Source organism: Mycobacterium kyorinense (assembly GCF_001672775.1).
GTDB lineage: Bacteria > Actinomycetota > Actinomycetes > Mycobacteriales > Mycobacteriaceae > Mycobacterium > Mycobacterium kyorinense_A.
This window is the reverse complement of sequence record NZ_LZKJ01000046.1, coordinates 1-57,671: the sequence shown is the minus strand read 5'-3', so window position 1 is coordinate 57,671 and position 57,671 is coordinate 1. Positions and strand designations below refer to the sequence as shown.

49 protein-coding genes and 2 pseudogenes (1 of these 51 running past the window's edge) are annotated in these 57,671 nt (G+C 66.4%); 22 read left to right on the top strand and 29 right to left on the bottom strand.

The window, feature by feature from the left end:
* The 4 genes from A5707_RS04130 to A5707_RS04115 form a co-directional block, all read right to left on the bottom strand.
* Positions 1-930, bottom strand: partial view of an Mrp/NBP35 family ATP-binding protein gene (locus tag A5707_RS04130; RefSeq protein WP_156657545.1) — the 5' portion only. 252 nt of this gene lie to the left of the window's left edge; only the first 930 of its 1,182 coding nucleotides appear in the window; its start codon is at positions 928-930; its stop codon lies beyond the left edge, outside the window.
* Positions 931-967: 37 nt separating this feature from the next.
* Complete coding sequence (locus tag A5707_RS04125) at positions 968-2,371, bottom strand: lytic transglycosylase domain-containing protein (RefSeq protein WP_065013245.1); 1,404 nt, start codon at positions 2,369-2,371, stop codon at positions 968-970.
* Positions 2,372-2,504: 133 nt separating this feature from the next.
* Entirely contained in the window at positions 2,505-3,050 is a 546-nt protein-coding gene (locus A5707_RS04120; protein WP_065013244.1) for a DUF1003 domain-containing protein, read from the bottom strand.
* A complete protein-coding gene (locus tag A5707_RS04115) occupies positions 3,047-4,342 on the bottom strand; it encodes a magnesium transporter MgtE N-terminal domain-containing protein (protein WP_065013243.1) in 1,296 nt (431 codons plus the stop codon). The genes A5707_RS04120 and A5707_RS04115 overlap by 4 nt, the downstream gene beginning before the upstream one ends.
* A 24-nt stretch (positions 4,343-4,366) precedes the next feature.
* On the opposite strand from A5707_RS04115, the gene A5707_RS04110 reads away from it, so the two are divergent.
* Positions 4,367-5,338 carry an HpcH/HpaI aldolase/citrate lyase family protein gene (locus tag A5707_RS04110; RefSeq protein WP_065013242.1) on the top strand — a complete coding sequence of 324 codons (972 nt, stop codon included), beginning with the start codon at positions 4,367-4,369 and terminating at the stop codon, positions 5,336-5,338.
* A 7-nt stretch (positions 5,339-5,345) separates the two neighbouring features.
* Here the strand turns inward: A5707_RS04110 and A5707_RS04105 are convergent, their stop codons facing one another.
* Positions 5,346-5,837 (bottom strand): DUF4190 domain-containing protein, encoded by a 492-nt coding sequence (locus A5707_RS04105; protein WP_082969241.1) that lies wholly within the window; start codon positions 5,835-5,837, stop codon positions 5,346-5,348.
* A gap of 75 nt (positions 5,838-5,912) precedes the next feature.
* On the opposite strand from A5707_RS04105, the gene A5707_RS04100 reads away from it, so the two are divergent.
* The 6 genes from A5707_RS04100 (at position 5,913) to A5707_RS04075 (ending at position 11,529) form a co-directional block, all read left to right on the top strand.
* Positions 5,913-6,440, top strand: coding sequence for a general stress protein (locus A5707_RS04100; RefSeq protein WP_065013240.1), 528 nt, complete (start codon positions 5,913-5,915; stop codon positions 6,438-6,440).
* A 157-nt stretch (positions 6,441-6,597) separates the two neighbouring features.
* Positions 6,598-8,010, top strand: coding sequence for an ABC transporter substrate-binding protein (locus A5707_RS04095; protein ID WP_082969240.1), 1,413 nt, complete (start codon positions 6,598-6,600; stop codon positions 8,008-8,010).
* Positions 8,011-8,069: 59 nt separating this feature from the next.
* Complete coding sequence (locus A5707_RS04090) at positions 8,070-8,909, top strand: carbohydrate ABC transporter permease (protein WP_065013262.1); 840 nt, start codon at positions 8,070-8,072, stop codon at positions 8,907-8,909.
* 4 nt (positions 8,910-8,913) lie between these two features.
* Entirely contained in the window at positions 8,914-9,738 is an 825-nt protein-coding gene (locus A5707_RS04085) for a carbohydrate ABC transporter permease (RefSeq protein WP_197495239.1), read from the top strand.
* Positions 9,739-9,742: 4 nt separating this feature from the next.
* Positions 9,743-10,924, top strand: a complete 1,182-nt coding sequence (locus A5707_RS04080; RefSeq protein WP_065013238.1) for an ABC transporter ATP-binding protein — start codon at positions 9,743-9,745, stop codon at positions 10,922-10,924.
* Positions 10,925-10,932: 8 nt separating this feature from the next.
* Positions 10,933-11,529 (top strand): suppressor of fused domain protein, encoded by a 597-nt coding sequence (locus A5707_RS04075; RefSeq protein ID WP_419866386.1) that lies wholly within the window; start codon positions 10,933-10,935, stop codon positions 11,527-11,529.
* Between the two features lie 109 nt (positions 11,530-11,638).
* On the opposite strand, the gene corA is transcribed toward A5707_RS04075, so the two are convergent.
* Positions 11,639-12,730: a magnesium/cobalt transporter CorA gene (corA, locus tag A5707_RS04070; protein ID WP_065013236.1), complete on the bottom strand. Its 1,092-nt coding sequence runs from the start codon at positions 12,728-12,730 to the stop codon at positions 11,639-11,641.
* Between the two features lie 154 nt (positions 12,731-12,884).
* Between corA and A5707_RS04065 the strand changes: the two genes are divergently transcribed.
* From A5707_RS04065 to A5707_RS04055, 3 genes are read left to right on the top strand one after another with little or no spacing between them, the layout of a single operon-like run.
* Positions 12,885-13,874: a malate dehydrogenase gene (locus A5707_RS04065; RefSeq protein ID WP_065013235.1), complete on the top strand. Its 990-nt coding sequence runs from the start codon at positions 12,885-12,887 to the stop codon at positions 13,872-13,874.
* Between the two features lie 20 nt (positions 13,875-13,894).
* Positions 13,895-15,076, top strand: a complete 1,182-nt coding sequence (locus A5707_RS04060) for an NAD(P)-dependent malic enzyme (RefSeq protein ID WP_082969239.1) — start codon at positions 13,895-13,897, stop codon at positions 15,074-15,076.
* A gap of 29 nt (positions 15,077-15,105) precedes the next feature.
* The gene (locus A5707_RS04055) at positions 15,106-15,936 is read left to right on the top strand and encodes a glycine betaine ABC transporter substrate-binding protein (RefSeq protein WP_065013233.1); all 831 of its coding nucleotides are present in this window, start codon (positions 15,106-15,108) and stop codon (positions 15,934-15,936) included.
* A gap of 122 nt (positions 15,937-16,058) precedes the next feature.
* On the opposite strand, the gene A5707_RS04050 is transcribed toward A5707_RS04055, so the two are convergent.
* The 9 genes and pseudogenes from A5707_RS04050 to A5707_RS04015 all read right to left on the bottom strand — a co-directional run bounded on the left by A5707_RS04050 (position 16,059) and on the right by A5707_RS04015 (position 23,315).
* A complete protein-coding gene (locus A5707_RS04050; RefSeq protein ID WP_065013232.1) occupies positions 16,059-16,889 on the bottom strand; it encodes an SDR family NAD(P)-dependent oxidoreductase in 831 nt (276 codons plus the stop codon).
* A gap of 111 nt (positions 16,890-17,000) precedes the next feature.
* Positions 17,001-18,065 (bottom strand): zinc-binding alcohol dehydrogenase family protein, encoded by a 1,065-nt coding sequence (locus A5707_RS24830; RefSeq protein ID WP_197495238.1) that lies wholly within the window; start codon positions 18,063-18,065, stop codon positions 17,001-17,003.
* Between the two features lie 333 nt (positions 18,066-18,398).
* A pseudogene (locus A5707_RS24825) lies at positions 18,399-18,686 on the bottom strand (TMEM175 family protein); the annotation flags it as partial.
* On the bottom strand, positions 18,683-19,372 hold the full coding sequence (locus tag A5707_RS04040; protein WP_065013259.1) for a haloacid dehalogenase type II: 690 nt from the start codon (positions 19,370-19,372) through the stop codon (positions 18,683-18,685). The pseudogene A5707_RS24825 and the gene A5707_RS04040, both read right to left, overlap by 4 nt.
* An 11-nt stretch (positions 19,373-19,383) precedes the next feature.
* The gene (locus tag A5707_RS04035; protein ID WP_065013231.1) at positions 19,384-19,815 is read right to left on the bottom strand and encodes a VOC family protein; all 432 of its coding nucleotides are present in this window, start codon (positions 19,813-19,815) and stop codon (positions 19,384-19,386) included.
* An 11-nt stretch (positions 19,816-19,826) separates the two neighbouring features.
* Positions 19,827-20,696 carry a DUF427 domain-containing protein gene (locus A5707_RS04030; RefSeq protein WP_065013230.1) on the bottom strand — a complete coding sequence of 290 codons (870 nt, stop codon included), beginning with the start codon at positions 20,694-20,696 and terminating at the stop codon, positions 19,827-19,829.
* 228 nt (positions 20,697-20,924) lie between these two features.
* Complete coding sequence (locus A5707_RS04025; protein WP_065013229.1) at positions 20,925-21,578, bottom strand: TetR/AcrR family transcriptional regulator; 654 nt, start codon at positions 21,576-21,578, stop codon at positions 20,925-20,927.
* A gap of 109 nt (positions 21,579-21,687) precedes the next feature.
* Entirely contained in the window at positions 21,688-22,374 is a 687-nt protein-coding gene (locus A5707_RS04020; RefSeq protein WP_065013228.1) for a TetR/AcrR family transcriptional regulator, read from the bottom strand.
* 68 nt (positions 22,375-22,442) lie between these two features.
* On the bottom strand, positions 22,443-23,315 hold the full coding sequence (locus A5707_RS04015) for an alpha/beta fold hydrolase (protein WP_065013227.1): 873 nt from the start codon (positions 23,313-23,315) through the stop codon (positions 22,443-22,445).
* A gap of 251 nt (positions 23,316-23,566) precedes the next feature.
* Between A5707_RS04015 and A5707_RS04010 the strand changes: the two genes are divergently transcribed.
* Positions 23,567-25,297 (top strand): MOSC domain-containing protein, encoded by a 1,731-nt coding sequence (locus A5707_RS04010; protein ID WP_065013258.1) that lies wholly within the window; start codon positions 23,567-23,569, stop codon positions 25,295-25,297.
* 126 nt (positions 25,298-25,423) lie between these two features.
* On the opposite strand, the gene A5707_RS04005 is transcribed toward A5707_RS04010, so the two are convergent.
* Together A5707_RS04005 and A5707_RS04000 are read right to left on the bottom strand one after the other, a co-directional pair.
* The gene (locus A5707_RS04005; protein ID WP_065013226.1) at positions 25,424-29,122 is read right to left on the bottom strand and encodes a multifunctional oxoglutarate decarboxylase/oxoglutarate dehydrogenase thiamine pyrophosphate-binding subunit/dihydrolipoyllysine-residue succinyltransferase subunit; all 3,699 of its coding nucleotides are present in this window, start codon (positions 29,120-29,122) and stop codon (positions 25,424-25,426) included.
* Positions 29,123-29,309: 187 nt separating this feature from the next.
* The gene (locus A5707_RS04000; RefSeq protein WP_065013225.1) at positions 29,310-30,065 is read right to left on the bottom strand and encodes a hypothetical protein; all 756 of its coding nucleotides are present in this window, start codon (positions 30,063-30,065) and stop codon (positions 29,310-29,312) included.
* Between the two features lie 183 nt (positions 30,066-30,248).
* Here A5707_RS04000 and A5707_RS03995 point away from each other — a divergent pair, with 183 nt between their 5' ends.
* Both A5707_RS03995 and A5707_RS03990 read left to right on the top strand, forming a co-directional pair.
* Positions 30,249-30,845, top strand: coding sequence for a PadR family transcriptional regulator (locus A5707_RS03995; RefSeq protein ID WP_065013224.1), 597 nt, complete (start codon positions 30,249-30,251; stop codon positions 30,843-30,845).
* Positions 30,842-32,788, top strand: coding sequence for an MFS transporter (locus A5707_RS03990; RefSeq protein ID WP_082969238.1), 1,947 nt, complete (start codon positions 30,842-30,844; stop codon positions 32,786-32,788). The genes A5707_RS03995 and A5707_RS03990 overlap by 4 nt, the downstream gene beginning before the upstream one ends.
* Here the strand turns inward: A5707_RS03990 and A5707_RS03985 are convergent.
* Positions 32,785-36,198, bottom strand: coding sequence for a TM0106 family RecB-like putative nuclease (locus tag A5707_RS03985; protein WP_065013222.1), 3,414 nt, complete (start codon positions 36,196-36,198; stop codon positions 32,785-32,787). The genes A5707_RS03990 and A5707_RS03985 overlap by 4 nt on opposite strands.
* A gap of 126 nt (positions 36,199-36,324) precedes the next feature.
* Positions 36,325-36,909 (bottom strand): LppP/LprE family lipoprotein, encoded by a 585-nt coding sequence (locus A5707_RS03980; RefSeq protein ID WP_065013257.1) that lies wholly within the window; start codon positions 36,907-36,909, stop codon positions 36,325-36,327.
* Between the two features lie 71 nt (positions 36,910-36,980).
* Between A5707_RS03980 and A5707_RS03975 the strand changes: the two genes are divergently transcribed.
* Genes A5707_RS03975 through A5707_RS03965 form a run of 3 tightly spaced genes read left to right on the top strand, consistent with a single transcriptional unit; the run spans position 36,981 to position 40,581 of the window.
* Positions 36,981-38,657: a DEAD/DEAH box helicase gene (locus tag A5707_RS03975; protein ID WP_065013221.1), complete on the top strand. Its 1,677-nt coding sequence runs from the start codon at positions 36,981-36,983 to the stop codon at positions 38,655-38,657.
* The gene (locus A5707_RS03970; protein WP_065013220.1) at positions 38,654-39,793 is read left to right on the top strand and encodes an acyltransferase family protein; all 1,140 of its coding nucleotides are present in this window, start codon (positions 38,654-38,656) and stop codon (positions 39,791-39,793) included. The genes A5707_RS03975 and A5707_RS03970 overlap by 4 nt, the downstream gene beginning before the upstream one ends.
* Positions 39,794-39,849: 56 nt before the next feature.
* The gene (locus A5707_RS03965) at positions 39,850-40,581 is read left to right on the top strand and encodes a siderophore-interacting protein (RefSeq protein WP_065013219.1); all 732 of its coding nucleotides are present in this window, start codon (positions 39,850-39,852) and stop codon (positions 40,579-40,581) included.
* Here A5707_RS03965 and A5707_RS03960 read toward each other — a convergent pair.
* The 5 genes from A5707_RS03960 to A5707_RS03940 are packed head-to-tail and all read right to left on the bottom strand — an operon-like array spanning position 40,551 to position 46,960.
* A complete protein-coding gene (locus A5707_RS03960; protein WP_065013218.1) occupies positions 40,551-41,150 on the bottom strand; it encodes a TetR/AcrR family transcriptional regulator in 600 nt (199 codons plus the stop codon). The two genes, A5707_RS03965 and A5707_RS03960, sit on opposite strands and share 31 nt — an antisense overlap.
* Positions 41,150-42,373, bottom strand: coding sequence for a cytochrome P450 (locus A5707_RS03955; protein ID WP_065013217.1), 1,224 nt, complete (start codon positions 42,371-42,373; stop codon positions 41,150-41,152). The genes A5707_RS03960 and A5707_RS03955 overlap by 1 nt, the downstream gene beginning before the upstream one ends.
* A 31-nt stretch (positions 42,374-42,404) precedes the next feature.
* Entirely contained in the window at positions 42,405-43,994 is a 1,590-nt protein-coding gene (locus A5707_RS03950; protein WP_065013216.1) for an FAD-binding oxidoreductase, read from the bottom strand.
* On the bottom strand, positions 43,991-45,358 hold the full coding sequence (locus A5707_RS03945; RefSeq protein WP_065013215.1) for an FAD-binding oxidoreductase: 1,368 nt from the start codon (positions 45,356-45,358) through the stop codon (positions 43,991-43,993). The genes A5707_RS03950 and A5707_RS03945 overlap by 4 nt, the downstream gene beginning before the upstream one ends.
* A gap of 24 nt (positions 45,359-45,382) precedes the next feature.
* Complete coding sequence (locus A5707_RS03940; protein ID WP_065013214.1) at positions 45,383-46,960, bottom strand: succinic semialdehyde dehydrogenase; 1,578 nt, start codon at positions 46,958-46,960, stop codon at positions 45,383-45,385.
* Positions 46,961-47,048: 88 nt separating this feature from the next.
* Here A5707_RS03940 and A5707_RS03935 point away from each other — a divergent pair, with 88 nt between their 5' ends.
* Both A5707_RS03935 and A5707_RS03930 read left to right on the top strand, forming a co-directional pair.
* Complete coding sequence (locus tag A5707_RS03935) at positions 47,049-47,897, top strand: uracil-DNA glycosylase (RefSeq protein WP_065013213.1); 849 nt, start codon at positions 47,049-47,051, stop codon at positions 47,895-47,897.
* 20 nt (positions 47,898-47,917) lie between these two features.
* The gene (locus A5707_RS03930) at positions 47,918-48,955 is read left to right on the top strand and encodes an LLM class flavin-dependent oxidoreductase (RefSeq protein WP_065013256.1); all 1,038 of its coding nucleotides are present in this window, start codon (positions 47,918-47,920) and stop codon (positions 48,953-48,955) included.
* Between the two features lie 75 nt (positions 48,956-49,030).
* Here the strand turns inward: A5707_RS03930 and A5707_RS03925 are convergent, their stop codons facing one another.
* From A5707_RS03925 to A5707_RS03915, 3 genes are read right to left on the bottom strand one after another with little or no spacing between them, the layout of a single operon-like run.
* Positions 49,031-49,477, bottom strand: a complete 447-nt coding sequence (locus A5707_RS03925; protein WP_082969236.1) for a nitroreductase family deazaflavin-dependent oxidoreductase — start codon at positions 49,475-49,477, stop codon at positions 49,031-49,033.
* A 4-nt stretch (positions 49,478-49,481) separates the two neighbouring features.
* Positions 49,482-49,916, bottom strand: coding sequence for an HIT family protein (locus A5707_RS03920; RefSeq protein WP_065013212.1), 435 nt, complete (start codon positions 49,914-49,916; stop codon positions 49,482-49,484).
* A gap of 20 nt (positions 49,917-49,936) precedes the next feature.
* On the bottom strand, positions 49,937-51,100 hold the full coding sequence (locus A5707_RS03915) for a MalY/PatB family protein (protein WP_082969235.1): 1,164 nt from the start codon (positions 51,098-51,100) through the stop codon (positions 49,937-49,939).
* A 19-nt stretch (positions 51,101-51,119) separates the two neighbouring features.
* Here A5707_RS03915 and A5707_RS03910 point away from each other — a divergent pair, with 19 nt between their 5' ends.
* From A5707_RS03910 to A5707_RS03900, 3 genes are all read left to right on the top strand, one after another.
* Positions 51,120-52,511 carry an amidase gene (locus A5707_RS03910; protein WP_065013211.1) on the top strand — a complete coding sequence of 464 codons (1,392 nt, stop codon included), beginning with the start codon at positions 51,120-51,122 and terminating at the stop codon, positions 52,509-52,511.
* Between the two features lie 126 nt (positions 52,512-52,637).
* Positions 52,638-53,762, top strand: a complete 1,125-nt coding sequence (locus tag A5707_RS03905; RefSeq protein ID WP_232000620.1) for an adenylate/guanylate cyclase domain-containing protein — start codon at positions 52,638-52,640, stop codon at positions 53,760-53,762.
* A gap of 306 nt (positions 53,763-54,068) precedes the next feature.
* Complete coding sequence (locus tag A5707_RS03900) at positions 54,069-54,629, top strand: hypothetical protein (RefSeq protein WP_065013209.1); 561 nt, start codon at positions 54,069-54,071, stop codon at positions 54,627-54,629.
* A 6-nt stretch (positions 54,630-54,635) separates the two neighbouring features.
* On the opposite strand, the gene A5707_RS03895 is transcribed toward A5707_RS03900, so the two are convergent.
* Together A5707_RS03895 and A5707_RS03890 are read right to left on the bottom strand one after the other, a co-directional pair.
* A complete protein-coding gene (locus A5707_RS03895) occupies positions 54,636-56,534 on the bottom strand; it encodes an ABC transporter ATP-binding protein (RefSeq protein WP_065013253.1) in 1,899 nt (632 codons plus the stop codon).
* 8 nt (positions 56,535-56,542) lie between these two features.
* Positions 56,543-57,520: pseudogene (locus A5707_RS03890) on the bottom strand (ABC transporter ATP-binding protein); the annotation flags it as partial.
* Between the two features lie 18 nt (positions 57,521-57,538).
* On the opposite strand from A5707_RS03890, the gene A5707_RS23020 reads away from it, so the two are divergent.
* The coding region (locus A5707_RS23020; RefSeq protein WP_419866385.1) for an ABC transporter transmembrane domain-containing protein at positions 57,539-57,671 on the top strand (133 nt) is incomplete at its 3' end.

Below are 57,671 nucleotides of genomic sequence, written 5' to 3'. Positions count from 1 at the left end.
CTGTAGCTGTGCACCGTCGGGAAGCATCAGCCACGACATGTTCTCCACCACGCCGACGATCCGCTGACGGGTCTGCAGTGCGATGCTGCCCGCACGCTCGGCCACTTCGGCGGCAGCGTGTTGCGGCGTGGTCACCACCAAGATTTCCGCGCTCGGAATCAGCTGGGCCACCGAGATGGCGATGTCACCGGTTCCCGGCGGCAGATCGAGCAACAGCACGTCGAGGTCGCCCCAGTACACGTCGGCCAAGAACTGCTGTAAAGCGCGGTGCAGCATCGGTCCGCGCCAAACGACCGGGGTATTGCCCTGGGTGAATTGGGCGATCGAGATGACCTTCACCTCATGGGCGATGGGCGGCAGGATCATTGACTCGACCTGAGTGGGCCGGTCGGTGGTGCCCATCATCCGCGGGATGGAGTGGCCGTGGATATCGGCGTCGAGCAGCCCAACCGACAATCCACGCGCTGCCATCGCGGCGGCCAAATTGACCGTCACAGTCGACTTGCCGACGCCGCCTTTGCCGGAGGCGACGGCATAGACCCGGGTCAGCGATCCCGGCTGAGCGAATGGGATGACCGGCTCGCGGGCGTCGCCGCGCAGCTGCTTGCGCAGCTCGGTGCGTTGCTCGTCGCTCATCACGTCCAAGGTGACCTTCACCGCGCCGGTGCCGGGCACATCGGAGACCGCTTGGCTGACGCGTTCGCTGATTTCGGTTTTCTTCGGGCAGGCAGCCGTGGTCAGGTAGATCTCGACGTGTACCCCGCCATCCGGGGCGATCTCGACGCCTTTGACCATCCCGAGTTCGGTGATGGGGCGTCGCAATTCAGGGTCGATCACCTTGCCCAGCGCGGCACGGATAGCCGCAGTCAGCTCGGCGTCGTCATGGGTTCCGGACATCACCGCCGAGTGTAGTGCCGCGACGACACGCATCGAGACGGCGGGAGACCGGGGTCACTCCGCTGCGCGCTCAGCCGGTGGGGCCAGGCAACGGCCCCGGTCCGGACTGCGGGTTAGCCGGTGCGGGCGCAGCAGGTGCAGGCGCGGCCGGTGCAGGTGCGGCAGGCGGCGCGGCGGGCGGCGCGGCGGGCGCTCCCGGCGGAACGGCCGCGGGAGCCGGGGGACCGGCCGGTGGCGGGGCAGCAGGCGCCGCAGCAGGCACTCCCGGCGGAGCGGCCGCGGGGACCGGCGCCTCAGCTGGGGGCGGCGCAAGCCATGGTGGCGTCGACGGCTGTTGCGGCGGCGCCGCTTCTTGTGGCCCGATGCAGATCACCGTGCAGGTGGCGGGGCGAGGAGCCTGCGAGGGCGACTGCCACGGCCACATCGGTTGCTGGGTCGGCGCCGCGGACTGGCTGAGATCAATCAACGGCGACCGCGACAACGGGTCGGTGGAGGGCAGGCCGTGCATGTTGAGCGGCAAGCCGGGGCCGAGGCCTTCCGGATGCTCGAGATGCTCGAGACGCGGGTCGGCGATCGGCGGCGCCGGTCCAGTCAGCGGCGGCAGGTCGACCGGCACCACGCCGGTGGCATACGCCGCGGCCCAGCCCAACACGTTGCGGGCATACGGCATCGAGTTGTTGTACCGCAGGATCGCCGACATCACCTGCGTCGAATCCCGCAAGTTCAGTCCGCCGCTGCACAGGTAGCGGGCGGCGGCCAGCGTCGAGTCGTACAGGTTCTGCGGATCGGCCACGCCGTCGCGGTCGCCGTCGGAGGCATACCGCGCCCAGGTACCGGGCAGGAACTGCATCGGCCCCAATGCGCGGGCGTAGGTCACTCGGCCGCCGACGTTGCCCTGCACGATGACCTCGTTACCGGGCAGCGTGCCATCCAGCGTGGGCCCGTAGATCGGTCGTATCGCGGTGCCGCGGGCGTCGGTGGCGCCGCCGTTGGCGTGCATCGACTCGATACGCCCGATCCCGGCCAGCAGATTCCAGCTGATGCCGCAGGCCGGGTCGGAGTTCGCCATCATCTGCTCGGCGTTGCGGTACGCCGAAAGCGCCATCGTGGGGATGCGCAGCGCGCCGGGTGCACTCACCACCACGGTCGGCGGTGGCGCCGTCACGGTGGACGCCGCGATGTGGAAGGCATCCGGAGGACGGGCGATCGCGATGACCGATGGGCCGGAAAGGTCGCGCGGAGCGGGCGCGACGGCTGCAACCGGCGTGATGCCAGTGTCGCGAACTGTGTGTGTGGCTGCGGGGAACGGCGGGGCACCGCCAACCGCCCCGGCGAAAACCAGCGGGATGATCACCGCAAGACCGAATGCCGGAGTCCCGGCCACACGGGTAGCGGAGCGCTGCACCGCCTCCCGCAGGTGGGCGGCACGCCGGGCTAGGGCCGGGCGTGCATCCCAGCGTCCCCCTATGCGCACTCGACCGTCCTTGAGTATTCGAGCCGTATCCGGGCGTTCCGGCAGCCATGCCAGCCCCGTGAACTAAGTCACCATACATAACAGTTGTGACGCCAGTGGCAACAATGGCGGAGTATGTAACCCCGTATTCCGGCTAGCCCGATTTCTTGGCGCGACCGTCGCTGCCGTCGCCGGCGCGCACGGCGGCGGTGCCCGGGCTTTCCGAATGCCGTTCCTCGAGCAGGTTTCGCAGACTTTCCAGCTCGTGACGCAGGTAATCGCGTGTTTTGGCCACTTCGCCGATCGACAGCCGTAAGGCGGCCAACTCGCGGGCCAGATACTCGGTGTCGGCCTTGGTCTGCTCGGCGCGCCGGCGATCCTCTTCGAACGTCACCCGGTCCCGGTTCTCCTGGCGGTTCTGGGCCAACAGAATCAGCGGTGCCGCGTAGGCGGCCTGGGTGGAGAAAGCCAAGTTCAGCAGAATGAAAGGGTACGGGTCCCAACGCAGTCGAACCGCGAACACATTGAGCACAATCCAGGCCACCACCACGACGGTCTGGATGAGGAGATAGCGGCCGGTGCCGAAGAAGCGCGCGACCGATTCGGTGACCTGTCCGACGGTCTCGGGGTCTACCCGCGGCGCGAATGTCCGCGAGGTCCGCGGCGTGTACAGCCGTTGCCGTGCCGACGGTTTGCTCACGGCGGCCCTCCGGCCGCATTCAGCGCGGGTTCTTCGGTGCTTTCGCGCCAGTCGTGCGGCAGCAGATGGTCGAGCACGTCGTCGACGGTCACCGCGCCCAACAGGTGGTTCTGTTCGTCGACAACGGGCCCGCACACCAGGTTGTAGGCGGCGAAGTAGCGGGTCAGCGCGGCCATCGAGGTTTCCGGCGCCAACCACGGCAGGTCGGTGTCGATGATCCCGCCGGTCAGCGCGGCCGGCGGCTCGCGCAGCAGCCGCTGCAGCGGCACACAGCCCAGATACTGGCCAGTCGGGGTGGCAGTGGGCGGGCGCACCACGAACACCAGCGACGACAACGCGGGCGTGACGTCGGGATCGCGGACCCGGGCCAGCGCTTCAGCCACCGAGGTGTCGGGTCCCAGCACCACCGGATTCGACGTCATCAAGCCGCCGGCGGTGTCGGGTGAGTGCTTCAACAGCCGTCGCACCGGATCGGACTCCCCGGGGTCCATCCGGCCCAGCAGCAGCTCGGCATCGGTGGGGTTCATTGCGCCGAGCAGGTCGGCGGCATCGTCGGGATCCATTTCCTCGAGCACGCTGGCGGCACGTTCGGTGCCCAGCTGTCTGAGCACATCGGCCTGATCGTCTTCGGGCAGCTCCTGCAAAATGTCGGCGAGCCGGTCGTCGTCGAGGGCGGTGACCACCTCGTAGCGTCGCTTCGGTGGCAGTTCACGCAGGGCGTCGGCCACTTCGATAGGCCGCCATTCCTCGAACTGGTGCAGCAACTGCGCCACGCCTTGTCCGGGCATCGCCAGCGCTGACGGCGTCAGGCCCACCACGTTGTGCCAGTCGACGACGTAGACGTTCGCCCGGCGGCCCAGCCGGCGTTGGTTGCGGACCGCGAGCCGGGTCACCATCCAGTCGCGGGTTCGGGTCTGCTCGATGCCGAGGTCGGTGATCACCACCTCGGTGTCGGCCAGCTGCGGCAACTCCGGGTCGTTGACCCGCACTTTGGTGTCGAGAATCTGCCCCAATGCCAGCACCTCGCCGGGCCGCTGCTCGAACCGGTGCAACGACAAGCTGGTGGTGTTGAGGGTCACCGCATTGGGCTCGATCGCCGAGACCCGACCGATCGGCACGAAAATCCTTCGGCGGGAAGGCAAATCGACGACGAGGCCAAGCACACGCGGCTGTTGGCGCACGATGCTGATGCTGACCACGACGTCGCGCACGCGGCCGAGCGACTCGCCCATCGGACCGAGAACCAGCATTCGCGCCAGTCGCGCCGCGTACACCCGGTTGATCGACGTCATGGTTCAAACTGTAGGAGTGGAACGGTGAATAACGCCTATCGGCCCCGCCGGACCTGCCTGTCGGTTCCGGGCAGCAGCCAGAAGATGATCGAGAAGGCCAAAGGACTGCCGGCCGACGAGGTGTTTCTCGATTTGGAGGACGCCGTTGCGCCGGAGGCGAAGGCACCGGCCCGTTCCCGGGTGGCCGCCGCGCTTGCCGGGCCGGGGTGGGCCGGACAACTGCGCGGCGTTCGGGTCAACGGCTGGACCACGCCGTGGACCCATGCCGACATCATCGAAGTCGTGTCGGCCGTCGGTGCGGCACCCGATGCGCAGCTCGATGTCGTTGTGCTGCCGAAGGTCTCTGATGTCTCGCATGTCCAGGCGCTCGATCTGTTGCTCACGCAGTTGGAGACGATTCATGATTTGCCGCTCGGCGGAATCGGGATCGACGCGCAAATCGAAGACGCTCAGGGGCTGCGCAACGTCGACGCGATCGCGGCCGTGTCCCGGGTGCAGGCGCTGGTGCTCGGTCCCGCTGATTTGATGGCCAGCCTCAACATGCGCACGCTGGTCGTCGGCGAGCAGCCGGAGGGTTACGACGTCGGCGACGCCTACCACCATGCGTTGATGACGATCTTGGTGGCGGCGCGCGCACACGGCGTCGCCGCCGTCGACGGGCCCTACCTCAAGGTCCGCGATATCGAGGCGTTCCGCCGGGTGGCGGGCCGCTCGGCGGCCCTGGGCTACGACGGCAAATGGGTGCTGCATCCCGACCAGATCGCCGCCGGCAACGAGATCTTTAGCCCCCGCCAAGACGAGTACGACCACGCCGAGCTGATCCTGGAGGCCTACGAATGGCACACCTCCAGCGCAGGCGGTGCCCGGGGCGCGGTGATGCTCGGCGAGGAGATGATCGACGAAGCCAGCCGAAAGATGGCGCTGGTGGTCGCGGCCAAGGGACGCGCGGCAGGCATGCGGCGCCAAGCGGACGCTTTCGTGCCGCCGGACAGCTGAGTGCGGCTCAGGCCGATGCAGCGACCAGGCCGAAGAACACGATCAGGCCGATCGCCGACAGCACCAGCGCGACGGCTCCGACAGCGATGCCCGCCACGGCCAGGCCGTATCCGTTTTGCTGAGTCTGCTTGATCTGACCGAGCGCGACGATGCCCAGCACGATTCCGGCGATCCAGCCGCCGACCCCGATGTAGCACATCAGGAACAGCGGAAATCCCACGATCGAAGCCACCAGCGATGCGATCGCCAACGGGTTGGTGCCCGTCGGCGCGGCCGCGCGGTAGGGGTCGTACGGGTCGGGATACCAGGGCGGGGGAGGTCCGGCCGGGCCGCCGCCCGGCGGCGGGTAGCCGGGGCTGTACCCGGCCGGGGGCCCGCCGTACTGCGGCGGCATCGGCGGATAGGGCGGCGGGTAGCCGGACGGCATTCGCCCTGGTTGCGACGGTTGGTCTGGTCCGCGGTGCGGCTTCTCGCCGGAGTCGCCGCCGGGAACTGTCATGCTGTTCAACCTAAACGATGCGGACGGTTGACGGCCGGACCGCCCGCCGACGCGTCGGCAGAGGAGAATAGCAGCATGACCAGCCCCTACCAGCCGGGACAGGTTCCCGGTGCCACACCCGCCGGCCCGGGCGCGGGCCGCCGCGGTGCCCCCGGATTGCCGACCCCACCGAAAGGCTGGCCGGTCGGTTCCTACCCCACCTATGCCGAGGCGCAGCGCGCGGTGGACTACCTGTCCGAGCGAGAGTTCCCGGTGCAGCAAGTCACGATCGTCGGCGTCGACCTCATGCAGGTCGAGCGGGTCACCGGCCGGCTGACGTGGCCCAAGGTTCTCGGCGGCGGCGTATTGACCGGCGCCTGGCTGGGCCTGTTCATCGGGGTGATACTGGGCTTCTTCAGCCCCAACCCCTGGGGCGCGCTGGGTACCGGTTTGATTGCCGGGGTGTTCTTCGGCCTGATCACCTCCGCGGTCCCCTATGCGATGGCGCGCGGCACCCGCGATTTCAGCTCGACGATGCAACTGGTCGCCGGTCGCTACGACGTGCTGTGCGATCCGCAGAATGCCGAGAAGGCCCGCGACCTGCTCGCGCACCTGGCGATCTGATCAGCAGCGCCGACGAGCGCGACGCGCCCGCCGACGTGTTGCATCTCACGCGCACCTCGCTCTACCGTTCTGGCGCGAGTAGAACGTGGCGATCCCCTGCGCCCAGCGCCCTCCGCCGGGCTGCGAACGCCACGGGGACGGACGAGAGGCAGGTGCGGTGGCGAAGCGTCGCTGGCGCCCACGCAGGCTGGCTGCGGCCGCGGTGGCGGCGTTGACGACCGGGTCGGTGTTGACGGCGTGCGGATCGGCCGACAACGGACTGGTAATCAGCCTCTACACCCCGGCCAACGAAGGCGCGACCTTCACCGAGATCGCTCAGCGTTGCACCGGCCAGTTCGGCGGGCGATTCGCTATTCGGCAGTTCAGCCTGCCCCGCTCAGCCGACGACCAGCGATTGCAACTGGCCCGCCGGCTCACCGGTAACGACCGCACGTTGGACGTGATGGCCCTTGATGTGGTGTGGACCGCGGAGTTCGCCGACGCGGGATGGGCCCTGCCCTTGTCCGACGATCCGGCCGGACGGGCGGAGGCCGACGCCACGTCCGACACCCTGCCTGGTCCACTGGCGACGGCCCGCAGGCAGCAAACGCTGTACGCCGCCCCGATGACCACGAATACCCAATTGCTCTGGTATCGGGCGGATTTGATGGACAAGCCGCCGACCACGTGGGACGGCATGGTGGCTGAGGCGAGCCGGTTGCACGCCGCCGGCGAGCCCAGTTGGATCGCCGTGCAGGCCAAGCAGTATGAGGGGCTGGTGGCGTGGTTCAACACACTGCTGGTCAGCGCCGGGGGACAGGTGCTCTCCGATGACGGCAGAACCGTCACGTTGACCGACACCCCCGCCCACCGGGCGGCGACCGTCAAGGCGTTGCAGATTCTGAAGTCGGTGGCCACCGCGCCGGGCGCCGACCCGTCGATCACCCAAACCGACGAGGGCACCGCACGGTTGGCGTTCGAGGAAGGCAAAGCCGCATTGGAGGTCAACTGGCCGTTCGTGCTGCCGTCCCTGCTGGAGAACGCGGTCAAAGGCGGCGTCCGGTTTTTGCCGCTGAATCAGCGGCCGGACTTGGCGGGCAGCATCGACAGGCTAGGGGGTTTCGCGCCGACCGATCAGCAGTTCCGCGCCGCTTACCAAGCCGCCACGTCGGTGTTCGGGTTCGCTCCCTATCCGGACGTGCAGCCAGACCGGCCGGCCAGGGTGACGATCGGCGGGCTGAACCTGGCGGTGGCCAAGACAACTCGGCACCGGGCGGAAGCCTTCGAGGCGGTGCGCTGTTTGCGCAGCCTGCCCAACCAGAAGTACGTCTCGATCGAAGGTGGTTTGCCGGCGGTGCGCACGTCGCTGTACTCCGATCCACAGTTCCAGGCCAAGTTTCCGATGTACGACGTCATCCGCCGCCAGCTCACCAACGCCGCGGTGCGGCCGGTGACGCCGGTCTATCAGGCGGTGTCCACCCGGATTTCGGCGACGCTGGCTCCGATCACCAAGATCGACCCCGAACGCACCGCCGACCAGCTCACCGCGCAGGTGCAGAAAGCCATCGACGGCAAGGGGCTGATCCCGTGACCGCTACCACGGCGGCCGGTACCACCGAGAACCGCGCGTCGGAGCGACGGTTGGCGTTCATGCTGGTTGCCCCCGCGGTGATTCTGATGCTGGCCGTGACGGCCTACCCGATCGGCTACGCGGTGTGGCTGAGTTTGCAGCGCTACAACTTCACGACACCCAACCAGACCGCCTTCGTCGGGCTGGCCAATTACCAGACCATCCTTTCCGACCGGTTGTGGTGGACGGCGTTGGCCGTGACGTCGGCGATCACGGTGATCTCGGTAGCGCTCGAGTTCGTGTTGGGCTTGTCGCTGGCGCTGGTGATGCACCGAAGTCTGGTCGGTAGAGGTCTGGTGCGCACCGCAGTCCTGATTCCGTACGGCATCGTCACCGTGGCTGCTTCCTACAGCTGGTACTACGCCTGGACACCGGGCACCGGATATCTGGCCAACCTGCTGCCGCAGGGCAGCGCCCCGCTGACCCAGCAGATCCCGTCGTTGGGCATCGTGATCCTCGCCGAGGTCTGGAAGACGACGCCGTTCATGGCGCTGCTGCTGCTGGCTGGCCTGGCGTTGGTGCCCGACGACCTGTTGAAGGCTGCCCAGGTCGACGGCGCCGGCGCATGGCGACGCCTGGTCAAGATCATCCTGCCGTTGATCAAACCGGCGATCGTAGTTGCGTTGCTGTTTCGCGCGCTGGACGCGTTTCGGATCTTCGACAACATCTACGTGCTCACCGGTGGCTCCAACGGCACCGGCTCGGTGTCGATCCTGGGCTACGACAACTTGTTCAAGGGCTTCAATGTCGGCTTGGGATCGGCGATTTCGGTGCTGATCTTCCTGTGCGTGGGTGTCATCGCGTTGCTGTTCGTCAAGGTGTTCGGCGCTTCGGCACCCGGCGGTGACGGCGATGGCTGAGCGAATCGGTGCCCGGCGGGCCACCAGCTGGGTGGTGATCGACACGTTGGTGGTGATCTATGCACTGTTCCCGGTGCTGTGGATCTTGTCGCTGTCACTCAAGCCGACGTCAAAGGTCAAGGACGGCAAGCTGATTCCAGAATCGGTGACCTTCGACAACTACCGGGGGATCTTTCACGGCAACTTCTTCAGCTCGGCACTGATCAACTCGATTGGGATCGGGGTGATCACGACGGCGATCGCGGTGGTGATCGGCGCGATGGCAGCGTACGCGGTGGCGAGGCTGGCGTTCCCGGGCAAAAATCTGCTGATCGGTGCGGCCCTGCTGATCGCGATGTTTCCGCAGATCTCGCTCGTCACACCGATCTTCAACATCGAACGTCGCCTCGGCCTGTTCGACACCTGGCCGGGGCTGATCATCCCCTACATCACGTTCGCGTTGCCACTGGCTATTTACACGCTGTCGGCGTTTTTCCGGGAGATACCTTGGGATCTGGAGAAGGCCGCCAAGATGGACGGCGCCACACCGAGTCAGGCCTTCCGCAAGGTGATCGCCCCGCTCGCGGCACCGGGAATCGTCACCGCCGCCATCCTGGTGTTCATCTTCGCCTGGAATGACCTGCTACTCGCGTTGTCGTTGACGGCAACCAAAGCCGCGATCACCGCGCCGGTGGCGATCGCCAACTTCACCGGCAGTTCGCAATTCGAAGAACCGACCGGCTCGATCGCCGCCGGGGCGATGGTGATCACCGTCCCCATCATCGTTTTTGTTCTAATCTTCCAACGACGAATTGTTGCCGGCTTGACCTCCGGCGCGGTGAAGGGGTAGCTCGATGGCCGAAATTGTGTTGGACAGGGTGACCAAGAGTTACCCCGACGGCGCGACGGCTGTGAAGGAATTGAGCCTTGACATCGCCGACGGCGAGTTCGTGATCCTGGTCGGACCGTCCGGCTGCGGCAAGAGCACGACGCTGAATATGATTGCCGGACTGGAGGATATTTCGTCCGGCGAGTTGCGTATCGGCGGCGAGCGGGTCAACGAGAAGGCCCCCAAAGACCGCGATATCGCGATGGTGTTCCAGTCGTATGCGCTTTACCCACATATGACGGTGCGGCAGAACATCGCTTTCCCGCTGACGTTGGCCAAGATGAAGAAGGCCGAGATCGCCGAGAAGGTTGAGGAAACCGCGAAAATTCTTGACCTGACCGACTTTTTGGATCGCAAGCCGTCGCAATTGTCGGGTGGTCAGCGTCAGCGGGTGGCGATGGGCCGGGCCATCGTGCGCCATCCCAAGGCGTTCCTGATGGACGAGCCGCTGTCGAATTTGGACGCCAAACTCCGCGTGCAGATGCGTGGAGAGATCGCCAGGCTGCAGCGGCGACTGGGTACCACCACTGTCTATGTCACTCACGACCAGACCGAAGCGATGACGCTCGGCGACCGGGTGGTGGTGATGCGCGGCGGGGTGGCACAGCAGATCGGCACGCCCGACGAGCTCTACGAGCGGCCCGCCAACTTGTTCGTCGCCAGCTTCATCGGCTCCCCGGCGATGAACTTCTTCCCGGCCACATTGACGCCCACCGGGCTGAACCTGCCGTTCGGTGAGGTGACGCTGACCCAGCCGGTGCACGATGTGCTTGCGCAGCATCCTGCGCCGGACAATGTGATCGTGGGCATCCGCCCGGAGCATCTGGCCGATGCCGCCCTGATCGACGGCTATCAGCGCATCAGGGCGCTGGTCTTCGAGGCCAAGGTCGACCTGGTCGAGTCGCTGGGAGCGGACAAATACGTCTACTTCACCGCCGAGGGCGCCGTGGTGCACTCAGACCAGCTGGCCGACGAGGACGCCGAATCTAGCAGCGACCACCATGAATTCGTGGCGCGGGTGCCGTCGGAGTCAAAAGCCGCCAAGGGCCAGTCCATCGAATTGGCGTTCGACACTTTGAAATTGGCAATCTTCGATGCCGATTCGGGCGTCAATCTCACTGTTCCGCCACCACCCGAAGCCGAGTGACACCCGAGCTGACCAAAGTGCGGGCGCATGTGCGCGCGCACTTTGCCGCAGCAGGTATCGAGGCGGAGCCCGACGTCGCCAGTGTGACGTTTTTGGGTGCCCAGCCCATCGAGGTGCTGCGCTTCCGTGCCGGCGCGGACGGTGTGGTGCACTATGTGTCGCTGGGCTGTTCGCGGCATCCGATGGTCGATCCGACGGCGCCGGTGGCCGATCCGCTGCGTGGCCCGCGCGCCGAAGTCGTGCTCCAGCTACGTGATCCCGGGCCGGCCACCGGGTTGGCGCGCAGCTTGGCGGTGATAGCGGCAACTCCAGCGGTCGAGGGCGTGGTTTTGGTGCCGGACGCCCTGATCGACCTAGGCTCGCCGCTGTGGACGCGCCCCTCGGGCCGCGCGCCGTTCACCGCGGTGTTGTTGGGCCGCAGCGATATTGCCGAGCTGCCGCTGGAGCCGCCGCGCGACCCGGTGAGCTTTGTCGCCGCGACACCGATCACCGCGACCGAAGCTGCCTGGGTGCGGCTGAAAGGTGCCGACGCCATGCGGGAGGCCTGGCGGGTCGACGGCGTCGACGTTTTGGACCCCAACCGTCGCGCCGCCCAACCGCAGTGACCTGTGCGGTCTGGTTCAGTTCGCCGTAATCGACTGTGAATCCACGGTTTTCACTGTGAAACGTTGGCGGAATCCGCGCCGAGTTGTCGCCTTCAGTTCACACTCGACGTTACAGCCAGCGGTTGCGCCGGAACGTGCGATACAACACCACGCAAAACGTGGCCATCACCGCGAGCACAACCGGGTAGCCCCAGGGCCGGTGCAGGATGGGCATCCAGTCGAAGTTCATGCCGTAGATCCCGGCGATCATCGTGGGCACCGCGATGATGCCGGCCCACGCCGACATCTTGCGCATATCGGTGTTCTGCTGCATCCCGACCCGGGCCAGCGCGGCCTGTACCAGTGAGCTGAGCGTCTCGTCGTAGCCGGCGATCTGGTCAGCGGCATGGGTCTGGTGGTCGGCGACGTCGCGCAGGTAGCGCCGTACTTCCTTGGAGATCAAGTCCTTGTGTTCGGTCTGCATCCGCTGGAACGGAACCGAGAGCGGGTTGACGCATCGGCGCAGTTCGACGACCTCGCGTTTGATCTGATAGATCGGTTCGACGTCGGTCCGCTGGCCGGGGGCAAATGCCACCTCTTCGATCGCGTCGATATCGGTCTCCATCAGGTTGGTGACCGCCAGATAGTGGTCGACCACCCGGTCGGCGATCGCGTGCATCACCGCATACGGCCCCAGCCGCATGTGGTCGGGCTCGGCGTCCATCCGTTTGCGCACTTCGGAAAGCCCGCCGTGTTCGCCGTGTCGGACGGTGACCACGAAATTCTTGCCGACGAAGATCATGATCTCGCCGGTCTCGACGATCTCACGTGCCAACACCACCGAGTCGTGCGGAACGTAGTTGACCGTCTTGAGAACCAAAAAGAGGGTCTCGTCGTAGCGCTCCAGTTTGGGCCGCTGATGGGCGTGCACGGCGTCTTCGGCGGCCAGTAGGTGGATCCCGAAAACATCTGCCACATCTTGCATCTGGCGTTCATCGGGCTCGTGCAACCCGATCCAGGCGAAGGCGTTCTGGCCGGTCTGCTCGACCTCGTGCACCTTGGCCAGCGCCTCCGCGTGGCTGTAGGGGCCGGGCAGTCGCACCCCGTCGACATAGACGCCGCAGTCGACCATGACCTGGGCGACCGGCGGGGCGCCGGAATCGGTGGCTTTAGGCCGCGTGACGGGCCGCAGTGATGGTGGCAACCCACGAAACGATGGCATCGGGTCACCTCCCGCCGCAGCCGACCAAGCGTCGGCAATGCTACGCGCCGCGGCATGGCACTGCCTGTGAGCCGCTCAGGGGACCGGGGGATGGCTGGCCGGCTTCGGTGCGCTAGTTTCGACCCGACGCAACCCTGCACAAGGAGCCAACGACGTGAGCACAACTCCCCTCAAGGTCGCCGTCACCGGTGCCGCCGGCCAGATCGGCTACAGCCTGTTGTTCCGCCTCGCGAGCGGCTCGCTGCTAGGGCCCGACCGCCCGATCGAGCTACATCTGCTCGAGATCGAGCCTGCCCTCAAAGCGCTCGAGGGCGTGGTGATGGAGCTCGACGACTGCGCGTTCCCGCTGCTGGCCGGTGTCAAGATCGGCGCGGACCCGAACAAGATCTTCGACGGCGTGAACCTGGCGCTGCTCGTCGGCGCTCGCCCGCGCGGACCCGGCATGGAGCGCAGCGACCTGTTGGAGGCCAACGGCGCGATCTTCACCGAGCAGGGCAAGGCCCTCAACTCCGTGGCGGCCGACGACATCCGCATCGGAGTCACCGGTAACCCGGCCAACACCAATGCGCTGATCGCGATGAGCAACGCTCCCGACATCCCGCGGGAGCGGTTCTCGGCGCTGACCCGCCTCGACCACAACCGGGCCATCTCGCAGCTGGCCCAAAAGACCGGCGCTGCCGTCACCGACATCAAGAAGATGACGATCTGGGGCAACCATTCGGCCACTCAGTACCCCGACATCTTCCACGCCGAAATCAAGGGCAAGAACGCCGCCGAGGCGGTCAACGACCAGTCCTGGATCGAGAACGAGTTCATCCCGACCGTCGCCAAGCGCGGGGCGGCCATCATCGACGCGCGCGGAGCGTCCTCGGCCGCTTCGGCAGCCTCGGCCACCGTGGACGCCGCCCGAGACTGGCTGCTGGGCAGCCCGGCAGGTGACTGGGTGTCGATGGCGGTCATCTCCGACGGCTCCTACGGCGTGCCGGAAGGGTTGATCTCGTCGTTCCCGGTGACCACCAAGGACGGCAACTGGAGCATCGTTGAAGGGCTCGACATCGACGAGTTCTCCCGCGGTCGAATCGACAAGTCGACCGCAGAGCTGGCCGAAGAGCGCACCGCGGTCACCGACCTGGGGCTGATCTGAGCCGGCAGTACCCTGAGGCAGTGTCCGAAAGCAACCCTGCGAATAGCCCGCACATCGTCTTAGAAGACGACGAGATCTTCGAGGCCCATGTAGCCGGGAAGCTCGCCGTGCAGCTGCGGGCCCCGCTCGACACCCAGCGCGCGCTGTCGATCGCCTATACCCCCGGGGTGGCGCAGGTCAGTCGCGCGATCGCCGCCGATCACACCCTGGCCGCCCGCTACACCTGGGCGAACCGGCTGGTGGCCGTGGTCAGCGACGGTAGTGCGGTGCTGGGTCTCGGCGACATCGGGCCGGCCGCCGCGCTGCCGGTGATGGAAGGCAAAAGTGCGCTGTTCAAGGCGTTCGCCGGGCTGGATTCGATCCCGATCGTGCTCGACACCAAGGATCCCGACGAGATCGTCGAGACCCTGGTGCGGCTGCGACCGACCTTCGGCGCGGTCAACCTCGAGGACATCTCGGCGCCGCGTTGCTTCGAGATCGAACGCCGCCTGATCGAAGCGTTGGACTGCCCGGTGATGCATGACGACCAGCACGGCACCGCGATCGTGGTGCTGGCGGCACTGATCGGCGCCACCAAAGTGCTCGGCCGAGACATGGCCTCGCTGCGCGTGGTGATCTCCGGTGTCGGTGCGGCCGGCGTGGCCTGCGCGAAAATCCTTATGGCCGCAGGGGTTTCGCATATCACCGTGCTGGACTCGCGCGGCATCCTGCATCCCGAGCGTGATGATCTGACGACGGTGAAAGCCGACTTGGCGCGGCGCACCAATCCAGACGGTCTCGTCGGGGGCATGGTGGAGGCCCTGAAGGGCGCCGACGTGTTCCTGGGAGTGTCCGCCGGTGTGGTGCCCGAAGAGTTGATCGCGTCGATGGCGCCGGAGAGCATCGTGTTCGCGCTGTCGAACCCGGACCCCGAAGTCCATCCCGACGTGGCCGCCCGGCACGCCGCGATTGTCGCCACCGGCCGAAGCGATTTCCCCAACCAGATCAACAATGTGCTGGCTTTCCCCGGGGTGTTCCTCGGCGCGCTGGACGCCGGTGCCCGCAAGATCACCGAGAAGATGAAGGTGGCCGCGGCCGAGGCGATCGTCTCCGTCGTCGCCGATGACTTGGCACCCGACCGGATCGTCCCGAGCCCGCTGGAGCCAAAGGTCGGCCCGACGGTGGCCGCCGCGGTGGCGGCCGCCGCAGACGCCGCCGAGTGAGCGCCGGGCCTGCTTTCCGACGGCTCGCTGTGTGCGGCGCGCTGGCGCTCGTCGCGGCGTGGACGCTGGCCGGTTGTGGTGACACCCAGCGTCACCCGCCCGAATTGGTGGTGGGGTCGCATCCAGACTCGGTGCTGCTGGCCGACATCTACGTCGGGGCGCTGCGTTCGTATGGTTTCCCGGCACGCAACGAGCCGGTGCCCGACCCGCTGGCCGGGCTGGATTCCGGAGCGTTCACCGTCGTCCCAGGCTTCACCGGACAGGTGTTACAGGTCTTTCAGCCGGGTGCGAAGGTGCGATCAGACGAGCAGGTCTACCGAGCGATGATCGGCGTGCTGCCGGAGGGGATCGCCGCCGGCGACTACACCACGGCAGCCGAGGACAAACCCGCGCTCGCGGTGACCCCGGCAACCGCGAAGGCCTGGGGCGGCACTGAGCTCAGCACACTGCCCCGGCACTGTGCTGGTCTGGTCATCGGGGCGATCCGCGGCAGCCAGACACCGGCGAAGGTGAGCCGGTGTCAGTTGCCTGCTGCCCGCGAATTCCCTGACGCCGCAGCGATGTTCGCAGCGCTTCGGGATGGGCGAATCACCGGGGCGTGGACCACCACCGCCGCGCCCGATGTGCCCGCCGACGTGGTGGTGCTGGCCGACGGCAAGCCGGCGTTGGTGCAAGCGGAAAACGTGGTGCCGCTCTACCGGCGCAACGTGCTGACCGATCGGCAGTTGCTGGCGATCAACGAGGTGGCCGGTGTGTTGGACACCGCCGCGCTGGTCGACATGCGCCGCCAGGTCGCCAAGGGCGCCGACCCGCAAAGTGTGGCCGACGCGTGGCTGGGCGAACACCCCCTCGGCCGCTAACTTTGCCGCGAGCGTGCCCCTTTTGCCGCGCCCCCTTTTGCCGCGAGCGTGCGTGTTCCCGGCCGACACGCCGGACCTTTTCCCGGGTTTGCGCACGCTCGCGGCAGCCGCGACGACGGAGGCTAACGCGCCGACGGCAGCATCCGGCCCACTACCGCCGAGAACAGCCCCTGGTACCCCGAGCCCGTCGCGCGCACGATCAGGTCCAGCGCCTTGGCATCCGGGCCGACCAGCACCCGTGCCTTGTTTTTGCGAACGGCGGTCAAAATGATGCGCGCCGCTCGTTGTGGGCTGGTGAAGACGAGTCGGGTGTCGAACAAGTGGGCCAGCTCATTGGCGTCCAACCCTTCGGCCGCGGTGGCGTTGCGGGCGATCGCGGTCTTGATGCCGCCTGGGTGAACGGTGGTCACCTTGACCGGATGCTTGGCGAGTGCCATCTCCTGCCGCAAAGCCTCGGTGAACCCGCGGACAGCGAACTTGGCGGAGTTGTAGGCGGCTTGGCCGGGAACCGAGAACAGCCCGAAGATGCTGGAGATGTTGACGACGTGCCCGTCACCGGAGGCAATCAGATGCGGCAGAAACGCTTTGGTGCCGTTGACGACTCCCCAGAAGTCGACGTCCATCACCCGTTCGATGTCCTTGAACTGACTGATCTCGATATCCCCGGTGAACGCGATGCCGGCGTTGTTGTAGATCTGGTTGACCTTGCCGAAATGCTCGTTTACGGCGTCGGCGTAGCCCAGGAAGGACTCGCGTTCCGCGACATTGAGGCGGTCCGCTTTGACCGGTGCGCCGATGGCCTTCAGCCGCTCCTCGGTCTGCGCCAGTCCTTCGCTGTCGATGTCGCTGATCGCCAACTTGGCACCCGAGCGGCCCAGCTCGATGGCCAGCGCCTGGCCGATGCCCGATCCCGCGCCCGTGACCGCGGCGACCTTGCCGGCAAAACCCTCCATGGATACTCCTTGTTCGTTGATTGCCGTCGAGGCTAGTCGGTACCCCCGGTACGGCCTATGCGGGCCTGGGTCGAGGTGTGGACTTCACGGGCCGATCGGGCTAGGTACCGCTCATTCGACGACGACCACCATCTTTCCGTTGGCTTCGCCGGCCTCCATGACCCGGTGGGCTTCATGGATCTCGTGGAAGGAGAACACTCGCGCCGGCGTCGCCTCGAGGCGACCGTCGGCGACTTGTCGTGCGATGTCTGCCAACGGCACGTCGGACAGCGGAAAGCCGGGCGTGCCGAAGACGAAACTACCGAAGAACGACAGGTACACGCCGCTGGCCATCTGCAGGAGCGGATTGAAGTCCGCGATCGGCGCCAGTCCACCCAACCACCCCGCCAGACAGGCGGTGCCGCCGCGGCGCAACATGTCGAGCGAGTCAAGAATGGTGCTGTTACCGACCAGATCAAGGACCGCGTCGAGTTGTTTGGCTTCGGCGATGTGCTTAGCCAGATCTCGTCGTTCCAATTCCACGCGTTCAGCGCCGAGTCCCTCGAGCAGGCGAAAACGCTCGCGGCTACGGGTGGTGGCGATGACCCGTGCACCGGCGGCGACTGCCATTTTGAGTGCCGCCTGACCGAAAGATGAAGTCGCACCGCGGATCACCAGGGTTTGTCCGGTGGTGAGCTTGAGGTTGCGAAACAGGCATGTCCACGCGGTCGCATAGGTTTCGGGCAACGCGGCCAACTGGGACCACGGCAGGTCGGACTCGATGAGCGCGACGTTGCCGGCACGCACGCGGGTGTATTCGGCATAACTGCCATTGATGGTTCGCCCTAAGCCGCCCATGAGTGCTGCGACTTTGGCTCCGACCGGAAACTCTCTGCCGGGGCACGACTCGACGACGCCGACACACTCGATGCCACTGACTTCTGCGGCCTCCGCCCATTCTCCCCGGCGCATGTGCATCTCGGCGTGGTTGACGCCAAACCCTTTGACTCGGATGACGACTTCGCCTTCCTTCGGTAGTGGTTTAGGAATATCGGCGTAGACCAAGCTGTCCAGTCCGCCGAACTTCTCCAGGATGATCGCCCGCATGGTGTCCCCGCCCGGTTGCTCACGCACCACCGCCGGCGCAGTAGGCAGCTGGTCCGGCGTCGACGACCCTTGGTTGCCGGCGATCCCCATCGGTTGTCCTCTCGTCGGGGTGGCTTTCGATATTGGAAAATCCGGCCGTAAGTATCCGGCCAGACACAGGCAGACCATCCCCATCGCTACCACCGGCCAGCTGACCGCGACCACTGCCGCGGCCGCGAATACACCGATGGTGATGAACGATCGCATGCGCAGCAGCCGGCGCATGCGCGCCGGCACGTCGACGCGGGCGGGTCGATCGATGGCTTCCCAGCAGAGTGCGAGGTAGGTGACATCGACAAACACGAATACAGCCGCGTACAGGACCATTGGGGCCGCGGCCAGCCTGCTGTCCGCGATCCATTCGGTAGTGAATGGAATCAGTGAGACAGAGAAGAGATGGGCGAAGTTCGACCACACCAGCCGGGGCGTCGCTACCTCCGCGTAGCTGAGCAGATGATGGTGGTTGACCCAGACGATCGCGATGAAAAGGTAGCTGACCACGTAGCTCAAACCCGTTGGCCATAGCGGCAATAGGGCGCCGAAAGTGGTGCTCTCCGGCGGTTTGAGCTTCAAAACCAGGATCGTGATGAGGACCGCGAACACGGCGTCGGAGAACAGTCTGAGCCGGTCTGGGCTGATTCGTCGCTCACTCACCGCAGTCTCCGGCTTCATCCGTGTGCTGGGCCAAGAGTTTGAGCCAACTCGCGCAGGTCGGCGGCGACGAGGGTTGGTTGCGGCAAGCCGTCGACTGGTAGAGGCGCGTTACCTGGGCGGGTGATCAACGCTGAGCTGAATCCGACGCTTTGTGCGCCCAGGGTGTCCCAAACGTGTGCGGCGACCATCATGCACGCCGACGGTGCCACGTCGAGCTGTTCTGCGACGTCGTGGTAAACCCGCCCAGCGGGTTTGTAGACGCGACCGGAATCGACGCTGAACTGTTGCTCGAAAAACTCACCCAGGCCGGCACGCTCCAGTGGGCTCGGACCGTCCAGATTCGGCGGCGAGTTGGTCACGGTGACGAGGCGAAAACCGTTGTCGTGGAGCATGGCAAGGCCATCTGCCGCATCCGGATAGGCCGGCAGCGTCAACATCCCGTCGCGTATTGCCCGCAGATCCTGTCCGGTGACCGTCACGCCCTGAATGTCGGCAAGCATCTGCAGCAGTCCCTCGCCAAGCTTGAAGTAGTCGACGTACTGGCCGGACAGTGTCACGGTCATCGAATACATGAACAGCTGACTCATCCAGTCGCGCAGCACCCGCGCATCACTGAAAATCCGCTCGAAAAGCGGTGCCATGGCGTCGAAGTCGAGCAACGTCTCGTTGACATCGAATACCAGCACTGCCGGCAAGCTCGGCATCGAAGACGTGGTCACGCCGGCAAGTGACCACGCTCTTGCAGGACCCAGGCATTGCCGTCGGGATCCTGGAAGTCCGCAAAACTCGCATAGTCAGTGCGGCCTGGGTCGATCCCTGGGCGGAAGCCGCCTCGCCAGCCGCCGTCGGTGTCCTTGTGCCGGATCTCGCTGACGGTGACCCCGCGGTGCTCCAGTTCCGTTCGAGACGCCTCGATATCGGAGACCACGAGGTAAAGGCCGGGAACCGAGCCCGCAGGCGCGTCGGTTAGTCCGACCCCGAATTGGATCGACGTCCCTGAACCTGCGGGTGTCAGCTGAATGACCCGGAAATCAGCTGATGGGGCGTAATCGACGTCGAGGTTGAAGCCCACCTGGTCACGGTAGAACCGCAGCGACCGATCGGGATCCGAGACCGGCAAAATCACGACTTCCAGTTGTGCCTTCATCGCAGGGACTCTCAGACCGCGCTTGTCTGCAGGACTTCGTCGGGGTCGAGCCCGCGGTCGATGCCGTGCGCGACCACGGTCTGACCGGGCTCGAGGTGCAGCTGTGTGTCGTCGAGGTAGACGGCGATCTTGTCGGGTTCAAAGGACACCAGGTTGCGCACCGCGGCCACCTCCGGCCAGGCGTTGACGTAAGACCATGCGGCGCGTTTGCGGTCGCCGATGTTGTAGTAATTGGCCAGGCCTTTGTAAGGGCAGAAGGTCTGTCCGTCAACGGGATTCAGCGCTGCTTCGTCAATGTCGGCGCGAGGCACGTACCAGCGGGGCGCAAAACCGGACTCGTACAAGGCGAGCGGTGCCCGGGTATCGGCGATGACCTGATCACCGTCGCGCACCACCAGATGGCGTGAGGTGTTGCGGATGTCGATGCGGTGGTAGAAGTCCGAGGCGTGCCCGACGATGCGGTCGTCTTCTTCGTAGAAGGCATCCATCGCGCGCCAGGCGAACGCTATCCGCCCGGTGAGAATGTCGGCGTAGTCCGGTAACGCCGGGTAGTGCCAGGCGGCGTGATTGGCCACGCGGTCCGCTGCGTGTACGGACAACCAGTGCACCTCGCCGAACTCGCGGTGCTGGGTGGTCCGGTCTTCATCGACCAACGTGTTCGGCCGGATGTCGCCGCGTGGAAAGTAGGCCACCGGATAGCGGCCCGGCTCGTGCAGCAGCACCACCTCTTCGCTGTCGGCGATCCACTCGTCGGCGAACCGCACACGCATCCGGCGGCGCAACGGCTCGGCATAGAGCAGTCGCTCCGGCAGTGGCCGCGGGGTGAGGAAGTGTCCTACCGATCCGGTGTTCAGCGGCCCCTGTTGCCATGCCAAACCCATCGCATTTCCTTTCCAGTGCGGAGCTATTGCCGCGGACCGTCGTTCGACGCGCCGGCGATGCCGCGCCCGCCGCGATTGCCGGGTCGAGCGCGTGGAGGCGACGGATCGCAGGCCGACATCTGTTCCTCCCGAAATGGGATATTTAACCCAGTATTATGAACATCTGCGCAGCGGTTGTCCAGCAGCAGAATGATTCCGTCTGAGCGACGCCTGACGAGCGTGCGAAAGTCAGGATTTCGGTGTGCGCGGCGATGACGTGGCCCGCGGCCCCGGCGCAAAGGAACGCACGTAGTCGACGGCGGCATTGACCGCTGCGCGCAGCGGCTCTGCAGTGCCGGTGATGTAGGTCAGCATCGCCCCACCCTGGTGCGCGGCCACCAGTGCGACGGCGAGATGTCGAGGGTCGGCGTCGCGGCGCAGGTCGCCGCGGCGACGCATAGCGGTGAGCCCGGCCCGAAACAGCGCGATCCATTGCTCGTAGCCGGTGGCGATGTCGTGGTGGACGTCCTCGTCGGCTTCGATCAGCTCACCAGCCAGCGAGCCATAAACACATCCGCCTCGGCGGTACACGGTGTCCGCGTCGGCCACGCAGGTGTCAGCCCAGGCCTGCAGCGCTGCGAGGCTGTCCAGCGGAGCCAGCGGGGGACCAGTATGAAATGCCACGACATCATTGCGGCGTGCCGCGATGACTTGGCGGGTCAGATCACGCTTGTTCTTGAAGTAATGCGCGACTTGGGAGCCGCTGACATCGGCCGCGCTGCGAACCTGATCGATACTGGTGCCCGCGATACCGCCTTCGAACATGAGCTTGGCGGCGGCGTCGACAATGCGGGCACGAGTTGCCCGTCCCTTGCGGGTCAACCGCACGTCGTCGGACACCATGGCTACGCCTTAGGCACGCGTCAATCGGTAGTGGTCACTGGTCGCCGGATTCTCGACTGTACCGCCCGTCAGCCGGGCACCGGGTTGCGACGCGCGACGGCATGGCGGCTCAGTGTCTTTCGCGTCGCGCACGGGGCCGGCGCGGTGGCCGGGCCACCCGTTCCGCCGGATCGGTGGCGAACATCCGCAGATAGTTCACCGCGAATCGCACTGCGTCGGCGTGCGGCCAATCCTCACGATAAGTGAAAGTCAAGGTGGCGCCGCCTTGGTGGGCGCTAACGATTACCAGCGCGAGGTGGCGCGCGTCGGCTTGGGCGACCAGAACGCCCTGTTTCTTCAGCTGCTCGATCGCGTGCTCGAGCAACGTGACCCATTGCCGGTAGCCGGTCGCCAGCTCGTCGCGTATCGCGTCGTCGGACTTCGCGAGCTGGCCTGCGAGCGCATGGTAGGTCGGTGTCCCGGAGTAGCCAATCCGCCGTAAGTGGCGCATATTCAGGTCAATCCAGCGTTCGAAGTCCGCCAACGATGCCAGCCTGTGCAGCCGCGGTTGGCGGTGGAAGTCGAGCACCACGTTGATCTGGCGGGCGATGACCGCGCGCACCAACGCCTGCTTGTCGGCAAAATAATGGGCCAGCTGTGAGCCGCTGACCGACGCGGCCTTGCGTACGTTGTCCATAGTGAGCGTCGAGAACCCCGTACTGATGATCAGTTCGGCTGCCGCGTTCACGATCCGGTCGCGTGTGGCGCGTCCTTTTATGGTCAGCCGTTCTCCGCTGGGCACCTCGGCGCTGACCATGTGCTCAGGTTAGCCGCTCCGGCCCGGAACTATGGGATATCCAACCCACTTGTCATCACCGGTCGGCGTCAGGCTGCGGGTAGCTGTTTGGCGAGGAACTCTCGGACCAATTCGGTGACCTCGTCCAGTGCGGACTCCAGCAGGAAATGACCGCCGTCGAGAAGATGGATCTCGGCGTCGGGTAAGTCGTCGGAGAAGGCTTCGGCGCCCGCTGGACCAAATATCTTGTCGCCCCGACCCCACACCGCCAGCAGTGGCACGCTGCTGGAGCGGAAGTAGTCATGCAGCCGGGGATACAGCGGGGAATTGGTCGCGTAGTCAAAGAACAGTTTGAGTTGCACCTCGTCGTTGCCCGGCCGGGAGATCAATGCATAGTCGTGATACCAGGATTCCGGGTCGAGCAGTGTCTCGTCAGGAACGCCGGTGACGTATTGCCAACGGGTGGCGTCGAGGGTGAGAAACTGTCGTACCGCTGCCTCAGTTTCGGGAGTCTGCGCACTGTGGTAGTCCCACACCGTTTTCCAGAAGCTCTCCACGAAGCCGGCGTCGTAACCGTTGCCGTTTTGACTGATGATCGCTGTGATCGCCGTCGGGTTCTCAAGGGCCAACCGCCATCCGATCGGAGCGCCGTAGTCTTGTACATACATCGCATACCGATCGATGCCCAGGGTGCGCAGCAAGCCGGCAGTCAACTCGGTCAGGGCATCGAAGGTGTAGTTGAAATCCGCCACGCCCGGCGCGTCGGAGAGCCCGAAGCCGAGATGATCGGGCGCGATCACGTGATAGCGGTCGGCCAGTACGGGTATCAGATGGCGGAACATGTAGGAGCTGGTCGGGAATCCGTGCAAGAGGACCACCGCGGGGGCGTCGGGGTCGCCGGCCTCGCGGTAAAACAACCGGTGATCACCGATGACGGCGTAGCGATGATGAACACTCGGCATGAGTGATCCTCCTGAGTCGATGTGCGATTCGGCGATGCGCTTTGCGCGTCGTAGTTCTGGGACGTGCATCCCAGTATGCACCATCGGCTGCGTTTCACAATAGTTGCGCTATCGGCTGTTGACGCAGCCGCTGCATCCCACATATTCTGGGCGGGCCATCCCAATTTGTCGCGAGGCTCGGAGGCGGTCCGATGGCGGCGCTCAAGGTCGACGAGACGTATTCGCGTGTGCAGAACGCCGCGGGGCCAGTGGTGGCGCGGCTTGTATCGGTAAATGTCGGCACGCCCAAAGACGTCCAATGGCGAGGCAAGACGGTCCACACCGGAATCTGGAAGGCACCGGTCCACGGCCCGGTCATGGTGCGCCGGCTCAACATCGACGGTGACGGTCAGGGCGATCTTGCCGGACATGGTGGCGAACAACGCGCGGTGTTGGTCTATCAACTTGAGTCATACGACTACTGGAAGGCCCATCTGCGCCGCGACGACCTTCGGCCGGCCCATTTCGGCGAAAATTTCACTGTTAGTGGGCTCAGTGACCGAGACGTCTGCATCGGCGACCGATACCGCATCGGCGATGCTGAGTTTGAGGTCACCCAGCCACGCGTCACCTGCTTCCGGGTCGGAATGCGCCTCGGCGAACCTGCCATGCCCAATCTGCTGGTGGCCCATCACCGCCCTGGCTTCTACTTCCGGGTGATCACCGAAGGGCAGGTGCAGGCCGGCGACGCGATCGTGTTGACCCGCCGCGGTCCGCACGAGCTCAGTGTCGCCGACGTCGACGCGCTGTTGTATCTGCCCGACCGCGACATGGCCCAACTCCGCAAAGCCGTCGACGTGCCGGCACTCAGCCCGGGCTGGCAACAGTCGTTCCATGACATGCTCACGCAGAGTTCAGGTGCGCCGGCCACGCCGACGATGGGCGTCGAACCCGGTTGGACGGGATTCAGGCCGTTACGCGTCAGTGCAATCCGCCACGAGACCGCCTCAGTGTTGTCGATCCGGTTTGAGTCCGACGATGGCGCCCCACTGCCGATGCCGCTTCCCGGGCAGTACCTCACGGTGCGGATCCCCGATGCGGGTGATCCACCGCCGATGCGCAGTTACTCACTTTCGGGCGACCCTGCGGCACGGGACTACCGCATCAGCGTCAAACGCGAAAGCCACGGCCTGGTAAGTCGTTGGCTGCATGCCCATGTCAACGTCGGTTCGATTATCGAAGCAGCCATCCCGCGCGGCGACTTCTGCCTCACCGACGGCAGCACTCCCGTCGTCTTGATCTCAGCCGGCATCGGGGCCACTCCGGTGCTGGCTATGCTGCACGCTCTGGCCGCAACCAATAGCAACCGCCCCATCACGTGGCTCCACACGACGCGCAACGCCGAGACCCATGCTTTTGCAGCAGAAGTCACCGGCCTGATCACCTCGTTGCCCGATGCCCGGCAATTCGTTTTCTACACAGCCAGCAAGCAGAGTGGCAGCGGCGCCACTCTCGGTCGTCTGGACCGGCAATCGATTGCCGCGCTGAACCTACCCGGCGACGCTGCTGTGTACCTCTGTGGCCCAGGCCCATTCATGGACGCCATGCGCGACGGGCTGGCTGCCTGCGGATTCAGTTCTGGCCAGATCCACACCGAACTGTTTGGCGCCTTGCCTGCTATCAACCCCGGCGTCGTGTCCGCGTCGAAGACCGCACGCCCCCATCCGCCCCCGGGCACCCCGGGGCCGGGCCCGGCAATCACCTTCGCGCGCAGCGGACTCACCGTGAACTGGGCACCGGGCTACGCCAGCATTCTGGAGCTCGCTGAGACTTGCGACGTGCCAACGCGATTCGCCTGCCGAAGCGGCGTTTGCCACACCTGCGTCACCGGAATCGTCGCGGGCACACCGACCTACCTGCAACCGCCGCTGGAAGAGCCGCCGCTGGGGACGGTGCTCATCTGTTGCGCGGCGCCCCGTGACGACCTGGTCCTAGACCTCTGAGCAATGCTCACCGCGAGCGTGCGCAAAACACGCGATTGGCTCGGCGTGTCGACCGGGGACACGCACACTCGCCGCAAAAAGGCGCGCACACTCGCCGCAAAAAGCGCGCTCGCTCGCGCCAAGGACTCAGCTGAAGGCCAGGTCGATGATTTCTTGCTGCTCGACGGCGTGCACCTTCGACGAACCCGACGACGGCGCCGACATCGCCCGGCGCGAAATCCGTTTGATGCCAGTCAATTTGTCCGGCAGCAACTCGGGCAACTCCAAACCGAACCGCGGCCACGCGCCCTGGTTGGCCGGCTCCTCCTGCACCCAGAAGAATTCCTTGACGTCGGGGTAGCGGTCCAGTGTCTCGTTGAGCCGCCGCTTAGGCAGCGGCGCCAGTTGTTCGATCCGCACAATCGCGACGTCGTCGCGCTGATCCTTGGACTTGCGGGCCACCAACTCGTAGTAGATCTTGCCGCTGGTCAGCAGGATGCGCCTGACCTTGCTTCGGTCACCATCGCCGTCTTCGTACGTGGGCTCTTCGAGTACCGAACGGAACTTGATCTCGGTGAAGTCTTTGATGTCGCTGACCGCGGCCTTGTTGCGCAGCATCGACTTCGGGGTGAACACGATCAGCGGTCGCTGGATTCCGTCCAGGGCGTGCCGGCGCAACAGGTGGAAGTAGTTCGCCGGGGTCGACGGCATTGCGATCGTCATCGACCCCTCCGCCCACAGTTGCAGGAAGCGTTCGATACGCCCCGACGTGTGGTCGGGGCCCTGGCCCTCGTGGCCGTGCGGCAGCAGCAGCACCACGTTGGACAACTGCCCCCACTTGGCTTCACCGGAGCTGATGAACTCGTCGATGATCGACTGTGCGCCGTTGACGAAGTCGCCGAACTGGGCCTCCCACAGCACCACTGCGTCCGGGTTGCCGACGGTGTAGCCGTATTCGAAACCGACTGCGGCGAATTCGGACAGCGGCGAGTCGTAGACCAGGAACTTGCCCCCGGTCGGGCTGCCGTCGAGGTTGCTGGCCAGCAGTTGCAGCGGGGTGAACTCTGCGCCGGTCACCCGGTCGATGATCACCGAATGCCGTTGCGAGAATGTGCCGCGGCGAGTGTCTTGGCCCGACAGTCGCACCAGCTTGCCCTCGGCCACCAGCGATCCCAGCGCCAGCAACTCGGCGAACGCCCAGTCGACCTTGCCCTCGTAGGCCATCTCCCGGCGCTTCTCCAGCACCGGCTTGACCCGCGGGTGGACGGTGAACCCCTCGGGCACGGCCAGGTGCGCATCCCCGATCCGGGCCAGCAGTGACTTGTCCACCGCAGTGGACAACCCCGCGGGAATCATCTGGTCGGACTCCACCGATGCGCTGGGTTGTGCTCCGTGCTTCTCCAGCTCGCGGACCTCGTTGAACACCCGCTCCAACTGGCCCTGGTAGTCGCGCAGGGCGTCTTCGGCTTCCTTCATCGAGATATCGCCGCGGCCGATCAGCGCCTCGGTGTAGCTCTTGCGCGAACCGCGTTTGGCGTCGATCACGTCGTACATCGACGGGTTGGTCATCGACGGGTCGTCACCCTCGTTGTGACCGCGGCGGCGGTAGCACAGCATGTCGATCACGACGTCCTTGTGGAACTTCTGCCGGAAGTCCACCGCCAGCCGCGCCACCCATTCGCACGCTTCGGGGTCGTCGCCGTTGACGTGGAAGATCGGCGCCCCAATCATTTTCGCGACGTCGGTGCAGTACTCGCTGGACTTGGAGTGCTCCGGTGAGGTGGTGAACCCGATCTGGTTGTTGACGATGATGTGGATGGTGCCCCCGACCCGGTAACCGGGCAGCAGCGCAAGGTTCAGCGTTTCGGCCACCACGCCTTGCCCAGCGAAGGCGGCGTCACCGTGCAGCATCATCGGCACCACCGAGAACCCGTTCTCGCTGGTGCCCTTGTCCAGCAGGTCCTGCTTGGCGCGCACCAGCCCCTCCAGCACCGGGTCGACGGCCTCGAGGTGCGACGGGTTGGCGGTCAGCGACACCTGAATGTCGTTGTCGCCGAACATCTGGATGTAGACGCCGGTCGCGCCGAGGTGGTACTTGACATCGCCGGAACCGTGCGCTTGCGACGGGTTCAGGTTGCCCTCGAACTCGGTGAAGATCTGCGAGTACGGCTTGCCGACGATGTTGGCCAGCACGTTGAGCCGACCGCGGTGCGGCATGCCGATGACGACCTCGTCGAGACCGTGCTCGGCACACTGGTCGATCACGGTGTCCATCATCGGGATGACCGTTTCGGCGCCCTCTAACGAGAACCTCTTCTGCCCAACGTATTTCGTCTGCAGGAAGGTCTCGAACGCCTCGGCGGCGTTGAGCTTGGACAGGATGTATTTCTGTTGAGCCACCGTCGGCTTGTCGTGCTTGACCTCGACCCGCTCCTGCAGCCACTGCTGTTGCTCGGGTTCGAGGATGTGGGTGTACTCCACGCCGACGTGCCGGCAGTAGGCATCCCGCAGCACCGACAGCACGTCGCGTAGCTTCTTGTACTCCGCACCGGCAAAACCGTTGACCTTGAACACCCGGTCGAGGTCCCACAGTGTCAGCCCGTGAGTCAGCACGTCGAGGTCGGGGTGGCTGCGGAAGCGGGTGTTGTCCAGGCGCAGCGGGTCGGTGTCGGCCATCAGGTGCCCGCGATTGCGGTAGGCCGCGATCAACTCGATGACGCGCGCGGTCTTGTCGACAATCGAATCCGGATTGTCGGGCCGCCAGCGCACCGGCTCATAGGGGATGGACAGTTCGCGGAAGATCTCGTCCCAGAAGTCATCCGAGAGCAGCATCTCGTGGATGGTGCGCAGGAAGTCGCCGGATTCCGCGCCCTGAATGATGCGGTGGTCGTAGGTCGAGGTCAGCGTGATCAGCTTGCCGATCCCGAGCTCGGCGATGCGTTCGGCGCTGGCGCCCTGAAACTCGGCCGGGTATTCCATTGCGCCGACGCCGATGATCGCGCCCTGGCCGGCCATCAGCCGCGGCACCGAATGCACGGTGCCGATGGTGCCCGGGTTGGTCAACGAAATCGTCACGCCGGCAAAGTCTTCCGCGGTCAACTTGCCGTCGCGCGCCCGGCGCACGATGTCTTCGTAGGCGGTGACGAACTGCGCAAACCGCATACTTTCGCAGCGTTTGATGCCGGCCACCACCAGCGAACGCTTACCGTCCTTGCCCTGCAGGTCGATCGCCAGTCCGAGGTTGGTGTGCGCGGGTGTCACGGCGCTGGGTTTGCCGTCGACCTCGGCGAAATGGCGGTTGAGGTTGGGGAATTCCTTGATCGCTTGCACCACCGCGTACCCGAGCAGGTGGGTGAACGAGATCTTGCCACCGCGATTGCGCTTGAGCTGGTTGTTGATGACGGTGCGGTTGTCGATCAGCAGCTTGGCCGGGATCGCGCGCACGCTAGTCGCCGTCGGCACATCCAGCGACATGGACATGTTCTTGACGACAGCGGCGGCGGCGCCGCGCAGCACCTGCACTTCGTCGCCCTCGGCCGGTGCCGGTCCGGCCGGCTTGGCCGGCGCAACCGGTGCGCTGGCTGCGCCATTGCCCGGCGCGGCGGTGGTGGTAGGCGGTGTTGACGGTTTGGGGCTCGGGGCGGGCGCAGGCTCGGGAGTGGCGGGAGCTGGGGCGGCGGGTTGCCCGTCACCGGTGGTCGGGGTATCGATCGTCGGCTCGGGGTTGTAGTCGACCAAAAACTCATGCCAGCTCGGATCGACCGAGGAGGGGTCGTCCCGGAACTTGCGGTACATCTCCTCGACCAGCCATTCGTTCTGACCGAATGGTGAACTTGTACTGCTCACGGCAGCTGCTCGCCTCGATTCCTCTGTCCGGCACGCGCGCCAAGCGACGCTTGCCACTCATTGCACCGGGTATGCCGGCGCATCTGCCACCCGCGGCGGACCGACCGCTTCCGCCCCATAAAGGCTAACCCTTTGCCGACGATCTGCCAGGCGCGCCGGAGACAGCCCGGCGATCGTGCATCGCCGGCTAGCCGGCCTCGTCGCGAACGGTCGGCAGCAGGTGCAGTGTCACCGGCCACCGGGCGGGAGGCCCGCCGAACGCCTTCCGGGTATTGCGGACGATCTTCTTGCCGACCATCCGGTTGCCGATCGCGCCGATCAGGGCGCCGATTCCGGCCGGCAGCAGTTTGCCGAACAGCAGAGCGCCCCGGCGAAGTGTGTAGCGCTTGACCGCGTACTTGAGCAGTCGGGAGTTCAGCTGCGACACCGCCGGCATCGGCAACGACGCCACGCCGTCGGACAGCCAGGCCCCGTTGGTGCGGCCGGGACCGATCAACTCAGCAATGGCGTGCTTGCTGTCGTCGCCGACCAGCACCGCCAGCACCAGGGCGCGGCGCCGTTCCCGGTTTTCGGTGGGGATGCCGTGCACCGCGGCCGTCGCCAACGCGAAGAAGGCGGTGGCCTCGAGGAAAACCGCGGTTTCCCCGGCAGCCGCTGACAGCCCCGCCAGCGTGCCGATGCCCGGCAAGGCCGCGGCCGAGCCGACCGCCGCGCCGCTGGCCGTGACTGCGGTCAGGTAACGCTTCTCCAGCTTCGACGCGATCGCGGCCGGGTTGGCCCCGGGGCTGGCGCGGCGCAACCGCTCCACATACGCCCTGGCCGCCGGCTCCTGTGCCCGCGCGGTGCGTTCGATGACGTTCGCCAATGCGCGTACCGATGCTTTGGGCTTGGTGTTGCCGGCGGTCTGGGAAATTCCCGTTGACCCGGTCCGTCGGGCGCTCATAGTGCCTCCGAATCCAGTGCCCGGCGTGCCGTCGGACCAAGGCACGGCCCGCATCGCTGCCGGACGAGATGGCGTCATCTCAGATTAGCGCCGCTCCAGCCAAAGCCGGGGGAGGCGTCAAGGTCGATTACTCCACCCGGAATAATCCGGGCCGACAACTTCCGGCGAAACAGGACGCACGCAATGGCCTACCAACCGACCTCGTTGGGCGTAGCGGTATTGGCGCTGCTCCGGGAGCGCCCGATGCACGGCTACGAGATGTTCCAGACCTTGGTCCAGCGGCAGGCGGACCGCATCGTGAAAATCCGGCCGGGATCGCTGTATCACGTCGTCGATCGGCTGACCGAGGAGAAATTGATTCGCTGCGCCACCGCCGGGCGCGAGGGCAACCGGCCCGAGCGGGTCATCTATGAGATCACCGACGCCGGCGTGGAGCTGCTCGGCGAGCGGGTGCGCAACATGGTGGCCACGCCGGTCGAGGAGTTCCCACAGTTCGTCGCCGCACTGGCCGAGATCGATACCCTCGATCGGGACGCCGCGGCGACCGCCGTCGACGACCGCATCGGGGCGATGGAGGCCCGGGCCGCCGAAATCATGGCGATCCGTGACGGCGGCGTCACACCGGCCAGCGCTTACCAACTGGCGTTCGACTACCTGCTGGCAACAGTGGAAGCCGAGGTCGCTTGGCTGCGCGGGCTGGCCGGCTCGCTGCGTTCCGGTCGGCCGCAGCCGGTCCGGCCCGATACGAACATGGAAAGCCGAGACGAGGTGGGAATATGACGGCGCCGAGCGGGGCCGGGGCCCGGGCGCGATCCGCCGGCGGCCCCTACCGCGGCGCTGCGCCGCGCTCCCGTGCGAACATGCCGCTGACCCCGTGGCACGCGCTGTGGGCGATGATGGTGGGCTTCTTCATGATCCTGCTGGACTCGACGATCGTCGCGGTCGCCAACCCCAGCATCATGACCAAGCTGGAAACCGGATACGACAAGGTGATCTGGGTGACCAGCGCCTACCTGCTGGCCTATGCGGTGCCGCTGTTGGTGGCGGGCCGGCTCGGTGACCGGTTCGGCCCGAAGAACCTCTACTTGATTGGTCTGGCGTTGTTCACCGCGGCCTCGATGTGGTGTGGCCTGTCGGGAAGCATCGGCACGCTCATCGCGGCCCGGGTGGTCCAGGGAGTCGGTGCCGCGGTGCTGACCCCGCAGACGCTGTCGACGATCACCCGAATCTTCCCGCCCGCGCGGCGCGGGATGGCCATGAGCGTGTGGGGTGCCACGGCCGGCGTCGCCACCCTGGTGGGTCCGCTGGCCGGCGGCGTGCTGGTCGACGCGCTGGGCTGGGAGTGGATCTTCTTCGTCAATGTCCCGGTGGGCATCATCGGTCTGGGACTGGGATTTTGGTTGATCCCGCAGCTGCCCATCCACGCTCACCGATTCGATCTGGTCGGTGTGGCGTTGTCCGGGGTGGGCATGTTCCTGATCGTCTTCGCCCTTCAGGAGGGGCAGTCCGCGGAGTGGGCGCCGTGGATTTGGGCGGTGATCGTGGCAGGTATTGGGTTCATGGTGGCGTTCATCTACTGGCAGTCGGTGAACACCCGCGAACCGCTGATCCCGCTGGGCATCTTCCGCGATCGGGACTTCAGCCTGTCCAACCTCGGCGTAGCGGTCATCGGGTTCGCCTCGACGGCAATGGTGTTGCCGTTGATGTTCTATGCGCAGGCGGTTTGTGGACTGTCTCCCACCCGCTCGGCGCTGTTGACCGCGCCGATGGCGATCACCAGCGGCTTGCTTGCGCCGATTGTCGGCAGGATCGTCGACAGGGCCCACCCCCGGTCGGTCGTCGGCTTCGGCTTCTCGGTGCTGGCGATTGCGCTGACCTGGCTCTCGATCGAGATGACGCCGTCTACCCCGATATGGCGGTTGGTGGCCGTGTTCATCGCGATGGGCTTTGGGATGGCGTTCGTCTGGCAACCGCTCGGCGCCACCGCGACCCGGAACCTGCCGCCCAGCCTGGCCGGTGCGGGTTCTGGTGTCTACAACGCGACCCGCCAGGTCGGCGCGGTGCTCGGGAGCGCCAGTATCGCCGCGTTCATGACCTCCCGGATCACCGCCGAACTGCCGCCGATGCCGGGCGGTCTGCACCCTGATGCTGTCGGCGGCGGCGCTTTGCAGTTGCCCGAGTTCCTGCGCGATCCGTTTGCGGCCGCAATGTCCCAGTCGATGCTGTTGCCCGCGTTCATCGCGCTGTTCGGGGTGGCTGCTGCCATGTTCATGCTCGGCTTCGGTGCTTCGGTCCTTGGCAGCCAACGAGATTCGCGGCCCAGCGACGCCCCCGACGACGCTTCCGGCGGTCGGCTGCGCGCGATGCCGAACGTCTCAGACGATTTCGACGACTACGTGGAGTATTTGGTGCCCCGCGCTCCGAGCACCCCGCGACAGCCGGCTGCCGACGAGAGCGACACGGCGCCGCTCAGAGCTCCTGTCGCGGAGCGTCGATACTCACGCGTCGACACCGCCAGTCCGATTGGCTTCGCCCACAACGGCTTCCATGTCGACGACGAGCAGCGCCTGCGGTCGATCGCGCAGCTCTCGTCGCCGCCGGACCACGGCCGCGATGTTGCCCGCCACCGCTTCGTCGACGAGGAACCCCCGCGCAACAAGCATCACCGCGCTGATCCCGACAACCCGCCGGGATTTGGACGGCACTCGTTCCGCGACGACTAACCCGTCGGCGCGGCGGCAGATGTCAGTGCCAGGAAAGCGCCCAAATCCACCAAGCCGCCCGGCGTGGTGGGCAGGTAGTCGGTGAGCGTTTCAGAGCGCACGATCACCGCCGCGTATTGCGCACGGCTGACCGCGACGTTCAACCGGTTCCGGTTGAGCAGGAATGGAATTCCGCGCGGGATGTCCTCGATGGACGACGCCGTCATCGAGATGACGACCACCGGCGCCTCTGCCCCCTGGAACTTGTCGACGGTTCCGACCTCGACGTCGCTCAGATTCGCGGCGGTCAACTGTTGACGCAGAAGTACTACCTGAGCGTTGTACGGTGCCAGTACCAGCACGTCGCTGGCTTCCAACCGACGCACGCCGTGCTCACCGGTCCACGATGAACCGAGCAATCGCGTGACTTCGGCGACGATAGCCGCGGCTTCTTCCGGGCTTTCGATCGAATTGTTCTCATGACGGACCGGCACCACATGAATTCCGGGCGCATACCCGGCAAGGTGACGCGCGGCGGTGCGCTCGGCATACGACTCCAGTCGGCCTTCATACGACAGCCTCGAGACCGGGTCGCAGACCGCGGGATGCATCCGGTATGAGCGATCGAGGAAGTAACCACGCTCGGCCGACAGCGTGCGCTGCCCGTCGACCAGCCAGCCCAATGCGGAGGTGTCGACCGGTTCGGGGTGGGTGCCCTGACTGACTTGAGGCAGTTGTTGTGGATCACCAAGCAGCAGCAGGTTTTTGGCGGCGGATGCCACGGCAATGGTGTTCGCCAGGCAGAATTGGCCGGCCTCGTCGATCACCAGCAGGTCCAGGCTGGCTGGTGGGACACGCTTGGGGTTGGCGAAATCCCATGCCGTGCCACCGATCAGGCAACCGGCGGTGTCGGCGATGAACCCGGCGTACTGACTCTCGTCGATGAGCTGCCAGGCCGGCTTCTCATGGCCGTGTCGCTTCTTGGCGGCCCGCTGCGGATCGATTCCCGCTGAGACTGCACAGTCCAGCAGGTTTTCCACCACTGCGTGTGACTGTGCGACAACTCCGATGCGCCAACCGTGTTCGGCGACCAGGCGGGTGATGACCCGGGCGGCGGTGTAGGTCTTGCCGGTGCCGGGTGGTCCATGCACCGCGATGTACGACGAGTCCAGGTCCAACACCGCCGTCGCGATATCTGCCGCTGCGTCAGCACTTCGCGGCAGCGGGGCACCGCTGCGGGTTCGTGGGGCACGGCGCAACAGGATGTCGATGACGGCGGTGTTTGGAAGGGCGGGCAACCCGGTGGCAAGGTCGGCGGCCGCTGATTCGATCGAATCTCGCAGATGTGTCGTCGGGATGGGCTGGCCCGGGGCGAGTGCGAACGGAAGCTGCTGAAATGTAGTGCCGTTCTTAGGCGTCCGCTCGAGAATCATCACTTGGGTGGGGACCACCGGGTCGTCGGACTCGATGACCGTCGCCTTGCCGGCGGCTCGGCGATCCGGGTCTTCGGTCATGCCGGCCGGCGCCGGCGCCTCGTAGAGTGCGAACACCGACGAGTCGAGGCCTCCGCGCGCCAGGGCGCCGGTCAGTCGTACGCGTCGCTGGGGCTTGTGCGCACGGGGTGGCGTATTCCAGTCGACGGCCACCGAACCGCCGTCGACGATGAAAACGTCGGAGTCGTCCGCCCATTCGTCGACGGGGTAGTTCAAGCGGTCGAAGTGCGCCCACCAGAAGGGTTTGTCCTCGCGACGGTGGTAGCCGCGGGCCGCGGACATCAGCGCAACCGCGGTCTGCTCCGGGCTGCGGTCGGTGGCGGTATCGCCGGTGAACTCCGCCAGGGCCGTGGTCAGGGGGTCGTGTTGGTCGATGGCTTCCCCGTCCGGTACCGGTTGGGCGCCAAGCGGGGTGACACCGGATTCGAAGGCGCGCAGCAGCAGCCAGTCGCGCAGCGCACGAGTCGAGCGGCAGTCATCGTGGTTGTAGTCCTCGATTTCTTTCAGCACGGTGGCCGCTTCGTCGGTGCGGCCCTGTGCCCGCAGGTCGCAGAATCGGGCGTACTGGGTGATCGAATCGGAGGCGGTGGTGACGTCGCCGGAGCGCAGCTCGTGTCCCATGAACAGCGGCTCGAGCGCCTTGAGGCTGAAAGACTCGGCACCTACTCGAATACTTTTGCGCACAAGCGGATACAAGTCGACCAGCGTGCCGCTGCGCAGCAGGTCATCGACGTCGTCCTCGCCGACGCCATGCCGTCCGGCCAGGTGCAGCAGCGCGGTCTTCTCGTACGACGCGTAATGGTAGATATGCATGTTGGGGTGACGCTTGCGGCGGTTGGCCACCATGGCGAGGAAATCCTGCAACGCCTTCCGCTCGTCGACCCGGTCGTGGGCCCAGAGCGGGCGGAATGCGCCGTTGGCTTCCAGGACACCGAACAAATACTCCAGTCCCCATTCGCTGCCGTCTGCCGTCCAGAGCGGATCGCCTTCAAAGTCGAAGAACAGGTCGCCGTCGTCGGGCTCGGGCAGCAGCGCCAACGGCTTGGCATCGGCGATCTCGTATTGTGGGATGCCGGTATCACGTTGCCGCACTTGCAGTCTGGCTTGCGCGGTCACGGTGTCGAGCGTCCGCGCCGCCAGGCCCGGCACCGGCCCGGTGTGGTCGGCGAGATCGGCCAGCGTGCCGATGCCGGCCTCGAGCAGCTTGGCCCGCTGGCTGACGCGCAGGCCGGCGACCAGCAGCAGATCATCGGCGGCGCGGACTTGTTCGCTGCAGTCGGGGCAGCGAAAGCATGCCCGCACCCGCTCGTCGTCCCAGCGCACCGGGCCGTCGGCGGCGTAGTGCTCGTCGAGTAGTCGTTGTACCGACGCGCGCTGGGCTTGGTAGACGGGGATCAACTCGTCGACGCGGTACGGCAGCACCGTGTCGTCGCCGAGGATCAGCTCGGCTTCGGGCGCTACCGGCACACCCGAGCGGGCCAGGGTGTCGGCATAGGCGGCCAGTTGCAGCAGTGCGGTGACTTTGGCCGAGCGGGCCAGTTTGGTGTCGGCGACCCGGTACCGCTCGCCGTCACGCACCAGGAAGTCGGCGAAGCCGACGAATCGACCGTCGAACATCGCCGCCTGGTACACCACCGGCGCGCCGTCGGCGATGGCACGTTGGGTGGCCTCGACCGCAGCGGTCAATCCGGCGACGGTGTATGCCGGCTGGCCGATGACGGCGACCGCGGCCCCGAATTGGCTGCGGAACCACTCGAGCCGGCGTCGTTCGTGCGCGTCGCCGAGGCGGGCGGTGCGGGCCAGCATGTCATCCTCGACGGCCATCGCGGGACCGCGGCCGAGCTTTGCGTCGAAGTTACGCAGCAGCGCGTATTCGCATCGGGAGGCCGCCGCGAGGTCCGACGCGCTGTAGATGACATTGCCCCCGGTAACGAACACAGCAGCAACTGTAGGTCAGGGCACCGACAAGATCGGGCGGTCAACTCGCCCGTGAGGGTGCGCAAACCCGGGAATTATCACGGCGTGTCGGCCGGGGACACGCACGCTCGCGAGAGAAAAGGGGTGTCAGCCGGCGGGGGTGTTGCCGATCAACTCCACCCCGTTGCCGTTCCAGCGGAACTTCACCACGCTGGTCAAGCCGTTGATGCCGCTGGCGTATGTCAGCGCCACGGTGTCACCCGTGCTTTGCGCAGTGTCCACGCCGTTGAACCCGAACGTGTCGGGTACCCCTTGCGGAATGTATTTGCCGAGATGGAACATCACCGCTCGGGTATTGGGATTGGCGGCGTTCGTATTGGCCTTGACGATCACCGCGGACAGTTGGGCACACTCGTTGTAGTTGCCCGCCAGCGGTTCGGGGTTCCAGGGCTGCTGGCTGCGCGGGTCGCGAGGCAACTCGGAGACCGCCCGGGCGATCGCGGGATCCGCGAGATCGATCGCGCACGGGTCGGCGGGCCCGGCGGAGGTGGTCGGGACGGTCGGGGCCGGAGCCCCGGGCTTCCCGACGGGTGCGCTCACCTGCGGCGTCGACGCCTGCGGCGTCTTGGAGACCGTCGAGTCGCCCGGACCGCAACCGGCCAGCACTGCGGCGAATACCGCAACCACGACACCTCCGGCATGCCTACACACAACGCTGCACCGTACCGCTATGAGACATGCGGGCGTGGCAGGCACGGCTGAGAACGAACTCGGCGCCTCGCGACCACTAGACTGCAGGTCCGATGACCTCCCCAAACAGCGCGACGACGACGTTTGCCGACCTGCAGATCCACCCCTCGGTGCTGCAGGCCGTCGTCGACGTCGGCTACGAGTCCCCCTCGGCGATCCAGGCCGCCACGATCCCGGCGCTGCTGGCGGGCTCCGACGTGGTGGGCCTGGCGCAGACCGGCACCGGCAAAACGGCTGCCTTCGCGATTCCGATCCTGTCCAAGATCGACACCAGCAGCAAAGCGACCCAGGCGCTGGTGCTGGCCCCGACCCGCGAACTTGCACTGCAAGTGGCCGAGGCCTTCAGCCGTTACGGCGCGCATCTGCCGCGGATCAATGTGTTGCCGATCTATGGCGGGTCGTCCTATGCGGTGCAGCTGGCCGGACTCAAACGCGGCGCACAGGTCGTCGTCGGCACCCCGGGCCGAGTCATCGACCATCTGGAACGGGGAACGCTGGATTTGTCCCGAGTCGACTACCTGGTGCTCGACGAGGCCGACGAGATGCTCACCATGGGGTTCGCCGAAGATGTCGAGCGCATCTTGTCGGAGACCCCGGAATACAAGCAGGTCGCGCTGTTCTCGGCGACGATGCCGCCGGCGATCCGCAAACTGACGGCCAAGTACCTGCATGAGCCGCTCGAGGTTACCGTCGAAACCAAAACTGCGACGGCAGAGAATATTTCGCAGCGTTACATCCAGGTCGCCGGACCTCGCAAGATGGACGCGCTGACTCGGGTTCTCGAGGTGGAGCCGTTCGAGGCGATGATCGTCTTCGTCCGCACCAAGCAGGCCACCGAGGAAGTTGCCGAAAAGCTCCGTGCCCGAGGGTTTTCCGCTGCCGCCATCAACGGCGACATTCCGCAGGCTCAGCGCGAGCGAACCATCACCGCGCTGCGCGACGGCGGCCTCGACATTCTGGTCGCCACCGATGTGGCCGCCCGCGGATTGGATGTGGAGCGCATCTCGCATGTGCTCAACTACGACATCCCGCATGACACCGAGTCTTACGTGCATCGGATCGGGCGCACCGGAAGGGCCGGCCGGTCGGGTGCGGCGTTGCTGTTCGTCTCCCCGCGGGAGCGCCACCTGCTCAAGGCGATTGAGAAGGCAACCAGGCAAAAACTTGCCGAAGCCGAACTACCCACCGTCGAAGACGTCAACGCGCAGCGGGTGGCGAAGTTCGCCGACTCCATCACCGACACGCTTGGCTCGCCGGGAATCGAGTTGTTCCGCAGTATGGTCGAGGATTACGAACGCGAACACGACGTCCCGATGGCCGACATCGCAGCGGCGCTGGCGCTGCAGTCACGCGACGGCGATGCATTCCTGATGGCTCCCGAGCCACCACCTGAGCGACGCGCAAAAGAACATCGGGACCGGCCGGCCAAAGCCAAACGGGGCCAGGGTCCGAAGGAGGGATTCGCCACCTATCGCATCGCGGTGGGCAAGCGGCACAAAGTCGGCCCTGGCGCCATCGTGGGCGCCATCGCCAACGAAGGCGGACTGCACCGCAGCGATTTCGGCCACATCACGATCGGGCCGGACTACTCCCTGGTAGAGCTTCCCCCGAACTTGCCCCGGGCAACACTCAAAGCCCTTGAACGCACCCGTATTTCGGGGGTGCTCATCAATCTGCGGCCCGACCGCAAGCCCAGCGCCGGCAAAACCCGCCGGAAAAAGACCGGATGACCGTTTCAGAACCCACCACCGCCCAGGGCGGGCTCGAACAGACCTCCGGGCCGGACCGGGTCGCATCCCTTACCGGTATCCGCGCGGTCGCCGCATTGCTCGTAGTTGGCACTCACGCGGCCTACACCACCGGAAAGTACGTCCACGGCTATTTCGGTTTGGTCGGTTCACGGATGGAGATCGGTGTGCCGATCTTCTTCGTGCTGTCCGGCTTCCTGCTGTTTCGTCCCTGGGTGCAGTCGGCCGTCACTGGTGCACCCGCACCGTCGGTGAGTCGTTATGCGTGGCATCGGGTTCGGCGCATCATGCCCGCCTACATCGTCGCGGTGCTGGCCGCCTATCTGGTCTATCAGTTCCGAACCGCCGGCCCCAACCCCGGCCACACGTGGCTTGGGCTGTTTCGCAACCTCACGTTGACACAGATCTACACGGGCAACTACCTGATGTCCTACCTGCATCAGGGCCTCACCCAAATGTGGAGCTTGGCAGTGGAAGTCGCGTTTTATGCGGTCCTCCCGCTGCTGGCCTACCTGCTGTTGGTGGTGATATGCAAACGGCGATGGCAGCCGGTGCGATTGCTGGTCGCGCTTGCGGCGCTGGCGTTGATCACCCCGGCGTGGTTGGCCTTCGTGCATGCCGCCACCTCGGTGCCCAACGGGGCCCGGCTGTGGCTGCCCAGCTACCTGGCCTGGTTCATCGGCGGCATGGTGCTGGCCGTGCTGCAGGCGATGGGTGCGCGCTGCTACGCCGTGGTCGCGATACCGCTGGCGGTGATCAGCTACTTCATCGTCTCCACGCCGATCGCCGGCGCACCGACCACATCACCGCAGGGACTGACCGAGGCGCTGGTCAAGGCGGGGTTTTATGCGGCCATCGCCACGCTGGCGGTCGCGCCGTTGGCGCTGGGCGACCGGGGCTGGTACAGCGCGCTATTGGCGAGCCGTCCGATGGTGTGGCTGGGCGAGATCTCCTACGAGATCTTTTTGATCCACCTGGTGACGATGGAGATCGCGATGGTCGAAATCGTGCGCTATCCGATCTACACCGGTTCCGCGGTCAACCTGTTCCTGGCGACGCTGGTGATCACCATTCCGCTGGCCTGGCTGTTGCATCGGTTTACCCGAGTGCGCCGCTGACTGCTTGATAATAGGATAGGCTCGCCTAAGTCACTACCGAAGGGACGTTGAGGCGAATGGCCGATCAGAAGGGGTCCCGTGGTTTCGCGGGTGCGGTGCTGAAGTTGATGGGCGCCGGTGACTATCGGCTGACCGTGACCGGCAAGCGTGAGATCAGCCCGCACTACCTGCGGCTGAGCTTCGACGCCGGCGGCATGCTCGCCGACCAGTCCCTACATCCGACGATGTGGATCCGCATGTGGTTCGCCGACCGCGGCAAAGCCCACCAGCGCGGCTATACGCTGGTCGACCCCGACCCGGCCGCCGATACGGTGGACATCGAGTTCGCGCTGCACGGCGGGATCGCGTCGCAGTGGGCGCGGACTGCCGAGCCCGGCGACACCATCGAGGCGACCGTGATGGGCAGCAAGTTCGCGATCCCGGAGCCGCCCCCAGCGGGGTACGTCATCGTCGGAGACACAGCGTCCTTGCCGGCGATCAACTCGCTGCTGAAAGCGATCGGAGACGCGCCGGCGCAGGTGTTCCTCGAAGCGGGGTACGACGACGACAAGGACTTGCCGGTGGCACGTAGTGCCGACGTCAACTGGGTGGACCGCAAGAACGCGGGGGAGGCGTTGGTGCAAACGGTGCGGTCGGCGGCTTTCGACGCCAGCGCGCACTTCGGTTGGGTTGCCTGCGACTCCCGCACCACCAGGTCGGTCGTCAAGGTGCTCCGCGAGGACTTCGGTATCCCGCGCAAATCGATTGCGTCGCGGGCTTATTGGATGGTCGGACGTTCGATGGAATGAGCCGTGGGCGCCATGATCGGGACGACGAACTCCTCGATCATCGCCTGTTCGTCGGTGTCGTCGCGGCCCGGAAAGATCAGCAGCGACGTGATCACCCGCACCAGCCAGCGCGCACGGCGTTCGGTGGCCCCGGAAGCGTCGGCGCCCAACGAGGTGACGAACGCTGCAGCCAGCCCGGTGATCACGTCGGACCGCTCGGCCATCTCGCCGCCCAGCGGCGGCTGGGTAGCCGCGAACCAGGCGGCCAGCGCGGGACTTTCGCGAACCAGGCGCAACGTGGTGGTGATGCCGGCGACCAGTCGTTCGCGCGGGTCGTCGACGTCGCTGATGTGCTTGTTGATCGCGTGATGGAGCCGATAGGTCTCGCGGTGCACGTACGCCGAACGCAGCGCGTCGCGGTTCTCGAAGTAGCGGTATAGCGTTGCGCGGGAACAGCCTGCGGCCTTGGCGATCTCGTTCATGCCGACCGATGCGGGGTCTTGGCTGGTGAAAAGTTCCTCGGCGGCGTCGAGGATCTTGTCGGCAGCCACCTCGCTGCGGCGGCCGGCCAGCCAGTCGTTGCCCGCCATCACGACCTGATCCGGAACGGTACCGACAGCGGGCGCCGCACGTAACTCCCTCCGGACCACACGATGCCGGACTCGTCGACGTCGAAATCCGGACAGCGGGCCAGCAATTCGGTCAATGCCACCCTCGATTGCATGCGGGCCGCCGCCGCGCCCAGGCAGTGGTGGGCGCCGTGACTGAACGTCAGAATGTTGCGCGGACACCGGCGCACATCGAGCTCACCGGCGTCCGGCCCGTACTGGCGCTCGTCGCGGTTGCCCGATCCGTAGAGCAGCAGGACCTTACGGCCGGCCGGCACCGTCGTGCCGCCGATCGTCACGTCGCGGGTCGTGGTGCGGGCCAAGCCCTGCACCGGGGACGTCAACCGCAGTAGTTCGTCCACCGCATCCGCAATCAGCTCGGGATTGTCGACGAGCAGCTGTCGCTGATCAGGCCGCTGATGCAGCAATTGGGTTGAGCCGCCGAGCATTCCGGTGGTGGTGTCGTTGCCGCCGGTGACCATCGTGAAGGTGAATGCGAGCACGGACAGGGTGCCGGCGATGTCGCCGTCGGCGCCGACCCCCGCCGCCACCAGATGCGAAATGGTGTCGTCCTCGGGTTCGGACCGGCGCCGCTCGATCAGCTCGGAGAAGTACGCCATCATCGAACCCACCGCGTCACCGGCAGTGGCCACCCCACCGTCGGAAGTGCTCGCCGCGACGATGGCCTGAGTCCAGCCGTCGAACTGGGTCCGGTCTTCTTCGGGAACACCCAGGTAGTGGGCGACGACCATCGATGGCAACGGTTTGAACAACTCCGCGGCGATGTCGCCGCCGCCGTTGGCGCGTAACCGCTCGAGGCGCTGCACGACGAACTCGCGCACCTTGGGTTCCACCGCCTCGACCTGCCGAGGTGTGAAGCCGCGCGACACCAGCTTGCGAAACTCGGTGTGTACCGGGGGATCCTGCATCACCATCGGCGGGTTGTCCTGCAGCCCAATCATTTCCAGTTCGCCGTAGTTGACGGTCAAACCTTGCGCGGAGGAGAAGGTCTCATGGTCGCGGGCGGCGGCCCAGATATCGGCGTGCCGGGACAGTACGTAGTAGTCGTCGTCGGGTCTGCCGTCCGGAACGACGTGGTGCACCGGATCGTGATCGCGCAGCGCTTGGTACATCGGCCAGGGGTTCGGCCACGTCGCCGCGGTGGCCAACTCGAACCGTGGCTGATGAGACAATGTAGCTGTCATGTCTCATTGGTACGACAACGCGCAGTGTGTGTCAACCCTTGGGGGGGAGCAGCACGCCCGGGTTCAGGATTCCGGCGGGGTCCAGCGCGGCTTTTGCCGCGGTGAGGGCGGCCGCGAACGGATCGGGGCGCTGCCCGTCATACCAGGGCCGGTGATCGCGGCCGACGGCGTGGTGGTGGGTGATCGTGCCGCCGTTGTCGAGGATGGCTTGCGAGACGGCGGCCTTGATGTCGTCCCACTGGGCGACGGTGCTGCCCCAGCGGCCGGCGGCATAGATGCCGTAATAGGGCGCGGGCCCGTCGGGGTAGACGTGGGTGAACCGGCAGGTCACCAGCCCGGCGCCGCACACCTCGGCGATCGCGGCGTTGGCCGCGGCGGTGACGGCCTGATGCAGCGACTCGAAACCGTCCCAGGTGCAGGCAGTCTCGAACGTTTCCACAATCATCGAGCGACGGGCCAGCGCGTCGCGCTGGTAAGGCATCCGCAGGAAGGCCGAACGCCACGCCGACGCTGAGTCGCCAGGCTCGGCATCTTTGCTGCGCCGCGCGGTGACGCTGCCGCCGTGCTCGACGGCGAGTTCCACCGCGCGGTCCAGCCAGACGTCCACAGGATGATCCGCCGACTCGAACGCGACCAGCAGCAGGCCTCCGCCGACGGCGACGCCGGCGTTGATGAAGGACTCGGCGGGGTCGAGCAACCGGCAGTTCGACGGGTAGAGCCCGGCTTGGGCGATCGACCGCGTGGCCGCGACCGCCTGCTCGTACTGCTCGAATGCGATCGACGCGGTGACCTGCCAACGGGGCCGGTGCTGGAGGCGCATCGACGCTTCGGTGATGACGCCGAGGATCCCTTCGGAGCCGAGGAACATCCGGTCCGGCGAGGGGCCGGCGCCCGAGCCGGGCAACCGCCGCGATTCGACGACGCCGGACGGGGTAATGATTCGCATCGACTCGGTGAGGTCGTCGATGTGGGTGTAGAGCGTGGCGAAGTGTCCGCCTGAGCGGGTGGCCAACCAGCCGCCCAGCGTGGAGTAGGCGAACGACTGCGGGTAGTGCCGCAACGTCAGCGCGTGCGGGCGAAGTGCGTCCTCTAGCGCGGGACCGTAGCTGCCGGCTTGGATCCGCGCGGTGCGACTGACCGGGTCGATGTCCAGGACGCCGTCGAGATGGCCGAGATCCAGCGAGACCGCCGCACCGTCGAACCGGGGCTCGACGCCGCCGACCACCGAACTGCCGCCGCCGTAAGGGATTACGGGTGTGCCGGTGGTCGAGCACCAGTCCAGCAGGTCGACCACATCTTGCTCGACCCGCGGCCGGGCGACGAGGTCCGGTACATGATCGAGGCGGCCGAGCAAGTTGCGCACCACGTCCCGAAACGCCTTGCCCCGGGCATGGGACAACCGGTCGACGGGATCGTCGCTGCAGAGCGCCGCCAGCGCACCCGGTGGATGGACCCGGGCCGCGGCGACACCGAGCGTCGCCGGGTCGGGTGGGGGATGATCGGTGAAGTCATGCCCGGGCAACATCGCCGCGGTCCGGGCAACCAGGTCGGCGGACTCGGACGGCGACAGCGCGTCGGCGGCGGCGCCCCAGCCCCACCAGGACCGCGCCGGCGCCGTCATACCCCGGCGCCGGGGTTCAAAATGCCGTGCGGGTCCAGCGCATCTTTGATGCGACGGTTCAGCGCCATCGCTTCGGGGCCCAGATAATCAGCCAGCCAAGGCCGCTTCAACCGGCCGACACCGTGCTCACCGGTGATCGTGCCGCCCAGCCGGGTGGCCAGGTCCATGATTTCCCCGTAGGCCAACTGCGCCCGCTCGGTCATCGCCGGATCGGCGGGGTCGTAGACGATCAGCGGATGGGTGTTGCCGTCGCCGGCGTGCGCGATCACCGAGATCATCAGCTCGCGCTCGGCGGCGATCCGGGCGATCCCGCCGACCAGGTCGGCCAATGCCGGCAGCGGGACACCGACGTCTTCGAGCAGCAGCGGCCCTTTGGCCTCGACCGCCGGAATCGCGAACCGGCGGGCCGCGACGAACGCCTCGCCCTCCTCCGGGTCGTCAGTGGAAAACACTTCGGAGGCACCGTGTTCGGTGAACACGCCGGCCATGAACTCGGCGTCCTCGCAGCCCGCGCGGCCGCGTTCATCGGAGCCCGCCAGCAGCATCGCGGCCGCACCGCGGTCCAGCCCCATCCGCAGCTTGTCCTCCACGGCGTTGATCGCCACGGAGTCCATGAACTCCAGCATCGCGGGCCGGATCCGCCCACTGACCGCTAGCACGGCCTGGGCGGCGGCCTCCACCGACGCGAAATTCGCCACCACCACACACGACGGCTGCTGCGGCGGAACCAGCCGCAGCGTCACCTCGGTGATCACTCCCAGGGTGCCTTCGCTGCCGACGAACAGCTTGGTCAGCGAAAGCCCGGCGACGTCTTTGAGCCGCGGACCGCCCAGCCGCACCGCGGTACCGTCGGCCAACACCACCTGCACCCCGAGCACATAGTCGGTGGTGACCCCGTATTTCACGCAGCACAGCCCGCCGGCGTTGGTCGCGATATTGCCGCCGATGCTGCAGATTTCGTAGGACGACGGGTCGGGCGGATACCACAGCCCGTACTCGGCGACGGTCTTTTTCACCTCGGCGTTGAGCAAACCGGGCTGGCACACCGCGGTCCGGGTGACCGGGTCGACGACGATGTCGCGCATCTTCTCCGTCGACAACACGATTCCGTCGTCGACGGCGGTGGCCCCGCCGGACAAGCCGGTGCCGGCGCCGCGGGTGACCACCGGAACGCGGTGCTCGCCGGCCCAGCGCATGACGATCTGCACCTCTTCGGTGCGGCGCGGTCGCACCACCGCCAGCGGTTTGCCCGCCGACGGGTCGAACGCGCGGTCTTGCCGATAGCCCTCGGTAATGGCGGGATCGGTGATCACCATCCCGTCCGGCAACTCGGCGATCAAGCCCGCCAGCACATCGGCACCCACGCAGGCGATCCTACGGACCCCGCCCTATTTCACCCCGGGCAACCGGCGCAGCAACCGCAGACCGGTGGTCATCACCCGCGCATACCGGTCGGCCCGCGCCCAGGTCGGGGCGCCCACGGGCAGCAGGCGTTCGGTGGCGATGGTCTGGGACTCGGTGTATTTGAGGATCCCGTGCTCGCCGTGCCGCCGTCCGATGCCGGAGTCCTTCATGCCGCCCATCGGGGCGTCGACCGACGCCCAGGCCGCGGCATATGCCCCGTTGACGTTCACCGTGCCGGCCTGCAGTTGCGCGGCCACCCGCCGGCCCCGGGCCGCATCGTTGGTCCACACCGCGAAGTTCAATCCGAAGTCGCTGTCGTTGGCCTTGTCGATGGCCTCGCGCTCTGACTCGACCGGGTAAAGCGAGACCACGGGCCCAAAGGTCTCGTCGGCGAAGGCATCCATGCCCTCGCGCACATCGGTCAGGATGGTGGGCTCGTAGAAGTAGGGGCCGATGTCGGGCCGGGCTCGTCCACCCGCCAGCGCGGTGGCGCCCTTGGCCACCGCGTCGTTGACGTGATCGGTGACGGTTTGCAGCTGCGTCTCGCTGATCAGCGATCCCATGTCGGCGGAATAGTCCAGCGCACCTGACAATGTCATCGCCTTGGTGGCCTTGACGAACGCGCCGACGAAGTCCTCCCACAGCGGCTTGGCCACATAGATGCGCTCGATGGAAATGCACAGTTGGCCGGCGTTGGAGAACGCGGCCCGCACCGCCCCGGCCGCCGCCCGCGAGACGTCGGCGTCGTCGAGGACCAGCAGCGCGTTTTTGCCGCCCAGTTCCATCGAGCAGTCGATGAGTCGCTCGGCGGCCTGCTTGGCGACATGGCGTCCGGTACTGGTGGAACCGGTGAACATCAAGAAATCCGCCTGCTCGATGATCGGGGTGCCCAACTCCGATCCGGGCCCGGTGACCAGCTGGACCAAACCCTTCGGCATCCCGGCCTCCTCGAGCAGGCTGACCGCCCACAGCGCCGAAAAAGGTGTCCTGTCATCGGGTTTGGCCAACACCGCGTTGCCGGCGACGATCGCCGGAATTGCGTCGCTGATGCCAAGGGTCAGCGGATAGTTCCACGGCGAGATGATGCCGACCAGCCCCTTCGGGTGGTGGTGCTCCCAGACTTCGGTGAGCACCAATTGCACACCCTGGCGCCGTTTGGGCTTCAGGTACTCCTCGGCGGTGTGCGCGTAATAACGGGCAGTCAGGCAGACGTCGATGACCTCCTCGAAGGCGTGCCGGCGCGCTTTGCCGTTCTCCAACTGGAGCAGGTCGAGCACCTCGTCCTGGCGTGCCAACACCAGGTCATGGAAACGCAGCAGCACCGCCGCCCGCTCGCCGATCGGACGTGCCGCCCAGTCCCGTTGAACGGCGCGGGCACGCGATGCGGCGGCTGCGACATCAGCTGCCGAGCAATGCGGCACCCGGCCCAGCGGCTCGCCCGTCATCGCATTGGTGATCTGGCGGTACCGACTGCCATCGGCAGCGTCGACGTGCCGCGCCAGCCTTTCGAGCAACGGGCCGACGTCGCGGGCGGACCGCTCGGGTGAGCGAAGTGCATTCATGACCCGGTGACTAGCCGTTCACGGGAAGGGGGAAACAACGCCGACCCCGGTCGGCCGTTGGGGTTCGTTCGGCGTGCACAGTAGACGGGTGAGCCTTGCCCGACTCGCCCATCCACGGACCGGCGCTCTCTTCGATTCGCCGGTGCCGCCCGGGACCGGCTGGCCCGGTGATCCCGCCACTCCCCACACCGCGGTGGCGTCCGCGGCGGCCCAGGTCGCGGCGATGGCCGAGGCCGTGGAGACGACGGGCCAGCTCCACGCGGAGGTGTCGGTGTGCCGGGCCTGCCCGCGCCTGGTCGAGTGGCGTGAACAGGCGGCGGTCACCAAACGGCGCTCGTTCGCCGATCAGCCGTATTGGGGCAGGCCGGTGCCGGGGTGGGGCGCAGAGCGACCGCGGGTGATGATCGTCGGGCTGGCTCCGGCCGCCAATGGCGCCAATCGGACCGGTCGGATGTTCACCGGCGACCGCTCCGGCGACGTGCTGTACGCGGCCTTGTATCGGGCCGGGCTGGCGAACTCGCCGGTCAGTGTGGACGCCGCCGACGGGTTGACGCTGCACGGCACCCGGATCGCGGCCGCAGTCCGATGCGCGCCGCCGGCCAACGCGCCCACACCCGCCGAGCGGGCGACGTGCGCGCCGTGGCTGACCGCCGAGTGGCGGCTGACCGGCGACGACGTGCGGGTCATCGTCGCGCTGGGCGGTTTCGGCTGGCGATCGGCGCTGGACATGATCCGCTCAAGCGGCGGGCAGGTTCCTCGGCCGCAACCGAAGTTCGGTCACGGCGCCACCGCGACAGTGCGGGCCGCCCACGGCGAGGTGGCGCTGGTGGGCTGTTATCACCCCAGCCAGCAGAACACCTTCACCGGCAAGCTGACCACGGCGATGCTCGACGACGTGTTCAGCCGGGCGGCGGCGCTGGCCGGACTATCCCGATGACCGGTGGCGTTGAGGCCAACATGCGGCTTTCTGTCCTCGACCTCGTCCCGGTGCGCACTGACCAGACCACCGCCGATGCGCTGGCGGCCACGGTACGACTGGCGCAGGTCGCCGACCGGCTGGGCTACACCCGCTACTGGGTCGCCGAACACCACAACATGCCGTCAGTAGGCGCCACCAGCCCGCCGGTGCTGATCGCCTACCTCGCGGCGCAGACCACCCGGCTGCGGCTGGGCTCCGGCGGTGTGATGCTGCCGAATCACGCGCCGCTTGCGGTGGCCGAACAGTTCGCGCTGCTGGAAGCCGCGGCACCTGGCCGCATCGATTTGGGCATCGGCCGGGCACCTGGCTCCGACCCGGTGACGTCGGTCATGCTGCGCGGCGCGGCCGGCCGCGACGATCGGGATATCGAGCAGTTCCCGGACTATCTCGACCACGTGCGGGCGATGATGAGCAGCCGCGGCGTGCAGGTGCAACTGCGCGACGGCGACTATTTGCTCAAGGCCACTCCGGCCGCAGCCACCGAACCACGGCTGTGGCTGCTGGGCTCGTCGATGTATTCGGCGCGGCTGGCCGCTGCCAAAGGGCTGCCCTACGTGTTCGCTCACCACTTCTCCGGGAAGGGGACCGACGAGGCGCTGGCGCTCTACCGGTCGCAATTCGTGCCCAGCGAGCTGGCCGCCGAGCCGATCACGTTTCTGACCGTCAACGCCGTGGTCGCCGAAACCCGCGACGAGGCAATGGCATTGATGGTGCCGAATCTGCAGATGATGGCGCGGTTGCGCACCGGCCAACCGCTGGGGCCGCTGGAGCTGGTCGAGGATGCTGAAAACGCGACTTTGACACCGCAACAGCAGCACATCGTCGACAGCGGCCTGCGGCGCGCGGTCGTCGGCACACCCGCCGAGGCGGCCGAACAGGTGCGTGCGCTGGCTGAGCGGTTCGACGTCGACGAAGTGATGGTCAACCCGGTGGCCGCAGCCCGCCGCGGCACCGACCCGGCTACCGCTCCAGGCCGGGAAACCACGCTGGAGTTGCTGGCGAAGGAACTGTTCTAAGCGGGCCGACCATCGCCGAATGTGAAGCTGCTGCGAGAAAACTCAAAAATCTTCGCAACAGCTTCACGCTCGGCGCTAAGGCGTCAGCACGATCACCGGAATCGGCCGCGTTGTCTTGCGCTGGTAGGCCTCGTAGCGGTCGGCGTTGTTGTCGTTGACGATCTGCCACAGCCGGGCATAGTCCGGGTCATCGGGCAATACCGGCCGCGCCGTCACGTCGAATCGCCGTGGCCCGACGTTGATCTCGACGTTCGGGTGGGCTTTGAGGTTGTGATACCAGCCCGGCGACCGGGGGTCGCCGCCTTTCGACGCGACGATCAGATACGAGTCGCCGTCACGCGCATAGCTCAACGACGTGGTGCGCGGTTTCCCGGTCTTGGCGCCGATCGTGTGCAGCAGCAACATCGGTGGGATGCCAGGGAACCGATGTCCGATCCTGCCGTTGGTGCCTTTGTAGATTGCGTCGTGGACGCGCAGCAGTCGCGCTCCGAACTGCTGCTCGACCAATCGGGAGATGTCCATTTCTTCAGTCTGACTGCCGGGCGTCGATTCGCGCCAGCGCGTCACGCAGGATCTGCCCGGTGGCGTCGCGGTCGGAGTCGCGGCGCAGCAGCATCCCCTTGGCCACCGCCAGTTTGTCACCGTTGCGCCGCGGCAGCACATGCAAGTGGATGTGGGAAACGGTCTGGAAGGCGGCGCGTCCGTCGTTGATCGCGATGTTGGTGGCATCGGCCAACTCGGTGGTGCGGGCCGCCTTGGCGATCCGCTGTCCGATTGTCACCATGTCGGCCAGGGTCTCCGGCGGAGTGTCGGTCAGATCGACCGTGTGCCGTTTGGGTATCACCAGCGTGTGGCCCCGCGTGAATGGCCGGATGTCGAGGATGGCCAGGTAGTCGTCGTTTTCGTAGATGCGGATGGCCGGGGCTTCTCCGGCGACGATCGCGCAGAACACACAGGACATAAGGCCACGGTAGCGAGTGGTCACGCCGACAAGGCGGTGGCCATCGCCGCGAGCGCGCGATCCAGGATGGCCCGCGGCGTCGCGAAGTTCAGCCGGGCGAAGCCAGAGCTCGCCGTGGGCCCGAACGGGATGCCGGGGGACAGCGCCACTTTGGCCTTGGCCAACAGGTACTCCGCAGGCTCAGCCGGCAGATTCAGTGCGCGAAAATCCACCCACGACATATAGGTGGCCTCCGGCGCGTTGATCCGCACCCCGGGAACCAATTCGGGCAGCGCGCGGGCCAGGTGGTCGCGATTGGTCTGCAGGTAGCCCAGCAGCTCGTCCAACCATGCCGCGCCGTGAGCGTAGGCAGCGATGTTGGCGCGGATGCCGACGGTGGCGGCGCCCATCTTGTGCAGCATGTTGACCCGGTCCCACTCGTCGATGTCACGGGAATTGGACAGCACCACCTGGGCGCACATCAGCCCGGGCAGGTTCCACCCTTTGGATGCGGACAGCAGCGTGACCACGGTGTTAGCGGCCGTCTCGGAAACCGAGGCGGCGGCCACATGCGGTCGCCCGTAAACCAGTGGCGCGTGGATCTCGTCGGCGATGACGCGCGCGTGGTGGGCGGCTGCGATGTCGACGATGGCGCGCAGCTCATCGGCGGTGAACGCGGTGCCCAGCGGATTGTTGGGATTGCACAGAATCAACGACCCGGCCCCGCTGGCGAACGCGGCATCAAGCGCATCCAGATCCATCTCGTATCGCCCCGAAAGCCCTTGATTCATCGGGATTTCCACTCGTTGCCGACCGGTGACCCGCAGCACGTCGAAAAATGGCATGTAGGCCGGCACCGGCAACACCACGGGGCTCTCCGGCCGGGTGAGGAAATTGACGACGACTTCCATTCCCTTGAGCACATCGGGAACGACGCGAACCGAATCGGCCTGCACCTGCCACCCGTAGCGGTCTCGGCACCAATCGGCGGTCGCCTGCGGCAGTTCGTCCTCGCCGAACGGCGGGTAGCCGAACTCCTCGTTGTCAACGCACGCGCGGACTGCCTCACGCACCGGCGGTGCGGTGGGGAAGTCCATCTCGGCGATCCACAGCGGCAACACATCCGCATCGAAGAAATTCCACTTGATGGTGTTGCGCCCGCGCAGCTGATCCTCGGTCAACAAATCGAACATCGAATCGTCCACACAAGTAGTCTGCCTGCACATGGACCCTCGCGAGCTCGCCTTCGCCGGGGCGGCCGAGCAGGCCCGGATGTTGGCTGCCGGCACGGTCACCGCTCCCGCGCTCCTCGAGATCTACCTCGACCGCATCGCACGACTGGACCCGCAGCTGCGGTCGTATCGCACCGTGCTGATTGCCACCGCACGCGAGGAGGCGCTCGCGGCGCAGAGCCGCCTCGACGCCGGCGACCGGTTGCCGCTGCTCGGGGTACCGGTCGCGATCAAAGACGACGTCGACATCGCCGGGCAGACAACGGCTTACGGCACCAGCGCACATGGGCCGGCGGTAGCTGATGACGCCGAGGTGGTGCAAGCGTTACGCGCCGCCGGTGCGGTGATCCTCGGCAAGACCGCGGTGCCCGAGCTGATGATGATGCCCTACACCGAATCGGTCACGTTCGGCGCCACCCGCAACCCCTGGGATGTGTCGCGCACACCGGGCGGCAGTAGCGGCGGCAGCGGCGCAGCGGTGGCCGCCGGGCTGGCCCCGCTGGCATTGGGTTCCGACGGCGGCGGCTCGATCCGCATCCCGTCGAGTTGGTGCGGGGTTTTCGGGATCAAACCGCAGCGCGACCGGGTCTCGCTGGCGCCCCACGACGACGCCTGGTGCGGCCTGAGTGTCAGCGGCCCGATCGCGCGTTCGGTGACCGACGCCGCACTGTTTTTGGATGCGACGACGACGGTGCCGGGCCCCGACGGGGGATTCGTTGCGGCCGCGGCACGGTCACCCGGCCGGCTGCGAATCGCGTTGAGCACCAAGGTGCCACCACCGTTGATGGTGCGATGCGGCAAGCAGCAGCGGGCGGCGGTCGAGCAGGCGGGCGCCTTGCTGCGCGACTTGGGCCACCACGTCGTCGCCCGTGACCCCGACTACCCGCCGACGGCTATCTCCGGCAACTACCTGCCGCGCTATTTCCGCGGTATCTACGACGACTTTCGGGTGCTGCCCCACCCGGAGCGCCTGGAGGCACGCACCCGCAACATGGCGCGGATCGGGCGCTTGTTCTCCGATCGGCGAATGGCGACGGTGCGTGCCGGGGAGGCGGCGCTGGCCGCGCGCATCCAGTCGATCTTTGACGACGTCGACGTGCTCGTCACTCCTGCTAATGCCACCGGGCCACAGCGTGTCGGCGCCTACCAGCGCCGCGGCGCGATTTCGTCGCTGCTGCTGGTTGCAGCCCGGGTGCCGTTCTTTGAGATCTGGAACCTGACTGGTCAGCCGGCCGCCGCTGTGCCGTGGGATCTCGACGGCGATGGCCTGCCGTTGTCGGTCCAGTTGATCGGCCGGCCCTACGACGAGGCGACGCTGCTTTCGCTCAGCGCCCAGATCGAAGCCGCGCGGCCGTGGGCGCATCGGCGCCCGCCGGTGTCATGACGCGGCAACCACTTGCCAGGCGAGTTGTCGGCCTGCCGCATCGCGCGAGCCGGACTGGTGGAGGGCAACAGCCGGTAGCGCCCGTCACCTCACATGATGACCCGCTACCGAGATACCTTGGCCACTGTGTCCGATCGCAACATCGAGCCGCTGCTCGACGGTCTTGACGGCACCGCGCGCAGCGAGCGCGCCGAGCTGATCGAGTGGCTGCTCGACCAGGGGATCACCGTCGACGAGATCAGGACCGCCGATCCGCCCATGCTGCTGGCGTCGCGGCGAGTCGTCGGTGACGACGGCGTCTACGTCTCGACGCGGGAAATCAGCGAACGCTACGGCATCGACCTTGATCTGTTGCAGCGCGTGCAACGTGCCATCGGGTTGGCCAGGGTCGAGGATCCCGACGCGGCTGTGCACATGCGGGCCGACGCCGAGGCCGCCGCCCATGTGCAACGGTTCCTCGAGACCGGCCTGGATCCAGACCACCTGGTACAAGTCGTTCGGGTGCTCGCCGAGGGGCTTTCGCACGCCGCCGAGGTGATGCGCTATACCGCGCTCGCGGCCATCCTGCGACCCGGTGCGACCGAACTGGAGATCGCCCAGAAATCTCAGGCGCTGGTCGGCGAGATCGCGCCGCTGCTGGGTCCGTGGATCGAGGACATGCTGTTCATGCACCTGCGGCACCAGATGGAAACCGAGGCCGTCAACGCTAGTGAACGCGCGGCGGGTAGTGCTCTGCCGGGCGCCCGAGAGGTCACGGTGGCTTTTGCCGATCTCGTGGGATTCACCCGGCTGGGCGAGGCGGTGCCGCCCGAGGATCTGGAGCAGCTCGCGAACCGGCTGGCCGATCTGGCTCGTGACATGGCGGTGCCGCCGGTGCGGTTCGTCAAGACCATCGGCGACGCGGTGATGCTGGTGTGCCCGGATCCGGTTCCGCTGCTGGACGCAGTGCTGAAGCTGGTCGAGGTCACCGACACCGACGAAGGCCTGCCCCGACTGCGTGCGGGTGTCGCCTGCGGGCAGGCAGTGAGCCGGGCTGGTGACTGGTTCGGGAGTCCGGTGAATATGGCGAGCCGGGTGACCGGGGTGGCGCGCGCGGGCGCTGTCCTGGTCGCCGAGTCAGTGCAGACCGCGGTCGGCGACGGCAACGGCTTCAGCTGGTCATTTGCCGGGGCGCGCCACCTCAAGGGCATCAAGGGCGAGGTGAAGCTGTACCGGGCCCGCCGCGGCGACGGCGTTGACGACAGGGCGTAACACTTCGCTCGCCGGACGACATGAGGCAGGCCCGGAGGGCACTGGGGTTGCGTCTCTCTTATGCCGCGCGGCCGGCTCTGTCACCCCTTACGCCGGCTCTTTGGATCAGCCACTTCCGGACCTGCTTCGCCCTTAAAGCTACAACTCCCGACGCGCCATATCAACGGTTTTCGCTCATCGACATCGGCATCCCGGCGGGTGCGTAGGCAGGCTTTTCGGCACGGCGTCCCGAGCGGGCAGCCGACCCCGTTCGCCGCCAGTGAAACAACCTAGCCATTGAGTTTGTAACGGTGTAATCATGTAAGCATGCGACATCACCATGTACACGGGCGGCGCTACGGCCGCCCAGGCGGCTGGCAGCAGGCCAATCAACCCGACGCCGGCGACGCCGCGGACTGGTTCGCCGGACGCCTGCCCGAAGACTGGTTCGACGGCGACCCCACGGTCATCGTCGACCGCGAAGAAATCACGGTCATCGGCAAACTGCCCGCAGCGCCCGATACGCAAGAAAGCGAAGCTCGTTCCTCGGGCCGCGTCTCGCGGTTCCGCGAAGACACCCGCGGCGAACGCATGAACATCGCCGACGAGGCGCAGGATCGCTACGGCCGCAAGGTTTCCTGGGGTGTGGAGGTCGCCGGCGAACGGATCCTGTTCACTCACATCGCGGTTCCGGTCATGACCCGGCTCAAGCAACCCGAGCGCCAGGTGCTGGATACCCTGGTCGACGCCGGGGTGGCCCGGTCACGATCGGATGCGCTGGCGTGGGCGGTCAAGCTGGTGGGCGAGCACACCGAGGACTGGCTGGCCAAGCTGCGTGAGGCCATGTCGGCCGTCGACGACCTCCGCGCGGAAGGCCCTGAGCTGTAAGAGCCGCTAGGCCCGCGTCATCTCGTAGTAGGCGCCGCGGCGCGCCATCAGCTCGGCGTGGTTGCCACGCTCGACGATCTTGCCCGACTCCATCACCAGGATGACATCGGCGTCGCGGATCGTCGAAAGCCGATGAGCGATAAGGAAACTCGTCCGGCCGCGGCGAAGCTGACGCATGGCGTGCTGGACCAGCAGCTCGGTACGCGTATCCACCGAACTGGTGGCCTCGTCGAGGATCAGCAGTTGCGGTCGGGCCAGGAACGCACGCGCAATGGTGATCAGCTGCTTCTCGCCGGCGCTGATGTTGCCGCCGTCGTCGCTGACCCGGGTCTGGTAGCCATCGGGCAACGTGTGCACGAACCGGTCGACGTAGGCCGCTTTGGCGGCCGCGATCACCTCGTCGTGACTGGCGCCCGGGCGGCCGTAGGCGATGTTCTCGGCGATCGTCCCGCCGAACAGCCAGGTGTCCTGCAGCACCATGCCGATCCGGGATCGCAGCGATTGCCGGCTCACCGACGTGATGTCGACACCGTCGATCAGGATCCGGCCGGAGTCCACGTCGTAGAACCGCATCAACAGGTTCACCAACGTGGTCTTGCCCACCCCCGTCGCCCCGACGATGGCCACGGCGCTGCCGGGCTCGGCCACGAACGACAGGTCGTCGATCACCGGTGTGCCCGGGCGGTAGGCAAAGCTCACATGCTCGAATTCGACCCGCCCGGTGGGGCTTTGGCCATTAAGGGACGGCAATGATGTCGGGTGGTCGCGCCTTTCCTCGGGCTCGTCGAGCAGATCGAACACCCGCTCGGCGCTGGCCACTCCGGACTGCAGCGTGTTGTACATCGCCGCCACTTGGGTGAGCGGCCAGTTGAATTGGCGCACGTATTGGATGAACGCCTGGATGCTGCCGACGGTGATCTGGCCGGTCGCCACCTGCAGTCCGCCGATCACCGCCACCGCGACATAACTGAGGTTGCCGATGAACATCGTGGCCGGTGACACCAGCCCGGAGAAGAACTGGGCGCCGAAACTGGTCTGGTACACCTCGTCGTTGTGTCGGCGGAACTGGTCCTCGGCCTCGGCCCGGTGGCCGAAGGTCTTGACCAGTGTGAAGCCGCTGTAGGTCTCCTCGATGTGCGCATTGAGCCGGCCAGTGTTGGCCCACTGGGCGACGAACAACCGCTGCGAGCGGCGGGCGATCGCCCGAGTGGCCAACAGTGACAGTGGCACGGTCAGCAGGATGATCCCGGTCAGCAGCGGCGAGATGGTCAGCATCATCACCAGCACCGTCGTGATGGTCAAAACCGCGCTCAGCAACTGCGTGATCGTCATCGACAGCGAAGTCTGCACATTGTCGATGTCGTTGGTGACCCGGCTGAGCACCTCGCCCCGCTGCCGACCGTCGAAGTACGCCAGCGGCAACCGGTGCACCTTCGCCTCGACGTCGGAGCGCAGCCCCCGCAGTGTGCGCTGCACCGTGACGTTGAGTAGTCGCGCCTGCGCCCAGATCATCACGCCCGCAATGAGATATAAGACCAACGCGAGCGCCAACGTGTGGGCTACCGCGGAGAAATCCACCCCTTGCCCCGGGACCACATTCATCCCGGACAGCAGATCGGCGAAGGTGTTGTTGCCGCGCGCCCGGGCCGCCGCAACGGCCTGTGCCTTGGTGAGACCGGCCGGCAACTGTCGGCCGATCACGCCGTTGAACAACAGATCAGTGGCGTGGCCCAGAATCCGCGGAACCACCACGCCGATCGCGGTGCCGCAGATTCCCAGCGCGATGACCGCCGACGCCAGCCCGCGTTGCGGCGCCAGGCGTTTCACCAGCCGGATGGCTGAACTCCAAAAGTCGCGGGACCGCTCGGTCGGCGCCTGCACCACACCGCGCATCGGTCGGTCCATTGCGGCGATCACCGGGTATCTCCCGCGCCGGCCGACACCGACTGCGACTCCGCGAAGCCCGCGTATGCCGCGCAGTCGGCCAGCAGCGATTCGTGCGTACCGGAGCCGACCACCCGTCCGTCGTCGACGACGATGATCTGATCGGCCTGAGTGACGGTGGAGATACGTTGCGCGACGACGATCACCGTGGCGTCCGCGGCGATCTCGCGTAGCGACGCGCGCACCCGTGCATCGGTGTGCACGTCGAGGGCGGAGAAAGCGTCGTCGAACAGGTAGATGGCCGGGCGCCGAATCACCGCGCGCGCGATCGCCAGCCGCTGGCGTTGCCCGCCGGAAAAATTGATGCCGCCCTGGGCAACTCGCATCGCCAAGCCATCGTCGTGGGCCCGGACAAATTCGTCGGCGGCGGCTACCCGCAGTGCTTCCCACATCTGTTCGTCGGTGACCGGCTGTCCCGGGGCTGCGCCAAGGCGAAGATTGTCGGCGATAGTGCCGGAGAACAGGTAGCCGCGCTGCGGCACCAGACCGATGCCGGCCCACAACTGTTCGATGTCGCGGTCGCGCACGTCGACACCGTCGACTCGGACGCAGCCGGTGGTGACGTCGTAGAGCCGGCAGATCAGCGATACCAGCGTCGACTTGCCCGAGCCGGTGCTGCCGACAATGGCGGTCGTGGTACCCGGCGTCGCGATTAACGAGATATCTTGCAGCACTGGACGATCCGCGCCGGGATAGCAGAACGTGGCCCGGTCGAGCTGCACCACGCCGCGCAGATCTGCTGGCGGGCTGACGGGATTCGACGGGCTGCTGATCGCCGGACGGGTAGCCAATACCTCGGTGATTCGGTCCGCGCACACCGAGGCCCGCGGCAATACCATCACCAGCGTCGTCGCCATCAGTACCGCCATCAGGATCTGGGTGAAGTACGCCAGAAAAGCGATCAGCGAGCCGACCTGCATCTGGCCGTGGTCGATGCGCAGGCCGCCGGAAACTGGCAGGCGCTGATGTTGCCGCTCACGACGCTGACCATCAATTGCTCCAGCGTCGCGCTGATCTGGTTCGGCGGCCTGCGCATCGACCACGGCCAGATGCAGGTCGGCTCGCTGATCGCTTTTCTGGCGTACTTCACCCAGATCC

Excerpts from the sequence above, each read along its gene's own strand:
- A5707_RS03960 (WP_065013218.1), bottom strand. The coding sequence starts at position 41,150 with ATGGCGGGCAACGACTGGCTGGCCGGCCGCCGCAGCGAGGTGGCTGCC.
- A5707_RS04020 (WP_065013228.1), bottom strand. The coding sequence starts at position 22,374 with ATGGTCAGCGCCGAGGTGCCCAGCGGAGAACGGCTGACCATAAAAGGA.
- A5707_RS03910 (WP_065013211.1), top strand. The coding sequence starts at position 51,120 with ATGGACCCTCGCGAGCTCGCCTTCGCCGGGGCGGCCGAGCAGGCCCGG.
- A5707_RS04080 (WP_065013238.1), top strand. The coding sequence starts at position 9,743 with ATGGCCGAAATTGTGTTGGACAGGGTGACCAAGAGTTACCCCGACGGC.
- A5707_RS03975 (WP_065013221.1), top strand. The coding sequence starts at position 36,981 with ATGACCTCCCCAAACAGCGCGACGACGACGTTTGCCGACCTGCAGATC.
- A5707_RS03950 (WP_065013216.1), bottom strand. The coding sequence starts at position 43,994 with ATGACGGCGCCGGCGCGGTCCTGGTGGGGCTGGGGCGCCGCCGCCGAC.
- A5707_RS03920 (WP_065013212.1), bottom strand. The coding sequence starts at position 49,916 with ATGTCCTGTGTGTTCTGCGCGATCGTCGCCGGAGAAGCCCCGGCCATC.
- A5707_RS03965 (WP_065013219.1), top strand. The coding sequence starts at position 39,850 with ATGGCCGATCAGAAGGGGTCCCGTGGTTTCGCGGGTGCGGTGCTGAAG.
- A5707_RS04105 (WP_082969241.1), bottom strand. The coding sequence starts at position 5,837 with ATGACAGTTCCCGGCGGCGACTCCGGCGAGAAGCCGCACCGCGGACCA.
- A5707_RS03995 (WP_065013224.1), top strand. The coding sequence starts at position 30,249 with ATGGCCTACCAACCGACCTCGTTGGGCGTAGCGGTATTGGCGCTGCTC.
- A5707_RS03990 (WP_082969238.1), top strand. The coding sequence starts at position 30,842 with ATGACGGCGCCGAGCGGGGCCGGGGCCCGGGCGCGATCCGCCGGCGGC.
- A5707_RS04015 (WP_065013227.1), bottom strand. The coding sequence starts at position 23,315 with ATGCCGAGTGTTCATCATCGCTACGCCGTCATCGGTGATCACCGGTTG.
- A5707_RS04030 (WP_065013230.1), bottom strand. The coding sequence starts at position 20,696 with ATGGGTTTGGCATGGCAACAGGGGCCGCTGAACACCGGATCGGTAGGA.
- corA (WP_065013236.1), bottom strand. The coding sequence starts at position 12,730 with ATGCCATCGTTTCGTGGGTTGCCACCATCACTGCGGCCCGTCACGCGG.
- A5707_RS04035 (WP_065013231.1), bottom strand. The coding sequence starts at position 19,815 with ATGAAGGCACAACTGGAAGTCGTGATTTTGCCGGTCTCGGATCCCGAT.
- A5707_RS03955 (WP_065013217.1), bottom strand. The coding sequence starts at position 42,373 with ATGACAGCTACATTGTCTCATCAGCCACGGTTCGAGTTGGCCACCGCG.
- A5707_RS04115 (WP_065013243.1), bottom strand. The coding sequence starts at position 4,342 with ATGACGTCGATCAACCGGGTGTACGCGGCGCGACTGGCGCGAATGCTG.
- A5707_RS24830 (WP_197495238.1), bottom strand. The coding sequence starts at position 18,065 with ATGGGGATCGCCGGCAACCAAGGGTCGTCGACGCCGGACCAGCTGCCT.
- A5707_RS04090 (WP_065013262.1), top strand. The coding sequence starts at position 8,070 with ATGCTGGTTGCCCCCGCGGTGATTCTGATGCTGGCCGTGACGGCCTAC.
- A5707_RS04040 (WP_065013259.1), bottom strand. The coding sequence starts at position 19,372 with ATGCCGAGCTTGCCGGCAGTGCTGGTATTCGATGTCAACGAGACGTTG.
- A5707_RS03925 (WP_082969236.1), bottom strand. The coding sequence starts at position 49,477 with ATGGACATCTCCCGATTGGTCGAGCAGCAGTTCGGAGCGCGACTGCTG.
- A5707_RS03930 (WP_065013256.1), top strand. The coding sequence starts at position 47,918 with ATGCGGCTTTCTGTCCTCGACCTCGTCCCGGTGCGCACTGACCAGACC.
- A5707_RS04100 (WP_065013240.1), top strand. The coding sequence starts at position 5,913 with ATGACCAGCCCCTACCAGCCGGGACAGGTTCCCGGTGCCACACCCGCC.
- A5707_RS03970 (WP_065013220.1), top strand. The coding sequence starts at position 38,654 with ATGACCGTTTCAGAACCCACCACCGCCCAGGGCGGGCTCGAACAGACC.
- A5707_RS04000 (WP_065013225.1), bottom strand. The coding sequence starts at position 30,065 with ATGAGCGCCCGACGGACCGGGTCAACGGGAATTTCCCAGACCGCCGGC.
- A5707_RS03940 (WP_065013214.1), bottom strand. The coding sequence starts at position 46,960 with ATGAATGCACTTCGCTCACCCGAGCGGTCCGCCCGCGACGTCGGCCCG.
- A5707_RS04050 (WP_065013232.1), bottom strand. The coding sequence starts at position 16,889 with ATGGAGGGTTTTGCCGGCAAGGTCGCCGCGGTCACGGGCGCGGGATCG.
- A5707_RS03900 (WP_065013209.1), top strand. The coding sequence starts at position 54,069 with ATGCGACATCACCATGTACACGGGCGGCGCTACGGCCGCCCAGGCGGC.
- A5707_RS04025 (WP_065013229.1), bottom strand. The coding sequence starts at position 21,578 with ATGGTGTCCGACGACGTGCGGTTGACCCGCAAGGGACGGGCAACTCGT.
- A5707_RS03895 (WP_065013253.1), bottom strand. The coding sequence starts at position 56,534 with ATGGACCGACCGATGCGCGGTGTGGTGCAGGCGCCGACCGAGCGGTCC.